50 protein-coding genes (2 of these 50 cut by a window edge) are annotated in these 57,186 nt (G+C 65.6%); 29 read left to right on the forward strand and 21 right to left on the reverse strand.

Features of this window, described 5'->3' with window-relative positions; all coding sequences use genetic code 11:
• The 4 genes in view from hpf to ACPRTJ_RS05100 are tightly spaced (at most 20 nt apart) and all read left to right on the forward strand, a layout consistent with a single transcriptional unit that may run on beyond the window.
• Nucleotides 1-296, forward strand: partial view of a ribosome hibernation-promoting factor, HPF/YfiA family gene (gene hpf / locus ACPRTJ_RS05085; RefSeq protein ID WP_043862459.1) — the 3' portion only. 13 nt of this gene lie to the left of the window's left edge; 296 of the gene's 309 nt are visible here — the last part of the coding sequence; its start codon lies beyond the left edge, outside the window; it ends in the stop codon at nt 294-296.
• A gap of 12 nt (nt 297-308) precedes the next feature.
• A complete protein-coding gene (gene ptsN / locus ACPRTJ_RS05090; protein ID WP_043862460.1) occupies nt 309-773 on the forward strand; it encodes a PTS IIA-like nitrogen regulatory protein PtsN in 465 nt (154 codons plus the stop codon).
• A gap of 2 nt (nt 774-775) precedes the next feature.
• The gene (rapZ, locus tag ACPRTJ_RS05095) at nt 776-1,630 is read left to right on the forward strand and encodes an RNase adapter RapZ (protein ID WP_426428275.1); all 855 of its coding nucleotides are present in this window, start codon (nt 776-778) and stop codon (nt 1,628-1,630) included.
• 20 nt (nt 1,631-1,650) lie between these two features.
• Nucleotides 1,651-1,923: an HPr family phosphocarrier protein gene (locus tag ACPRTJ_RS05100; RefSeq protein ID WP_043862462.1), complete on the forward strand. Its 273-nt coding sequence runs from the start codon at nt 1,651-1,653 to the stop codon at nt 1,921-1,923.
• Between the two features lie 15 nt (nt 1,924-1,938).
• Here the strand turns inward: ACPRTJ_RS05100 and ACPRTJ_RS05105 are convergent, their stop codons facing one another.
• The 6 genes from ACPRTJ_RS05105 to pmbA form a co-directional block, all read right to left on the reverse strand.
• Nucleotides 1,939-2,832 carry a ZIP family metal transporter gene (locus tag ACPRTJ_RS05105; RefSeq protein ID WP_058541430.1) on the reverse strand — a complete coding sequence of 298 codons (894 nt, stop codon included), beginning with the start codon at nt 2,830-2,832 and terminating at the stop codon, nt 1,939-1,941.
• Nucleotides 2,833-2,843: 11 nt separating this feature from the next.
• A complete protein-coding gene (locus ACPRTJ_RS05110) occupies nt 2,844-3,455 on the reverse strand; it encodes a superoxide dismutase (RefSeq protein ID WP_043862464.1) in 612 nt (203 codons plus the stop codon).
• 1 nt (nt 3,456) lies between these two features.
• On the reverse strand, nt 3,457-3,918 hold the full coding sequence (locus ACPRTJ_RS05115) for a hypothetical protein (protein WP_426428277.1): 462 nt from the start codon (nt 3,916-3,918) through the stop codon (nt 3,457-3,459).
• Nucleotides 3,919-3,947: 29 nt separating this feature from the next.
• A complete protein-coding gene (locus tag ACPRTJ_RS05120) occupies nt 3,948-5,324 on the reverse strand; it encodes a class II fumarate hydratase (protein ID WP_426428279.1) in 1,377 nt (458 codons plus the stop codon).
• Nucleotides 5,317-5,718: a hypothetical protein gene (locus tag ACPRTJ_RS05125; RefSeq protein ID WP_043862467.1), complete on the reverse strand. Its 402-nt coding sequence runs from the start codon at nt 5,716-5,718 to the stop codon at nt 5,317-5,319. Before ACPRTJ_RS05125 ends, ACPRTJ_RS05120 begins: the two co-directional genes overlap by 8 nt.
• Before the next feature lie 169 nt (nt 5,719-5,887).
• On the reverse strand, nt 5,888-7,234 hold the full coding sequence (gene pmbA, locus ACPRTJ_RS05130) for a metalloprotease PmbA (protein ID WP_043862468.1): 1,347 nt from the start codon (nt 7,232-7,234) through the stop codon (nt 5,888-5,890).
• A 108-nt stretch (nt 7,235-7,342) separates the two neighbouring features.
• Here pmbA and yjgA point away from each other — a divergent pair, with 108 nt between their 5' ends.
• Nucleotides 7,343-7,864 (forward strand): ribosome biogenesis factor YjgA, encoded by a 522-nt coding sequence (gene yjgA / locus ACPRTJ_RS05135; RefSeq protein ID WP_043862469.1) that lies wholly within the window; start codon nt 7,343-7,345, stop codon nt 7,862-7,864.
• A gap of 42 nt (nt 7,865-7,906) precedes the next feature.
• Here the strand turns inward: yjgA and tldD are convergent, their stop codons facing one another.
• From tldD to mreB, 8 genes are all read right to left on the reverse strand, one after another.
• Nucleotides 7,907-9,346, reverse strand: coding sequence for a metalloprotease TldD (tldD, locus tag ACPRTJ_RS05140; RefSeq protein ID WP_043862470.1), 1,440 nt, complete (start codon nt 9,344-9,346; stop codon nt 7,907-7,909).
• A gap of 2 nt (nt 9,347-9,348) precedes the next feature.
• The gene (locus tag ACPRTJ_RS05145; protein WP_054916383.1) at nt 9,349-10,200 is read right to left on the reverse strand and encodes a carbon-nitrogen hydrolase family protein; all 852 of its coding nucleotides are present in this window, start codon (nt 10,198-10,200) and stop codon (nt 9,349-9,351) included.
• Between the two features lie 9 nt (nt 10,201-10,209).
• Nucleotides 10,210-14,025: a YhdP family protein gene (locus ACPRTJ_RS05150; protein ID WP_123752931.1), complete on the reverse strand. Its 3,816-nt coding sequence runs from the start codon at nt 14,023-14,025 to the stop codon at nt 10,210-10,212.
• Between the two features lie 79 nt (nt 14,026-14,104).
• Nucleotides 14,105-15,562: a ribonuclease G gene (gene rng / locus ACPRTJ_RS05155; RefSeq protein WP_043862473.1), complete on the reverse strand. Its 1,458-nt coding sequence runs from the start codon at nt 15,560-15,562 to the stop codon at nt 14,105-14,107.
• A gap of 88 nt (nt 15,563-15,650) precedes the next feature.
• The gene (locus ACPRTJ_RS05160; RefSeq protein ID WP_043862474.1) at nt 15,651-16,256 is read right to left on the reverse strand and encodes a Maf family protein; all 606 of its coding nucleotides are present in this window, start codon (nt 16,254-16,256) and stop codon (nt 15,651-15,653) included.
• A gap of 37 nt (nt 16,257-16,293) precedes the next feature.
• Nucleotides 16,294-16,782: a rod shape-determining protein MreD gene (gene mreD, locus ACPRTJ_RS05165; RefSeq protein WP_043862475.1), complete on the reverse strand. Its 489-nt coding sequence runs from the start codon at nt 16,780-16,782 to the stop codon at nt 16,294-16,296.
• Nucleotides 16,782-17,771, reverse strand: a complete 990-nt coding sequence (gene mreC, locus ACPRTJ_RS05170; RefSeq protein WP_370409067.1) for a rod shape-determining protein MreC — start codon at nt 17,769-17,771, stop codon at nt 16,782-16,784. The genes mreD and mreC overlap by 1 nt, the downstream gene beginning before the upstream one ends.
• Nucleotides 17,772-17,976: 205 nt before the next feature.
• Nucleotides 17,977-19,014: a rod shape-determining protein MreB gene (gene mreB / locus ACPRTJ_RS05175; protein WP_008371426.1), complete on the reverse strand. Its 1,038-nt coding sequence runs from the start codon at nt 19,012-19,014 to the stop codon at nt 17,977-17,979.
• Nucleotides 19,015-19,219: 205 nt separating this feature from the next.
• On the opposite strand from mreB, the gene gatC reads away from it, so the two are divergent.
• The 6 genes from gatC (at nt 19,220) to ACPRTJ_RS05205 (ending at nt 24,408) form a co-directional block, all read left to right on the forward strand.
• A complete protein-coding gene (gene gatC, locus ACPRTJ_RS05180) occupies nt 19,220-19,507 on the forward strand; it encodes an Asp-tRNA(Asn)/Glu-tRNA(Gln) amidotransferase subunit GatC (protein ID WP_043862477.1) in 288 nt (95 codons plus the stop codon).
• A gap of 16 nt (nt 19,508-19,523) precedes the next feature.
• Nucleotides 19,524-20,975 carry an Asp-tRNA(Asn)/Glu-tRNA(Gln) amidotransferase subunit GatA gene (gene gatA, locus ACPRTJ_RS05185; RefSeq protein WP_426428285.1) on the forward strand — a complete coding sequence of 484 codons (1,452 nt, stop codon included), beginning with the start codon at nt 19,524-19,526 and terminating at the stop codon, nt 20,973-20,975.
• 11 nt (nt 20,976-20,986) lie between these two features.
• Nucleotides 20,987-22,432, forward strand: a complete 1,446-nt coding sequence (gatB, locus tag ACPRTJ_RS05190; protein ID WP_054916385.1) for an Asp-tRNA(Asn)/Glu-tRNA(Gln) amidotransferase subunit GatB — start codon at nt 20,987-20,989, stop codon at nt 22,430-22,432.
• A gap of 107 nt (nt 22,433-22,539) precedes the next feature.
• Entirely contained in the window at nt 22,540-22,914 is a 375-nt protein-coding gene (locus tag ACPRTJ_RS05195) for a septal ring lytic transglycosylase RlpA family protein (protein WP_043862480.1), read from the forward strand.
• 62 nt (nt 22,915-22,976) lie between these two features.
• Complete coding sequence (locus ACPRTJ_RS05200) at nt 22,977-24,020, forward strand: calcium/sodium antiporter (protein WP_426429076.1); 1,044 nt, start codon at nt 22,977-22,979, stop codon at nt 24,018-24,020.
• Between the two features lie 10 nt (nt 24,021-24,030).
• Nucleotides 24,031-24,408, forward strand: a complete 378-nt coding sequence (locus ACPRTJ_RS05205; RefSeq protein ID WP_043862482.1) for a carboxymuconolactone decarboxylase family protein — start codon at nt 24,031-24,033, stop codon at nt 24,406-24,408.
• A 20-nt stretch (nt 24,409-24,428) separates the two neighbouring features.
• Here ACPRTJ_RS05205 and ACPRTJ_RS05210 read toward each other — a convergent pair whose 3' ends face one another.
• From ACPRTJ_RS05210 to ACPRTJ_RS05225, 4 genes are all read right to left on the reverse strand, one after another.
• Entirely contained in the window at nt 24,429-25,802 is a 1,374-nt protein-coding gene (locus ACPRTJ_RS05210; RefSeq protein ID WP_043862483.1) for an amino acid permease, read from the reverse strand.
• A 50-nt stretch (nt 25,803-25,852) separates the two neighbouring features.
• Nucleotides 25,853-26,794, reverse strand: a complete 942-nt coding sequence (locus tag ACPRTJ_RS05215) for an AEC family transporter (RefSeq protein WP_054916387.1) — start codon at nt 26,792-26,794, stop codon at nt 25,853-25,855.
• A gap of 102 nt (nt 26,795-26,896) precedes the next feature.
• A complete protein-coding gene (locus tag ACPRTJ_RS05220) occupies nt 26,897-27,457 on the reverse strand; it encodes a response regulator transcription factor (RefSeq protein WP_043862485.1) in 561 nt (186 codons plus the stop codon).
• Nucleotides 27,457-28,713, reverse strand: coding sequence for an ATP-binding protein (locus ACPRTJ_RS05225; RefSeq protein WP_054916388.1), 1,257 nt, complete (start codon nt 28,711-28,713; stop codon nt 27,457-27,459). Before ACPRTJ_RS05225 ends, ACPRTJ_RS05220 begins: the two co-directional genes overlap by 1 nt.
• Before the next feature lie 199 nt (nt 28,714-28,912).
• Between ACPRTJ_RS05225 and ACPRTJ_RS05230 the strand changes: the two genes are divergently transcribed.
• From ACPRTJ_RS05230 to ACPRTJ_RS05295, 14 genes are all read left to right on the forward strand, one after another.
• Nucleotides 28,913-29,626: an SIMPL domain-containing protein gene (locus ACPRTJ_RS05230; protein ID WP_043862487.1), complete on the forward strand. Its 714-nt coding sequence runs from the start codon at nt 28,913-28,915 to the stop codon at nt 29,624-29,626.
• Between the two features lie 133 nt (nt 29,627-29,759).
• A complete protein-coding gene (locus ACPRTJ_RS05235; RefSeq protein WP_426428288.1) occupies nt 29,760-31,385 on the forward strand; it encodes an ABC transporter substrate-binding protein in 1,626 nt (541 codons plus the stop codon).
• Between the two features lie 237 nt (nt 31,386-31,622).
• Complete coding sequence (locus ACPRTJ_RS05240; RefSeq protein ID WP_043862489.1) at nt 31,623-33,218, forward strand: ABC transporter substrate-binding protein; 1,596 nt, start codon at nt 31,623-31,625, stop codon at nt 33,216-33,218.
• A 72-nt stretch (nt 33,219-33,290) separates the two neighbouring features.
• Nucleotides 33,291-34,688, forward strand: a complete 1,398-nt coding sequence (locus tag ACPRTJ_RS05245) for an OprD family porin (RefSeq protein WP_426428289.1) — start codon at nt 33,291-33,293, stop codon at nt 34,686-34,688.
• 74 nt (nt 34,689-34,762) lie between these two features.
• Nucleotides 34,763-36,358, forward strand: coding sequence for an ABC transporter substrate-binding protein (locus ACPRTJ_RS05250; RefSeq protein WP_054916391.1), 1,596 nt, complete (start codon nt 34,763-34,765; stop codon nt 36,356-36,358).
• A gap of 72 nt (nt 36,359-36,430) precedes the next feature.
• On the forward strand, nt 36,431-37,441 hold the full coding sequence (locus ACPRTJ_RS05255) for an ABC transporter permease subunit (protein ID WP_043862492.1): 1,011 nt from the start codon (nt 36,431-36,433) through the stop codon (nt 37,439-37,441).
• Nucleotides 37,442-37,452: 11 nt separating this feature from the next.
• Entirely contained in the window at nt 37,453-38,382 is a 930-nt protein-coding gene (locus tag ACPRTJ_RS05260) for an ABC transporter permease subunit (protein WP_426428292.1), read from the forward strand.
• Nucleotides 38,383-38,392: 10 nt separating this feature from the next.
• Nucleotides 38,393-39,361: an ABC transporter ATP-binding protein gene (locus ACPRTJ_RS05265; RefSeq protein ID WP_043862494.1), complete on the forward strand. Its 969-nt coding sequence runs from the start codon at nt 38,393-38,395 to the stop codon at nt 39,359-39,361.
• Nucleotides 39,361-40,329 (forward strand): peptide ABC transporter ATP-binding protein, encoded by a 969-nt coding sequence (locus tag ACPRTJ_RS05270; protein WP_043862495.1) that lies wholly within the window; start codon nt 39,361-39,363, stop codon nt 40,327-40,329. The genes ACPRTJ_RS05265 and ACPRTJ_RS05270 overlap by 1 nt, the downstream gene beginning before the upstream one ends.
• Nucleotides 40,330-40,459: 130 nt before the next feature.
• The gene (locus ACPRTJ_RS05275; protein ID WP_078479963.1) at nt 40,460-41,293 is read left to right on the forward strand and encodes an AraC family transcriptional regulator; all 834 of its coding nucleotides are present in this window, start codon (nt 40,460-40,462) and stop codon (nt 41,291-41,293) included.
• A gap of 38 nt (nt 41,294-41,331) precedes the next feature.
• The gene (locus ACPRTJ_RS05280) at nt 41,332-42,738 is read left to right on the forward strand and encodes an NAD(P)/FAD-dependent oxidoreductase (protein ID WP_253087173.1); all 1,407 of its coding nucleotides are present in this window, start codon (nt 41,332-41,334) and stop codon (nt 42,736-42,738) included.
• Nucleotides 42,739-42,763: 25 nt separating this feature from the next.
• A complete protein-coding gene (locus tag ACPRTJ_RS05285; RefSeq protein ID WP_043862498.1) occupies nt 42,764-43,105 on the forward strand; it encodes a cupin domain-containing protein in 342 nt (113 codons plus the stop codon).
• Between the two features lie 54 nt (nt 43,106-43,159).
• On the forward strand, nt 43,160-44,239 hold the full coding sequence (locus tag ACPRTJ_RS05290; protein WP_054916396.1) for a polyamine ABC transporter substrate-binding protein: 1,080 nt from the start codon (nt 43,160-43,162) through the stop codon (nt 44,237-44,239).
• 117 nt (nt 44,240-44,356) lie between these two features.
• Complete coding sequence (locus tag ACPRTJ_RS05295) at nt 44,357-49,120, forward strand: dermonecrotic toxin domain-containing protein (protein ID WP_426428294.1); 4,764 nt, start codon at nt 44,357-44,359, stop codon at nt 49,118-49,120.
• 54 nt (nt 49,121-49,174) lie between these two features.
• On the opposite strand, the gene ACPRTJ_RS05300 is transcribed toward ACPRTJ_RS05295, so the two are convergent.
• Nucleotides 49,175-50,758, reverse strand: a complete 1,584-nt coding sequence (locus tag ACPRTJ_RS05300) for a peptide chain release factor 3 (RefSeq protein WP_043862501.1) — start codon at nt 50,756-50,758, stop codon at nt 49,175-49,177.
• Nucleotides 50,759-51,100: 342 nt separating this feature from the next.
• On the opposite strand from ACPRTJ_RS05300, the gene ACPRTJ_RS05305 reads away from it, so the two are divergent.
• From ACPRTJ_RS05305 to ACPRTJ_RS05320, 4 genes are read left to right on the forward strand one after another with little or no spacing between them, the layout of a single operon-like run.
• A complete protein-coding gene (locus tag ACPRTJ_RS05305; protein WP_054916398.1) occupies nt 51,101-51,814 on the forward strand; it encodes an ABC transporter permease in 714 nt (237 codons plus the stop codon).
• A 14-nt stretch (nt 51,815-51,828) separates the two neighbouring features.
• Entirely contained in the window at nt 51,829-52,737 is a 909-nt protein-coding gene (locus tag ACPRTJ_RS05310; protein ID WP_088515319.1) for a glycine betaine ABC transporter substrate-binding protein, read from the forward strand.
• Nucleotides 52,734-53,387, forward strand: coding sequence for an ABC transporter permease (locus tag ACPRTJ_RS05315; RefSeq protein WP_043862504.1), 654 nt, complete (start codon nt 52,734-52,736; stop codon nt 53,385-53,387). The genes ACPRTJ_RS05310 and ACPRTJ_RS05315 overlap by 4 nt, the downstream gene beginning before the upstream one ends.
• Nucleotides 53,384-54,538, forward strand: a complete 1,155-nt coding sequence (locus ACPRTJ_RS05320; RefSeq protein ID WP_043862505.1) for a betaine/proline/choline family ABC transporter ATP-binding protein — start codon at nt 53,384-53,386, stop codon at nt 54,536-54,538. The genes ACPRTJ_RS05315 and ACPRTJ_RS05320 overlap by 4 nt, the downstream gene beginning before the upstream one ends.
• Before the next feature lie 93 nt (nt 54,539-54,631).
• On the opposite strand, the gene ACPRTJ_RS05325 is transcribed toward ACPRTJ_RS05320, so the two are convergent.
• The gene (locus tag ACPRTJ_RS05325; protein WP_043862506.1) at nt 54,632-57,058 is read right to left on the reverse strand and encodes a TonB-dependent siderophore receptor; all 2,427 of its coding nucleotides are present in this window, start codon (nt 57,056-57,058) and stop codon (nt 54,632-54,634) included.
• Nucleotides 57,059-57,165: 107 nt separating this feature from the next.
• Nucleotides 57,166-57,186, reverse strand: the 3' end of a protein-coding gene (locus tag ACPRTJ_RS05330) for a FecR family protein (protein WP_426428297.1). The gene runs 954 nt beyond the window's last position; the window shows 21 of its 975 coding nt (coding positions 955-975); its start codon lies beyond the right edge, outside the window — the gene reads right to left on this strand; it ends in the stop codon at nt 57,166-57,168.

Below are 57,186 nucleotides of genomic sequence, written 5' to 3' on the forward strand. Positions count from 1 at the left end.
TCAGTGGACAGCATGTAGAAGTCACTCCGCCACTGCGCGAGTATGTCGAGCAGAAGCTGAAACGACTGGAGGGTCACTTCGACAAGATCACCAACGTGACGGTGATCATGAAGGTCGAAAAGCTTCAGCAGAAAATTGAGGCTACCTTGCAGATCCCGGGCGGCGAAGTGGTTGCCAACGCCGAACATCAAGACATGTATGCAGCGATCGACGCCCTTACCGACAAGCTCGACCGCCAACTGAAAAAACACAAGGAAAAACAGCAAAGCCTCCTGCAAGGTGCAGCGGCCCGCTGATCCCCCCCACCCATGATCCGACTAGAAGATATCCTGACCCCCGGCCGTTCCCTCGTGAACGTGCCGGGCGGCAGTAAAAAGCGTGCGCTCGAACAGATTGCCAATCTGATCGGCAAGGAAGTACCCGAGCTGGACACCCAAACCGTGTTCGAGAGCCTGATCGCCCGTGAAAAACTGGGTTCGACCGGCTTCGGCAATGGTATCGCCATCCCGCACTGCCGCTTGAAAGGTTGTGAAAAACCGGTAAGCGCCCTGCTGCACCTGGACGCTCCCATCGACTTCGACGCCATCGATGGCGCTCCCGTCGACCTGCTGTTTCTGCTGCTGGTCCCGGAAGCCGCCACCGATGCGCACCTTGAGCTGCTGCGCCAGATCGCCAGCATGCTCGACCGCAAGGACGTGCGCGACAAACTGCGCGCGGCCACCGATAGCCAATCCCTGTACCAGGTCGTACTGGACGTGCAAAACGGGCACTGAACATGCGCTTGATCATCGTCAGCGGTCGCTCCGGCTCCGGCAAGAGCACCGCGCTCGCGGTACTTGAGGACAACGGCTACTACTGCATCGACAACCTGCCTGCCGGGCTGTTGCCGCAACTGGCCGAAAACGCACTGATCAATACCGAGCTGCTGCAGCCGCTGGTGGCCGTTTCCATCGACGCGCGCAACCTGCCCAGCCACCTGAGCCGCTTCCCCGAGCTGCTGGAGGATGCCCGCAGCAAGCACATCCATTGCGATGTGGTGTACCTGGACGCCGACGAGGAAACCCTGCTCAAGCGCTTCTCGGAGACGCGCCGGCGCCACCCGCTGACCAACACGCAACGCTCCCTGGCCGAAGCCATCCGGGTAGAGAGCGACCTACTGGGGCCGATCGCCGACCTGGCCGACCTCAAGATCGACACCACCAACCTCAACCTGTACCAGCTGCGCGACTCGATCAAGCTGCGCCTGCTCAACCAGCCCGAGCCGGGCACGGCGTTTCTGGTGGAGTCGTTCGGCTTCAAGCGTGGCATGCCGGTCGACGCCGATCTGGTGTTCGATGTGCGCTGCCTGCCCAACCCCTATTGGAAGCCCGAGCTGCGGGATCATTCGGGGTTGGAGCAACCGGTCATCGACTACCTGGCCGCGCAACCGGACGTCGAGGAGATGTTCCAGGACATTTCGTCGTACCTGCTCAAGTGGCTGCCACGGTTCGCCGCCAGCAACCGGGCCTATGTCACCATCGCCATCGGCTGCACCGGCGGTCATCATCGCTCGGTGTACATCACCGAACGCGTGGGCCAGGTGCTGCAACAAACATTGAAGAACGTCCAGGTTCGCCACCGCGACCTCTAGCCCTCAGGATCCCGCCCGCGATGCCCGCCATTGAAATCGAGATTATCAACAAGCTGGGGCTGCACGCCCGGGCAGCGGCCAAGTTCGTTGGCGTGGCGGGCAAGTACCCGTGTTCGGTGCGTGTAGGCCGTACCCCGGAGTCGATGGTCGATGGCAAGAGCATCATGGCCGTGATGATGCTCGCCGCCGGCAAGGGCACGAGCATCCACCTCAAGACCGAAGGCGAACAGGAAGCCGAAGCGCTGCAAGGCCTGGTCGAACTGATCAACAACTATTTCGACGAAGGCGAGTAACCTCGCCTTCTCGCTTCAGGACAACGCGGTATCCATCACCATCATCAGGCAGAACCCGATGCACAGCCCCAGGCTGGCCAGGCGATGATTGCCGTTGCTGCGTGACTCGGGAATGATCTCCTGGGTCACCACCAGCAACATGGCCCCGGCAGCGAAAGCCAGGCCCAGCGGCAGCATCAGTTCGGCGACGCTCACCACCCACGCGCACAGCACCGCCGCCAGTGGCTCCACCAGCCCGGATGCCGCGCCGATCAGAAACGCCTTGAAACGGCCCATCCCCGCTCCAGCCAGCACCAGCGCGATCACCAGCCCCTCTGGCACATCCTGCAGGGCGATACCCATGGCCAGGCTGTCGGCATCCGGCATGCCGCCACCGGCCGACACCCCGATGGCCATGCCTTCGGGGATGTTGTGGGCAATGATGGCAATCACGAACACCCAGATGCGCGCCGGAATCACCGGCCTGCCGGGCACGGCGACCAGGTCGTCCGGTGTTGCGCCCGAGACCCTGCGGTCCACCAGGTAGATGCAGAACGCACCGAACAGCAGGCCGAAGCTGATCAGGCCACCTGCCCCCCATTTTCCGAAGCCGACCGCCTGTGCGGCGTCCAGCCCCGGGATGATCAACGAGAACGCCGTGGCGGCCAGCATCACGCCTGCACCGAACCCCATCAGGGTATCGGCCACGGCCACCGGCATGCTGCGAATCACCAACACCGGCACTGCGCCCAGGGCAGTGCCCAGCGCACACATGGCCCCACCCTCAAGCGCACGCAACATCCGCGGTTCCAGGTCCAGCCAGGCGAAGCCCTGTACCAGCAGCAACGCCGTCCCCACCAACAGCAGCAGTGTGCCCAGCGCCAACCTGAACAGGCGCACACCGCCAATGGCCATCACCTCCGAGCGCATGCCGCTAGGACTCACACCAGGGCAGCAACGTAGCGACGCTCTACTTCGGACCAGTTGATCACGTTGTAGAAGGCGCCGATGTATTCGGGGCGACGGTTCTGGTACAGCAGGTAGTAGGCATGCTCCCACACGTCCAGGCCAAGAATGGGCGTATTGCCATTCATCAGCGGGCTGTCCTGGTTGCCGCTGCTCTCTACCACCAGGGTTTTCTGCGGCGTTACGCTCAGCCACGCCCAGCCACTGCCGAAGCGGGTCAGCGCAGCCTTGGTGAAGGCGTCCTTGAATGCCTCGAAACCGCCCAGCTGGTCATCGATCGCCTCGCCCACCGCGCCGTGGGGCTGACCGCCGCCGCCGGGCGCCATCACCGTCCAGAACAGACTGTGGTTGGCATGCCCGCCGCCCTGGTTGATCACTGCGGCCTGCAGATTCTGCGGCAGGCTCTTGACGCTGGCGACCAGCTGCTCGATCGGCCACTCGGCGTATTCGGTGCCCTCGATGGCGGCATTGAGGTTGTTGATGTAGGTCTGGTGGTGCTTGCTGTGGTGAATCTGCATGGTCTGGGTGTCGATGTGCGGTTCCAGCGCATCGTAGGCGTACGGCAATGCAGGCAAGGTATGCGGCATATCAGTGGGTTCCATAATGAAGGGCTGGGGGCTGTAGTTGTTCCTGGCCGGCAAACAGCGCCTGCTGCGCCCCCTGGCGGTAGAGCAGGCGTTCGGTACGGGGGTACTGGCCATACTCGCTGATGAAATTGAGCAGTTCGGTGTAGGTCTTGCTGCTCTGGCGCAGCGCCGCGTCGCGCAGCAACGGCGAAAGGCGCTGATCCTGGCTGGCCTGCAACAGGCGCTGGTGGATGGCGCACAGGTACTCGGCGCTCTCCTGCGGCTGCTTGAGGCGCAAATGCAGGTCGGCCAGGTTGTGGTGTGAAATCACACAGGCGGCCACCGCCTCGTCGGCGTCCTGCCAGCGCTCGAACAACACCTGGGCCAAGGCCAGGGCCTGCAAGTACAACTCGCGGGCATCCACCAGATCGCCCTGTTGGAACAGGCGGTTGGCTATTTCAGTGGTGCGTTTCCAATGCTGCATGACAGAAACCTCCGAAGCGGTGGGCGGTGTCAGATACCGCCGGCCGTGAGTTTTTCAGGGTCGAGCAGGACTTCCAGCTGGCTGCGCGGCAGGTCGGTGTGTTCCAGCGCAACCTCGATGATCGGGCGCCCCTGCTTGTAGGCGGTCTTGGCGATTTCGGCAGCCTTCTGGTAGCCGATGATCGGGTTCAGCGCGGTCACCAGGATCGGGTTGCGCGCCAGGGCTTCCTTGAGCTTGGGTTCGTTGACCTTGAAGGTGGCGATAGCCTTGTCGGCCAGCAGACGGCTCACATTGGCCATCAGCTCGATGCTGCCCAGCAGGTTCTGCGCAATGATCGGCAGCATCACGTTCAGTTCGAAGTTGCCCGACTGGCCCGCCACGGCGATGGCCGCATCGTTGCCGATGACCTGCGCGGCCACCATGGCGGTGGCTTCCGGAATCACCGGGTTGACCTTGCCCGGCATGATCGAGGAGCCGGGCTGCAGCCCTTCAAGCTCGATCTCGCCCAGCCCGGCAAGCGGGCCGGAGTTCATCCAGCGCAGGTCATTGGCGATCTTCATCAGGGCCACCGCGGTGGCCTTGAGCTGGCCGGAAACAGCCACGGCGGTGTCTTGCGAGCCGATCAGGGCAAACAGGTTTTCCCCCGGCACGAACTGCAGCCCGGTCAGGCCGCTCAGTTGCTGGCTGAAGCGCGCGGCGAACGCGGGGTGGGCGTTGATCCCGGTGCCCACCGCAGTGCCGCCCTGGGCCAGGGCCTGCAGGCTTGGCAGGGTGTCGTTCAAGTGACCGATGCCCGCCTTGACCTGTGCCGCCCAGCCGCCCAGCACCTGGCTCATGCGCACGGGCATGGCGTCCATCAGGTGGGTGCGACCGGTCTTGATGAACGGGTGCACTTGCTCGGCCTTGTGCTCGATCACCTGCACCAGGTGCCTGAGCGCCGGCAGCAGTTGTTCGTGCAGGGCCAGCGCGGCGCTCACGTGGATGGTGGTGGGGATGATGTCGTTGCTGCTCTGGCCGCAGTTGACATGGTCATTGGGGTTTACCGTGTCGCCCAGCACACGGCTGGCCAGGGTCGCGATCACCTCGTTGGCATTCATGTTGGAGCTGGTGCCGGAGCCGGTCTGGTACACGTCGACCGGGAAGTGCTGCATGAAATCGCCAGCCAGCAACTGTTCCACGGCGGTGACGATGGCAGCGCCCTGTGCCTGGCTGATCTGCTCCAGCTCGACGTTGGCCTTGGCGGCGGCGGCCTTGGCCAGCAGCAGGGCCCGGATGAACTGGGTCGGCATGCGCTGCTGGCTGATCGGGAAGTTGTTCACCGCGCGCTGGGTCTGGGCGCCATACAGGGCCTCGGCCGGCACCTGCAGCTCACCCATGCTGTCACGCTCGATACGGGTATTACTCATCATCAAGTCCTTGCATCAGTTCAGCGAAAGAAATCGAAGGCAGCAGCGTGCAGTTCGCCAGTTGCAGGGCGAAGGGCTGCCAGCGCTGGCCGTGCTCGCCGCCGTCGAGCTTGCGCAGCTGCAGCAGCGGCTTCCAGGCCTGGTCCAGGCACAAGCAGCGCCAATGCCACGGCAGCATGCGGTCGCACGCGGTGTCGAGCAGCAGGCGGAAGGAAGTCAAGGCGACGGTCCAGGCCGAGGTCTCGGTGCAGCAGACCAGGTAGCGACCTTCGGCCAGGTAGTGTTCGATCAGGCGCGGCTCGTCGGGCTCGAGGGCACAGCGAATTCGCCGGCTCAGCCAGCGCCAGTTTTCGAGGTAGGGCAATTCGTGAAGGACAGGTCTCATGAACATCATCGCCTAGATAATGATAGTCATTATTAAGTGATAATCAGAATCAGTTCAAGTGCGACCAAAGGCGAAAAGCAAAAAGCCCGGCACGGGGCCGGGCTTCGATGTGTAACCTGAGGTGGCCCCTTCGCCGGCAACGCCGGCGCCTACGGGGACCGCGCACAGGCCGGCGGTGTCAGCTGCCGGCGACCGTCATGCGCTCGATCAGCACCGAGCCTGTGTGAATATTGCTACGGGTTTCAAGATCGTTGCCGATAGCGACAATCTGCTGGAACATGTCCTTCATGTTGCCGGCAATCGTGACTTCCTGAACCGCAAACTGGATCTCGCCGTTCTCCACCCAGTACCCCGCTGCGCCGCGCGAATAGTCACCGGTCACCATGTTCAAGCCATGCCCCATCAGCTCGGTCACCAGCAACCCGCGCCCCATGCGGCGCAGCAATGCAGCCTGATCTTCGACCCCATGCGTCACGAACAGGTTGTGCACGCCACCGGCGTTGGCGGTGCTTGGCAGCCCCAGCTTGCGTCCGGAATAGGTGCTCAGCACATACGACACCAGCTCGCCATTTTCGACGAACGGCTTGGCATAGGTCGCCAGGCCGTCCCCATCGAACGAGGCACTGCCCAGGGCACGCTGCAGGTGCGGCCGCTCGTCCAGAGTCAGCCAGCTGGGGAACAGGCGCTGGCCCATGCAGCCTTCCAGAAACGACGACTTGCGGTACAGGTTGCCGCCGGAAATCGCCGACAGGAAACTGCCGAACAACCCGCCGGCCAGCTCCGCCGAGAACAGCACCGGTACCTCGCAGGTCGGCACCGGACGTGCGCCCAGGCGCGCCGCCGCACGCTGCGCAGCGCGACGCCCGATACTCTGCGGATCGGCCAGCAGCTCGCCCTGGCGGTTCACGTCATACCAGTAGTCACGCTGCATCTGCCCGTCACCTTCGGCGATCATCACGCAGCTCAGGCTGTGGCGGGTGGAGGCGTAGCCACCGATGAAGCCGTGGCTGTTGCCGTACACCCGGCATCCCTGGTGGGTGCTGAGTGTGGTGCCATCGGCGTTCTTGATGCGGGCATCGGTGTCGAACGCCGCGGCTTCGCAGGCCAGGGCCTTTTCGATGGCCTGCTCGGGGGTGATGTCCCAGGCGTGATAGAGGTCGAAATCCTGCAGGTCACGGGCCATCAGGGCCGGGTCGGCCAGGCCCGAGCATTCGTCCTCGGAGGTGTGCTTGGCAATGGCCAGGGCCGCCGCCACGGTTTCGCGGATGGCATCGCTGCCACTGGCCGAGGTGCTTGCCGAGCCCTTGCGCTGGCCCACATACAGGGTGATGCCGAAGCCCTGGTCGCGGTTGAACTCCACCGTCTCCACCTCGCGCTGGCGCACCGAGGTCGACAGCCCCTGCTCCAGCGATACGGCCACTTCGCAGGCGCTGGCGCCCTGGCGCCGGGCTTCGGCGATGATCTGTTCGACCTGTTCCTGCAACGCCGGCAGGGCCTGCGGACCTACGCTCTGGACTGCACTCATGGTTTTCTCCACTCAAATTCTGCGTTCGGCTCGGGTCAATCTACGACCGGACCGGACAAGCGGCCCCCGACTGGTTATCATGGCGGCGATTCTCAGCGGACTGCCCCCATGGTTGATTCTTACGACACCGCCTTCGACGGCGAAAAAAGCAAAACCCAAATCAAGCGCGAGATGCAGGCGCTGGTTGATATGGGCGAGCGCCTTACCACGCTCAAGCCCGATATCCTGGCCAAACTGCCCTTGACCGACGAACTGCGCGCGGCCCTGGAAGAGCACAAGCGGCACACCGCGAACGAAGCCAAGCGCCGTCACAAGTCGTTCATCGGCAAGCTGATGCGCGACCAGGACATCGACGCGATCCTCGCGCTGCTCGACCAGCTCGACGCCTCTTCGCGCCAGTACAACGAACGCTTCCACAACCTCGAACGCTGGCGCGACCGGCTGATCGGCGGCACCGACGACGTGCTGGAGAAGTTCGTCCAGGAATACCCGGACGCCGATCGCCAGCAGCTGCGCTCGCTGATCCGCCAGGCCCAGCACGAGCTGGCGCGCAACAAGGCGCCCACCGCCAGCCGCAAGATCTTCAAGTACATCCGCGACCTCGACGAAATCCAGCGCGGCCTGCGCTGATTCTCGCCACCGGGCAGGCACCCTGCCCGCCCGGTTTCATGCTCATGCGCCCGTGCCACCCACGGTGATCGCATCGATCTTCAGGGTCGGCTGGCCAACGCCCACCGGCACCGACTGCCCATCCTTGCCACAGGTGCCCACACCACTGTCCAGCGACAGGTCGTTGCCGACCATCGACACCCGGCTCATGGCCTCGGGGCCGTTGCCGATCAGCGTCGCACCCTTGACCGGCGCGGTGATCTTGCCGTCTTCGATCAGGTAAGCCTCGCTGGTGGAGAACACGAACTTGCCGCTGGTGATGTCCACCTGGCCACCGCCGAGGTTGGCGCAGTAGATGCCACGCTTGACCGAGGCGATGATCTCAGCCGGGTCGCTTTCGCCGGCGCGCATGTAGGTGTTGGTCATGCGTGGCATCGGCAGGTGCGCATACGACTCGCGCCGCCCGTTGCCGGTGACTGCCATGCCCATCAGGCGGGCATTGAGCTTGTCCTGCATGTAGCCCTTGAGAATGCCGTTCTCGATCAGTGTGGTGCATTCGGTCGGGGTGCCTTCGTCATCCACGCTCAACGAACCGCGGCGCCCTTCGAGGGTGCCGTCGTCGACGATGGTGCACAGGCTGGACGCGACCTTCTCGCCCAGGTGGCCACTGTAGGCCGAGCTGCCCTTGCGGTTGAAATCGCCCTCCAGGCCATGCCCGACCGCCTCGTGCAGCAGCACACCGGACCACCCGGCGCCCATCACCACCGGCAAGGTGCCGGCCGGTGCCGGAATGGCCTCGAGGTTGACCAGTGCCTGGCGCAGCGCCTCGCGGGCAAAACCCATCACCCGCTCGTCGGTGAAGTAGCGGTAGTCGGTGCGCCCGCCGCCGCCATGCCCACCACGTTCGCGACGGCCATTCTGCTCGACGATCACACTGACGTTGAAGCGCACCAGCGGCCGCACGTCGGCCGCCAGGCTGCCATCGGCAGCGGCCACCAGAATGCGCTCCCACACCCCGGCCATGCTCACGCTGACCTGCTGGATACGCGGGTCCAGGGCACGCGTGGCCACGTCGACACGCTTGAGCAGCTCGACCTTCTCGGCGCGGCTGAGCACATCCAGCGGGTTGCCCGGCGCATACAGCGCGGTCACGTCCTGGCTCTTGAAGGCCTGCACGCTGCCATTCTGGCCGGCGCGGGAAATGGAGCGCGCGGCGCGTGCAGCGGAAGTCAGGGCTTCGAGGTTGATCGCGTTGCTGTAGGCAAAGCCGGTCTTTTCACCAGACTGGGCGCGTACCCCGACCCCCTGGTCGAGGTTGAAGCTGCCTTCCTTGACGATGCCGTCTTCAAGCGCCCAGGACTCTGAAATCTGGCCCTGGAAGTACAGGTCGGCGGCGTCGATTCCCGGCCCGGCCAACTCGCCCAGCACCGATTGCAGGCTGTCGAGGGTCAGGCCGCCCGGCGCCAGCAGGTGATCGCTGACAGTGGATAACAACTCGCTCATAGTCACTCCGAGGTGTGCGCAGGCCGCAATGCGTCCTGCGAAAAAAAGCGCCGGTGCGAGGCCACCGGCATCCGCGCCCGAATGGACGCCTGTTCGCTGCTGTCGCGGGGCGCCAGCAGCACCGCTTCACCGCTGGCCTGCTGGGCAACGATACGCCCCCAGGGGTCGACGATGGCGGCATGGCCATGGGTTTCCCGTGGCCCCGGGTGCGTGCCGCCCTGGGCGGCCGCCAATACGTAACACTGTGTCTCTATGGCCCTGGCGCGAATCAGCACGTCCCAATGGGCCGCACCGGTTACTGCAGTAAAGGCTGCCGGTGCACTGATCAGTTCGGCCCCGGCCGCACGCAGCGCGCTGTACAGCTCGGGAAAGCGCAGGTCGTAGCACACGCTCAGGCCCAGGCGCCCCACCGGGGTATCGGCCACCACCACCCGCGCGCCGTGGGCATAATCGTCCGACTCGCGGTAGCGGCCACGGTTGTCGGCCACATCCACATCGAACAGATGCAACTTGTCGTAGCGGGCCACCTGCTCGCCGTGCTCGTCGACCAGCAGGGAGCAGGCATGGGCTTTGGCCTCGGGCCGGTCGAGCGGCGGCAGCGGCAAGGTGCCCGCTACAATCCATAACCTGAGGTCGCGGGCGGCCTGTTTCAACCAGGGCAGGATCGGCCCCTCCCCCAGCGCCTCGGCCCGGCCGATGGCGGCACTGTCGCGCCGGCCCATGGCAGCGAAGTTTTCCGGCAGCACCGCCAGCCGCGCGCCCCCTTCGGCAGCCCGCTCCAGCAGGGCACGGGCCCGCGCCAGGTTGCCCGGCACATCGTCCTGGCTGACCATCTGAATAACCGCTGACGTCATGTCCATGTTCTAGCGCGACTTCTCGAAAGGTTTGATAAAGCTAATCTTAGGCTCTTTCCACGGGCCCTCGACGCGGTAATGCACACTGGCATAGCGCGCCACCCGATCCCCCAGCAGCCGGTCCACCAGGAACAGCGCCCCGCCCACCGCTGGCGCGCCCACGATCAGCGCCGCCAGGGGCAGGTTGTTGGTCACCGGCAAGGTCACCTGCAAGGTCGCATCGACCCGGTCCCGAACCATGTCCAGGGTGCCATCGAGCTCGAGGTTGCTGGACGGGCCGGTCAGGGTGATCGGCTCGCGCGTCACATACACCCCCTCGCTTGCCACCAGCAGGCCCTTGACCCGGTCGTAGCTCAGGCCCTTGTCGAGCAGGTCGGAGAAGTCCAGGCGCAGGCGCCGGCCGATCGAGTTGAAATTGAGCAGACCGAACACGCGCAACGCCTGCGCCCCGCCTTCCACTTCGACGAACTGCCCCTTGCGCAGCAAGGCATCGAGGTTGCCGGAGAAGTGCTTGAGGCTGACCCAGGCCGGCGACCCCTGCCAGCGTCCGTCCACGTCCAGGCGGAAGTCGCGGCTGGTCACCGTCGGCGCGAAGCCCCAGGCGGTCAGCACATCGGCCAGGTTCTTGCCTTCCAGGCGCCCCTTGTACCAGCTGTCGCTGCGCCCCGGCGTGCCTTCCCAGGTGGCGGTGCCATCGATCGCCAGGCCCTTGAGGTTCAGGTCCAGGTCGTTCAGGGCCACGCCCTTGGAGGTGGGACGGGTTTTCAGCGCGACGCTGCCGAGCAGATCATCGCCAAGGAACAGCCTGCCGATGCTCAGGTCGATCGCCGGGATCTTGCGCGGGTCGACATCGGCCAGCGGGTCCGGTCCGTCCACTGCGCTGGCGTCGGCCGGGTCGGACGGCGGCAGGTGGAGGGTCGGCAGGTTGATCACGATCGGGGCGCCCTTGGCATCGGGCAGGCGGGCCGTGCCGATGACCTCCTTGCTGTCCAGGCGCAGGTTCCAGAAGTTGCTCCCGCGGTCCAGGCGTACCACTGCCTGGTTGAGGGTCTGGCCAAAGCCCTTGAGCTGGCCGATGCTCACGTCCACGCTGTTGAGCACCTGCCGGGCATTGCCGCCCGGATCGTCACCGGCCATCTGCTCGAACTGCTTCTGCCAGGGCTCAATGTCCAGCTGCGCGAGCCGGCCACGCACCCGCAGGCCCTGACCGGCCGGCAGTTGCGCCGTGCCGTTGCCCAGCAGCAGCTCACCGCGCCCCTGGCCGAGCTTGCCGGCAGGCGCGGCATAGGCCAGCCTGGCGACGTCGGCGTAGGCCACATCGAAGCGCTGTTGCGGCCCTTGCAGGTTCATCTTGAACTGCGTGGCCCGGGATTCGCTGACCGCCTTGCCGAACGGCGCCGGCAGGTCCACTTTCAGGCCCTTGAGGGTAGAGTCGATGCTCAGCTGGTTTTCGCGGCTACCGACACTGACCTGCAACTGGTAGGGGATTTCTCCGGAGGCTGGCAAGGGCTGGGTGAATTTCAGCCAGTCGGTCAGCGCCTTCAAGGCGATCTGGCCCTTGGCGGCGATACGGGTCTGCAGTTGCCCAGGCTGCCCCTCGGCAAAGATCTGTGCGCTGATGGGCTTGTCGAAGGCGCGCGCGGTGATGTTCTGGCCGCTGAGCCCCTTGTCGAAGTCGAAGCGGAAAGTGCCGTTCAACTGGCTCAGCTCCAGCGGCGGTTCACTCAGCTTCAGGCGCGCCTGTTCGGTGCTGAAGTCCACCAGCACCTTGGGCTGCTGGCCGTGCTCCAGGGGGATATCAAGCTTGAGCTTGCCCTGCAGCGGGCCCTCGCCTTCCCAGCCGGCGAAGGTCGGGCCGGTACCGATCGGCGCGTCCTGCAGGATCTTCACCCCGTCGGCCAGGCGCCCGTCGAACTCTCCGTCCAGGTACAGGTGGGTATGCTCGCCTTCGTTCACATGGGGAATGTTCACGTCCACATTGCGCACCCGGGTGCCGAGCAACTGGCCGCTGCGCGCCTTGACCCGCACACCGGTGTCCTCGATGAACACGTCGCCATCGACCTTGCTCACGTGGGGCCAGCCGGGCTGGAAGTCCAGCTCGGCGTCATGCACCTTGAAGAACAGGCTGATGCTGCGCGACTCGGGGGTCGCGCCGTGGTGCAGCGAGCCCTGGTACTGGAAGTAGCCTTCATCCACCGCGCCCTTGAGGATTGCGGTGCGCAACCAGTGGTCCAGCGCAGGGCTGAGCACTTCGGGCAGGTACTTGGCGGTGTAGCGGCCATCGCCGTCGACCAGGCCCACACGCAGGTCCATGTAGTCTTCGCGTGCATCGTCGAAAAGCAGCCGGATCAGGAAGTCGCCGGCAATCCTGCCCTCGTCACCCAGCACCTTCAGGTACGGCGCAACCAGGGTGAAACCCTCGGAGTCCAGTCGCCAGGTCAGGCGTGCATTGGCCTTCAGGTAATGCCAGGGGTCGGCGAAGATCGGCGTCAGGTGCAGCATGAACTTGTCGGTGTCCAGGCGCAGCTCGCCCTGGCCCAGGTCGCCGCTGATGCTGCCGCTGACATTCCCGGCAGCGGGGGCGCCGTGGTAGGCATTGAAGCCGACGCGGTCCAGGTTGGCTGCAAAGCTCAGGCGCTGATCGCCTTCGGCCCTGGGCCGCACGTCCAGGCGCACATTGCGCAGGCCGCCGGTGACCTTGAGGCCCTCGACCACGGCCATGCCCGCCTCCGGCAGCGGCGCGAGCGCCTGGATCAGCGGGGTCAGCGGGGTCAAATCGAGGCGGTCGGCCTGGATTGCCCACACTTCATCGGCCGGCTCGGTGGCGGCGCTCTGCCTGAGTTGAACGTGGGATTCCCAGCGGGTGTCGCCCAGGCTCATGGCCAGGGAATCGAGCACCACGTCAAAGCCCTTGTCGCTACGCCTGAACCAGGCATTGAGCGCCAGGTTCTCGACCTTTACCGCCTTGCGACCGGCATGCGCACCCTTGAGCTGCGGCGCGTTGAGGCGCAGCGTCGCGGTCTGCAACTGGCCTTTGCCCCACCCTACCCAGGCCTCGCCACCGGCACGCAGTTCGCTGGCCGTGTACGGGCCCAGCAGCCGCGCCGGCACCCATTTGGCCCAGTCGCTCTGTGGCAGGCTGAGGTAGGCATCCACCGCACCGTCGCGCCACTGGTCGGCGCGCACGCGGCTGCGCAGGCTCAGGCTCATCGGCTGGCCGTCGGGCAGGGTCAGGCGCGCATCCAGGCGCTGGCGCACGCTGCCGGTCTGCAGCCCGAGGCTCACATAGGTCAGGGTCATCGGCTCATGCGCGAACGGCTCCAGGGTCACCTGGCTGTCGAGCACCGACACCTTCGCCACCACCTGGCTGCGTTCGAGCAACTGCTGTACATCCAGTGGCTGATCGTCCTGCACCGGCAGACCCTTGAGGCTCCAGTGACCGTTTTCATCTTCGTGCAGGTTCAGTTGCAGGCCGCCCAGTTCGACCTGGGCCAGGCGGACCTGACGCTGCATCAGGCTGGCCCACAGGTCGGGCACCACCTTGACCTCGTCCAGGCGCAAGGCGCCGGCGCCTTCGCCCAGCTGCACGTCGCGCACGCGCAACACCGGCGCAAGGCCGCTCCAGCGGCCTTCCAGGGCACCGATATGCACCGGCATGCCCAGTGCGGCCTCGGCCTTCTGCTCCACCTCGGCGCGGTACTCAGCAACCAGTGGCACCAGCTCGCGGCCAAGGCTGACGTACAACGCCACCAGCACGGCAAGCAAGGCGCACAGGCCAAGCCCCCAACGGGTCAAGATGCCCAGAACGCGGATCAGACGCTCCATGGCAAGGGCTCCCCGTGTGGTCCGTTAACTATGGCCCGGTACGCGCAGTTTTCCAGCGCAGGGTAGGTTTCAACGCGAGTCAGAGCAGCACCACATCGTATTGTTCCTGGGAATACATGGACTCCACCTGGAAGCGGATGGTTCGCCCGATGAATGCCTCCAGCTCCGCCACGTTGCCCGATTCCTCGTCGAGCAGGCGGTCCACCACCTTCTGGTTGGCCAGCACCCGGTAGCCTTCGGCCTGGTAGGCGCGGGCCTCGCGCAGGATCTCGCGGAAAATTTCGTAACAGATGGTCTCAGGGGTCTTTAGCTTCCCGCGGCCCTGGCAACTGGCGCATGGTTCGCATAGCACCTGTTCAAGGCTTTCGCGGGTGCGCTTGCGGGTCATCTGCACCAGCCCCAGCTCGGTGATGCCGATGATGTTGGTCTTGGCGTGATCACGTTCCAGCTGTTTTTCCAGGGTACGCAGCACCTGGCGCTGGTGTTCTTCGTCTTCCATATCGATGAAGTCGATGATGATGATGCCGCCGATGTTGCGCAGGCGCAGCTGGCGGGCAATCGCCGTGGCAGCCTCCAGGTTGGTCTTGAAGATGGTCTCTTCGAGGTTGCGGTGGCCGACGAAGGCCCCGGTGTTGACGTCGATGGTGGTCATCGCCTCGGCCGGGTCGACCACCAGGTAGCCACCGGACTTGAGCGGCACCTTGCGCTCCAGGGCGCGCTGGATCTCGTCCTCGACGCCATACAGGTCGAAGATCGGCCGCTCCCCCGGGTAGTGCTCCAGGCGGTCGGCGATTTCCGGCATCAGCTCGGCGACGAACTGCGTGGTCTTCTGGAAGGTTTCCCGCGAATCGATGCGGATCTTCTCGATCTTGGGGTTGACCAGGTCGCGCAGGGTACGCAGGGCCAGGCCCAGGTCTTCGTAGATTTCGGTGGGTGCGCCAACGGTCTTGATCTGGGCCCCGATCTGGTCCCACAAGCGACGCAGGTAGCGGATGTCCATGACGATCTCGTCGGCGCCGGCGCCCTCGGCCGCGGTGCGCAGGATGAACCCGCCGGCGTCCTGGATGTTTTCCTGGGCGATGCAGTCGGTGACCACCTGCTTGAGCCGCTCGCGCTCGCCTTCGTCCTCGATCTTGAGCGAGATGCCCACATGGCTGGTACGCGGCATGTACACCAGATAGCGCGACGGGATCGACAGCTGGGTAGTCAGGCGTGCGCCCTTGGAGCCGATCGGGTCCTTGGTCACCTGCACCACCAGGCTCTGGCCTTCGTGCACCAGGGCACTGATGGTCTCGACACTGGCGCCTTCGCGCTGGGAGATTTCCGAGGCGTGGATGAACGCCGCGCGCTCCAGGCCGATGTCGACGAACGCCGCCTGCATGCCGGGCAGCACCCGCACCACCTTGCCCTTGTAGATGTTGCCGACGATGCCCCGCCGCTGGGTGCGCTCGACGTGCACCTCTTGAAGAACACCGTTCTCCACCACCGCCACGCGTGATTCCATCGGCGTGATATTGATCAGAATCTCTTCACTCATGGCAGGCTCTCGTCAAAGGTCTTCAGCTAATGATGGATTGCCCGGCGGTTGCTGGCGAGCAATTAAAGGGGTACGGGCAGTTCCTCGCTCAACGGGGCGGCAGGCCTTGCCAGCAGGGAATGGCAAATTGCTCCAGCAGCTCGGCGGTTTCGCTCAGCGGCAAGCCGACCACCGCCGAGTAGCTGCCCTGCAGCGCCTTGACGAAAATTGCCGCCAGGCCCTGAATCGCATAGCTGCCGGCCTTGTCCTGCGGCTCGCCGCTGGCCCAGTAGGCCAGGGCCTGTTCGGGGCTGATGGGGCGCAGGCTGACGCGGCTGGCAACGTTCACGCTCAGGCAGCGCTCGCCATCGGTCACCGCCACTGCCGTCAGCACGTCGTGCTCGCGTCCGGACAATGCGGCCAGCATGGCCAGGGCGTCGGCCTGCCCCTGCGGCTTGCCGAGGATCTGCCCGTCGAGCACCACCGCAGTGTCGGCGCCCAGTACCGCCAGGTGCCCTTCCACGCCGCTGGCGCGCAACACCGCCAGGCCGGCAGCCGCCTTCTCGCGCGCCAGGCGCTCGACATAGGCGTCAGCCGGTTCGGCATCCAGAGGGGTTTCATCGATGCTGGCGGCCACCGGGGTGAACGGCACGCCGATCTGGGAGAGCAGCTCACGTCGGCGTGGCGAACCAGAGGCCAGGTACAGCGGGGTCATGTGACGTCTCCGTGTCAGCGTCGGTGGGCAACGCGAATCAGTTGATACTCAGGCGTCGGCGCAGGCCGCGCAAGGCGAAGCTGATCCAGGGCCACAGCAGCGCACTGATCACCGCCGGCCACACCAGCGCCAGGGTCGGCTGGCGGTTGCCGGTCAGGGCGCTGAGCCACAGCTGAACCAGCTGGGCCAGGCCGAAGATCACCAGAATCACCAGGCTCTGCTGCCACATGGGGAACATGCGCAGGCGCTGCTGCAGCGACAGCACCAGGAAGGTAATAAGCACCAGCACCAGGGCGTTCTGCCCCAGCAGCGTGCCGTACAGCACGTCCTCGGCAAGCCCCAGCACGAATGCGGTGGTCATGCCGACCTTGTGCGGCAGGTGCAGCGTCCAGAAGGCCAGCAGCAGGGCCAGCCACAGCGGACGGAAAATCTCCATGAACGGCAGCGTGGGCCACACGCTCAGCAGCAGGCCGATCAGGAAGGTCAACCAGACCACCCAACCGTTGCGGCTACGGGTACTGCTCATCAGTGTCTCTCCCGAGAAGTGGCCGGTGCGGCTGCAGGGGCAGCGGGCGCGGCGGCAGGAGCAGGTGCAGGGGTTGGCGCAGGCGTGCCCGGCGCAGCGGGTGCGGCAGGTGTACCCGGCGCGGCAGCCGGCATGCTGCCATCGATCGGGCTCTGCGCCTGGCGATCAGCCGCTTCCTGAGCCTGCGCGGCATCGGCGGCGCGCTGTTCGGGGGTACGGCTGTCGGAAAACACCAGCAACATGTAGCGGCTGCGGTTGAGCGCCGCGGTCGGCACCGCCCGCACGATGGCGAACGGCTGCCCGGAGTCGTGGATCACCTCGCGCACCGTGGCCACCGGGTAGCCGGCCGGGAAGCGCTGGCCCAGGCCGGAACTGACCAGCAGGTCGCCTTCCTTGATGTCGGCGGTGTCGGCCACGTGGCGCAGTTCCAGGCGTTCGGGATTGCCGGTGCCGCTGGCAATTGCGCGCAGGCCGTTGCGGTTGACCTGCACCGGAATGCTGTGGGTGGTGTCGGTGAGCAGCAGTACCCGCGAGGTGTACGGCATCAGCTCGACCACCTGGCCCATCAGGCCACGGGCGTCGAGCACCGGCTGGCCCAGCACCACGCCGTCGCGTTCGCCCTTGTTGATCAGGATGCGGTGGGTAAAGGGGTTGGGGTCGACGCCGATCAGCTCGGCCACCTCGACCTTCTCGTTGACCAGCGCCGAGGAGTTGAGCAACTCGCGCAGGCGCACGTTCTGCTCGGTCAGGGCCGCCAGCTTCTGCAGGCGACCTTGCAGCAGCAAGGCTTCGGTCTTGAGTTTCTCGTTCTCGGCGATCAGCTCGGTGCGGCTGCCGAACTGGCTGGCCACCCCCTGCCACATGCGTTGCGGGAAGTCGCTGATGGTATAGGAAGGCATCAGCACCAGCGCCATCTGGCTGCGCAGCGGCTTGAGCAAGGTAAAGCGGGCGTCCACCACCATCAGGGCGATAGACAGCACAACCAGCACAAGCAGGTGCACGCCCAGCGAAGGGCCTTTGGCGAAAAGCGGTTTAATAGGCCGCTCCTCGAAGATTCAGGGGGTCATTCATACGGCAACGCACCGGCCTGCTTGCAGGATGGATGGAAACGACGCCCACACGCGCCACCAGCACATACAGGTAGCACTGTGGGCGCTACCTGTAAACCGGGGGACGGGGTGGGCGGTCAGCAAATCACTCGCTGGAGAGCAGGTCCATGGTGTGTTTGTCCATCATCTCCAGCGCGCGACCGCCGCCACGGGCGACACAGGTCAGCGGGTCTTCGGCGACGATCACCGGCAGGCCGGTTTCCTGGGCCAGCAGCTTGTCCAGGTCGCGCAGCAGCGCACCACCACCGGTCAGCACCAGGCCGCGCTCGGCGATGTCCGAAGCCAGCTCAGGTGGCGATTGCTCCAGGGCGCTCTTGACCGCCTGCACGATGGTCGCCAGCGATTCCTGAAGGGCTTCGAGCACTTCGTTGGAGTTCAGGGTGAAGGCACGTGGCACGCCTTCGGCCAGGTTGCGGCCGCGTACGTCGACTTCACGCACTTCGCCGCCCGGGTAGGCAGTACCGATTTCCTGCTTGATACGCTCGGCGGTGGACTCGCCGATCAGGCTGCCGTAGTTGCGGCGCACGTAGGTGACGATGGCCTCGTCGAAACGGTCGCCACCCACACGCACGGATTCGGCGTATACCACACCATTGAGGGAGATCAGTGCGATTTCGGTGGTACCACCACCAATATCGACGACCATCGAACCACGGGCTTCCTCGACCGGCAGGCCGGCACCGATGGCGGCGGCCATTGGCTCTTCGATCAGGAACACTTCACGGGCACCGGCACCGAGGGCCGACTCGCGAATGGCGCGGCGCTCTACCTGGGTCGACTTGCACGGAACGCAGATCAGCACGCGAGGGCTGGGCTGCAGAAAACTGTTTTCGTGAACCTTGTTGATGAAGTACTGCAGCATCTTTTCGCAGACGCTGAAATCGGCGATCACGCCGTCCTTCATCGGACGAATGGCAGCGATGTTGCCGGGCGTACGGCCGAGCATGCGCTTGGCCTCGGTGCCGACAGCGACGACACTTTTCTGGTTGCCGTGAGTACGAATGGCCACAACCGAAGGCTCATTCAGGACGATACCGCGCTCACGCACGTAAATAAGGGTGTTGGCAGTGCCCAGGTCGATGGAAAGATCGCTGGAAAACATGCCACGCAGTTTCTTGAACATGGGAAAGTGACCCTAGGCAACGCGTGGGTAAAAAAGTGCGGCAAACTCTAACAACGGCGGGGATTTTGGGCAAGGCGCCAATATGTTAAATTGGCAGTTTTTCCGAGCAAGCCAGCACACAATCGCGGCCTTATGACCGTAAATCTGCCAGCATGTTCCTCATTCGCGGACCAATTCCGTTTTTTGTTTTCCCCTGGAGATCCCCATGGCGCTTGAACGCTGCGACGTGGAAAAGATCGCTCACCTGGCCCGCCTGGGCCTCAATGAAGCCGATCTTCCGCGCACTACCGATGCCTTGAACAGTATTCTGGGTTTGGTCGACCAGATGCAAGCGGTCGACACCACTGGCATCGAGCCACTGGCCCACCCCCTTGAAGCCCGTCAGCGCCTGCGTGCCGACGTGGTAACAGAAAGTAACCAGAGAGACAGCTACCAGGCCATCGCCCCGGCGACCGAAAGCGGCCTGTACCTGGTTCCTAAAGTCATCGAGTAAGGGAATAGAGCCTGCCATGCATCAACTGACCCTGGCCGAGATCGCCCGCGGACTCGCCGACAAAGCCTTTTCTGCCGAAGAGCTGACCCGCACGCTGCTGGCGCGCATCCAGCAGCTCGACCCGCAAATCAACAGTTTCATCAGCGTCACCGAAGACCTGGCCCTGGACCAGGCGCGTGCCGCCGACGCCCGCCGTGCTGGCGGTGAAACCGGCGCCCTGCTGGGCGCCCCCATCGCCCACAAGGACCTGTTCTGCACCCAGGGCGTGCGCACCAGCTGCGGCTCGAAGATGCTCGACAACTTCGTCTCGCCGTATGACGCCACCGTGGTCAGCAAGCTGGCCGAGGCCGGCATGGTCACCCTGGGCAAGACCAACATGGACGAGTTCGCCATGGGTTCGGCCAACGAATCCAGCCACTACGGCGCGGTGAAGAACCCGTGGAACCTCGAACACGTGCCGGGCGGTTCGTCCGGCGGTTCGGCCGCTGCCGTGGCCGCGCGCCTGCTGCCGGCCACCACCGGCACCGACACCGGCGGTTCGATCCGCCAGCCGGCGGCGCTGACCAACCTCACCGGCCTCAAGCCGACCTACGGTCGCGTGTCGCGCTGGGGCATGATTGCCTACGCCTCCAGCCTCGACCAGGGTGGCCCGCTGGCGCGTACCGCCGAAGACTGCGCGCTGCTGCTGCAGGCCATGGCCGGTTTCGACGCCAAGGACTCCACCAGCATCGACGAACCGGTGCCCGACTACAGCGCCCCGCTCAACGCCTCGCTGCAGGGCCTGCGCATCGGCCTGCCGAAGGAGTACTTCGGTGCCGGCCTGGACCCGCGCATCGCCGACCTGATCCAGGCCAGCGTCAAGGAGCTGGAAAAGCTCGGCGCGGTGGTCAAGCAGATCAGCCTGCCGAACATGCAGCACGCGATCCCTGCGTACTACGTCATCGCCCCGGCCGAAGCCTCGTCCAACCTCTCGCGTTTCGACGGCGTGCGCTTCGGCTACCGCTGCGAAGACCCCAAGGACCTCACCGACCTGTACAAGCGTTCGCGCGGTGAAGGCTTCGGCCCCGAGGTGCAGCGGCGCATCATGGTCGGCGCCTACGCGCTGTCGGCCGGCTACTACGATGCCTACTACCTGCAGGCGCAGAAGATCCGCCGCCTGATCAAGAACGACTTCATGGCCGCCTTCGAAGAGGTCGACGTGATTCTCGGCCCGACCACGCCCAACCCGGCCTGGAAGCTTGGCGCCAAGAACAGCGACCCGGTCGCCGCCTACCTGGAAGACGTCTACACCATCACCGCCAACCTCGCCGGCCTGCCAGGCCTGTCGATGCCGGCCGGTTTTGTCAACGGCCTGCCGGTCGGCGTGCAACTGCTGGCCCCGTATTTCCAGGAAGGCCGCCTGCTCAACGTCGCGCACCGCTATCAGCAAGTGACTGATTGGCACACCCGCGCACCTACCGGCTTCTGAGGGACAGACACATGCAATGGGAAGTTGTGATCGGGCTGGAAATTCATACCCAGCTCGCCACCCAGTCGAAGATTTTCTCCGGCAGCGCCACCACGTTCGGCTCCGAGCCGAACACCCAGGCCAGCCTGATCGACCTGGGCATGCCCGGCGTGCTGCCGGTGCTCAACGAAGAAGCCGTGCGCATGGCCTGCATGTTCGGCCTGGCGATCGATGCCGAAATCGGCGAGCACAACGTGTTCGCGCGCAAGAACTACTTCTACCCCGACCTGCCCAAGGGCTACCAGATCAGCCAGATGGAGCTGCCGATCGTCGGCAAGGGCTACCTGGACATCGCCCTTGAAGACGGCACCGTCAAGCGCATCGGCATCACCCGCGCACACCTGGAGGAAGACGCCGGCAAGAGCCTGCACGAAGACTTCAGCGGCGCCACCGGCATCGACCTGAACCGCGCCGGCACGCCGCTGCTGGAAATCGTCTCCGAGCCGGAAATGCGCAGCGCCAAGGAAGCCGTGGCCTACGTCAAGGCGATCCACGCACTGGTGCGCTACCTGGGCATCTGCGACGGCAACATGGCCGAGGGCTCGCTGCGCTGCGACTGCAACGTGTCGATCCGGCCCAAGGGCCAGGTCGAGTTCGGCACCCGCTGCGAGATCAAGAACGTCAACTCGTTCCGCTTCATCGAGAAGGCGATCAACACCGAGGTGCAGCGCCAGATCGAACTGATCGAGGATGGCGGCCGGGTGATCCAGGAAACCCGCCTGTACGACCCGAACAAGGACGAGACCCGCTCCATGCGCAGCAAGGAGGAGGCCAACGACTACCGTTACTTCCCCGACCCGGACCTGCTGCCGGTGGTCATCGAGCCGGCGTTCCTCGACGCCATCCGCGCCACCCTGCCCGAACTGCCGCCGCAGAAGCGCGAGCGCTTCCAGAGCCAGTTCGGCCTGTCGGCCTACGACGCCAACGTGCTGGCCTCCAGCCGCGAGCAGGCCGACTACTTCGAGCAGGTGGTCGGTGTGTGCGGCGATGCCAAGCTGGCGGCCAACTGGGTCATGGTCGAGCTGGGCAGCCTGCTGAACAAGCTGGGCCTGGAGATCGACCAGGCGCCGGTCAGCGCCGCGCAACTGGGCGGCATGCTGCAGCGCATTCTGGACAACACCATCAGCGGCAAGATCGCCAAGGTGGTGTTCGAGAAGATGGCCGCCGGTGAAGGCGATGCCGACCAGATCATCGAGGCAGAAGGCCTGAAACAGGTGACCGACACCGGCGCGATCGAGAAGGTACTGGACGAAGTGCTGGCGGCCAACGCCGAGCAGGTCGAGCAGTACCGCGCGGCGGACGAAGCCAAGCGCGGCAAGATGTTCGGCTTCTTCGTCGGCCAGGCGATGAAGGCGTCCAAGGGCAAGGCCAACCCGCAACAGGTGAACCAATTGCTCAAGAGCAAGCTCGAAGGCTGAACCGCGTCGCCTGCATTCGCCGGCAACGCCGGCTCCTACAAGGACGCACCAATCCCTGCAGGAGCCGGCGTTGCCGGCGAAGGCCACACCACGGAGTAACCGGATACATGTGGCGTCCCCTCAGCGCACTGCTCGCGCTTTTCACCCTGCTCGCCGGCTGTGCCAGCCACACCCTCGACCCCCGCGGTTACGACCAGACCGGCACTGCCTCCTATTACGGTTCCCGCCATCACGGCAAACGCACCGCCAGTGGCGAACCCTTCGACCAGCACGGCCTGACCGCCGCCCATCGCAGCCTGCCCTTCGGCACCCGCGTGCAGGTCACCAACCTCGCCAACGACCGCCGCGTCGTGGTACGCATCAACGACCGCGGCCCGCATACCCGGGGTCGACTCATCGACCTGTCACGCGCCGCCGCCGACCAACTGGGCATGCTCCGTAGCGGAACCGCGCGGGTACGGGTACAAAGTCTCAGCAACTGACCCTGCTTCGGAGCACGACCATTTTCGACCTGGCCGCTTTACCCACCTTCAGCCTGCTGCAACTGGCCCTGGGCCTGCTGCTGCTGATCACCGGCGCCGAACTGCTGGTGCGCGCCGCCCTGCGCCTGGCCGCCAGCCTGCAGGTGCGTCCGCTGATCATCGGCCTGAGCCTGGTGGCCTTCGGCAGCAGCGCCCCGCAACTGACCGTGAGCCTGCAGGCGGCCTACACCGGCGCACCCGACGTGGCGGTGGGCAGCGTGATCGGCAGTAACATCTTCAACGTGCTGGTCACCCTGGGCCTGGCCGCCCTGATCATCCCCCTGCGCGTTTCGCGGCAACTGGTACGCCTGGATATCCCCCTGATGATCGGCGCCAGCCTGCTGGTGTACCTGCTGGCCCTGGACGAGCGCATCGGCCGCCTCGAAGGCGCCCTGCTGCTGCTCGGGCTGGTTGCCTACCTGGCCATCCTGTGGCACCAGTCACGCCACCACGCACGCACCTACCCCGCCCCCGGCCCGCGACCGCAGCGTGGCGTCGGCTTCTGGTTCGGCACCCTGGCACTGATGCTCACCGGCCTGGGCCTGCTGAGCCTGGCCGGGCACCTGTTGCTGGAGGCAGCAGTGGAAGTGGCCGTCGACCTGGGCCTGTCGGAGCGGGTGATCGGCCTGACCGTGGTGGCGGTATGCACCTCGCTGCCGGAGCTGGCCACCTCGCTGATCGCCGCCTTGCGCGGCGAGCGTGAAATCGCCGTGGGCAACGTGATCGGCAGCAACCTGTTCAACCTGCTGGCGGTGCTCGGGCTGACCGCGCTGGTGGCCCCGGTGCCGCTGTCGATCTCGCCCAACGCGCTGGCCTTCGACCTGCCGGTGATGCTCGGCGTGGCCGTGCTGACCCTGCCGGTGTTCTATTCCGGCTACCGCGTCACCCGCGCCGAAGGTCTGGTGTTCCTGTGTCTTTACCTGGCCTATGGTCTGCACGTGGTGGCCTTCACCACCGGCATGCCGCTGGCCAACCGTCTGGAGCAGCTGATGCTGCTTTATGTCCTGCCGACGCTGGCGGTGGTGCTGTTGTACACCACCGTGCGCGCCTGGCGCCGCCAACACTAAGGAAAACAACATGGGCGAGAGCAACAAAACCGGCGAACAGGTTCGCCGCCAGGTCATGGGCGATGCATTCGTGGACCGTGCACTGGGCAATGCCACCGAGTTCACCGAGCCGCTGCAGGCGTTCGTCAACGAGCACGCCTGGGGCAGCGTGTGGAGCCGCGAGGGCCTGCCGCTGAAAACCCGCAGCCTGATCACCCTGGCGGCGCTGACCGCGCTCAAGTGCCCGCAGGAGCTCAAGGGCCACGTGCGTGGCGCCCTGAACAACGGCTGTACGGTGGAAGAGATTCGCGAGGCGTTGCTGCATTGCGCCGTGTACGCCGGCGTACCGGCGGCGATCGATGCGTTTCGCGCCGCCCAGGAAGTGATCGACAGCTACCAGCAGGGCTGACCGATCACCCCGCAGGGCCGTCAGCCGGCGACGGCGGCGGCCTTCTGCCCCTTCTTCTTGAGCCAGAACGCCACGCCCAGGGTGGCGATCCAGGCCGGAATCAGCAGTACCGAGATGCGGATCGGCGGGGTCAGGTACATCACCACCAGAATCAGCACGATGAACGCCAGGCACAGGTAATTGGTCACCGGGTGCCCCCAGCTCTTGTAGAAGGTCGACTCGCCGGCAGCGATCTTGGCCTTGCGAAACTTCAGGTGGGTGATGCTGATGCTCGCCCAGTTGATCACCAGTGCCGACACCGCCAGCGCCATCAGCAGGCCGAAGGCTTCGCCCGGCATCAGGTAATTGATCAGCACGCACAGGCCGGTGGCCACCGCCGATACGCCCAGCGCCGCCAGCGGCACGCCACGACGGTTGATCTTGAGCAGTGCCCGCGGCGCATCACCCTGGCTGGCCAGGCCGAACAGCATGCGGCTGTTGCAGTAAACGCAGCTGTTGTACACCGACAGCGCGGCAGTCAGCACCACCACGTTGAGAATGGTGGCCACCAGGTTGCTGTCCAGGTTGTGGAAGATCATCACGAACGGGCTGCCGCCCTGCACCACCTTCTGCCAGGGGTACAGCGACAGCAGCACCGCCAGTGCGCCGATGTAGAAGATCAGGATGCGGTACACCACCTGGTTGGTCGCGCGTGGAATGCTGTAGCGCGGGTTGTCCGCCTCGGCCGCGGTGATGCCGACCAGCTCCAGCCCGCCGAAGGAGAACATGATCACCGCCATCGCCATCACCAGCCCGGTGATGCCATTGGGGAAGAACCCGCCGTACTGCCACAGGTTGGCCACGCTGGCATCCGGCCCGCCGCTGCCGCTGGCCAGCAGCCAGGCGCCGAAGCCGATCATGCTGACGATGGCGATCACCTTGACCAGCGCGAACCAGAATTCCAGCTCGCCGTACACCTTGACCTGGGTGAGGTTGATCAGGTTGATCGCCACGAAGAAGATCGCTGCAGTGGCCCAGGTGGGGAAGTCCGGCCACCAGTACTGCACGTAGATACCCACCGCCGTCAGCTCGGCCATGCCCACCAGCACATAGACCACCCAGTAGTTCCAGCCCGAGACGAAGCCGGCGAACTCGTTCCAGTAGCGGTGCGCAAAGTGGCTGAAGCTGCCCGCCACCGGTTCCTCGACCACCATCTCACCCAGCTGGCGCATGATGAAAAAGGCCATCAGGCCGGCGATGGCGTAGCCCAGCAGCACGGCAGGGCCTGCCATCTGGATGGTCTGGGCGATGCCCAGGAACAACCCGGTGCCGATGGCGCCGCCCAGCGCGATCAACTGGATGTGACGGTTCTTCAGGCCGCGATGCAAACGCTCGGGCGTGATCTGGTCTTGCATGAAGTGTCCTCAGGCAGGGAGGCCGTTATTTTGAGTGTGGGCGACAGGATCTAGATCCAGCCGCCCCACTGCAAGATAAATATGCCGATATTCGTCGTAACTGCGGCCATCAGCGTGGTAATCACGATGATCGAGGCGGCCAGCTGGTGATTGCCGTTGGCCGCGCGCGCCATCACGTAGCTGGACGCGGCGGTGGGGCTGGCGATGTACAGGAACAGCACCCCCAGCTCCGCGCCGCGAAAGCCGCACAACCAGGCACCGAAGGTGGCCAGCAGCGGCAGCCACACCATCTTTACCAGGCTGGCACTCAGCGCCATGCGCCCGCTGGCGTGCAACGAGGCCATCGACAGCGTGCCGCCGATGCAGATCAGCGCCAGCGGCAGGGTCATCTGCGCCAGATAGTCACCGGAGGTCAGCAGCCAGTTGGGCAGCCCCACCTTGGCATACGCCAGCACGCCGGCCACCAGCACACTGATGATCAGCGGGTTGCGCAGGATGCTCTTGAGGATGCTCCAGGGGTCGGACTTGATGGTCGGGCTGTACACCGCCAGCACCACGGCCGACAGCGAGTTGTAGAGCAGGATCACCAGCCCGGCCAGCACCGCGCCGATGGAGATGCCATGATCGCCGTACATGCTCCCGGCCAGCGCCAGGCCGATGACCGCATTGTTGCCGCGAAAGCCGCCCTGGGCGTAGATGCCGCGATCTTCACGGGGGCAGCGCCAGATCGCGATCAGCCAGGCCAGGCCGAAGCTGCCCAGGGTGGCGACGGTGAAGTAGAGCAGTAGCGAGGGTTGGACCGCCGCCTCGAGATCGGCGTGGTAGATGCCCAGAAACAGCAGCGCCGGCATGCTCACGTTGAACACCAGGGCCGAGGCGGTCTGGATGAAGCTGTCGTTGATGGCGTTGATGCGGCGCAGCAGCACGCCCATGAACATCATCGCGAACACCGGCGCGGTGATGTTCAGGGTCTGGAGAAAAAGGGCGAGCATGCAGGTGGTCCCGTCGGCGTCGTTAGGGAGCTAATCATACGTCAACCTTGGGGCTGCCATGCAGCCTCTTCGCCGGCCTTGCCGGCGAAGAGGCCCTGAGGTTCAGCGCCGAACCGGGCGCTTCTGCAATTTGCGCTGCAGGGTACGCCGGTGCATGCCCAGCGCCCGCGCCGTGGCCGAGATATTGCCCTCATGCTCGGTCAGCACACGCTGGATGTGCTCCCACTGCAGGCGGTCCACCGACATCGGGTTTTCCGGTACCAGCGTGTCCAGGTCGGCGTGCTCGGACGCCAGCGCCGCCAGCACGTCGTCGGCATCGGCCGGCTTGCACAGGTAATTGCAGGCGCCGCGCTTGATCGCCTCCACCGCGGTGGCAATGCTCGAATAGCCGGTGAGGATCACCACGCGCATCTCCGGGTCCAGCTCCAGCAGCTTGGGCAGCAGCACCAGCCCGGAGTCGCCCTCCATCTTCAGGTCCAGCGTGGCGTAGTCCGGCACGTCCTGCTGGGCAATCTGCAGGCCCTCTTCGGCAGAACCCGCCGTGCTCACGCGAAACCCGCGCCGGCTCATGGCCCGGGCCATCACCCGGGTAAACGTGGCGTCGTCATCCACCAGCAGCAGGTGCGGCAGCTCTTCGCCTTCAGCCTGAATTTCATCACTCATCACACGTCTCCTCGCGCGTCACGCGGCAGGCGCAGCTCGGTGAGCGTACCGCCTTCCTCATGACTATAGAGTTTTACCGAGCCGCCAGCACGGGTCACGCTGGCCTTGCTCAAGAACAGGCCCAGGCCGAAGCCCTTGCCCTTGGTGGTAAAGAAGGGTTTGCCGATCTGCTCGGCGATCGCCACCGGCACGCCGGGGCCATGGTCGCGAATGCTGATCACGATGTCCTCGGCGTCCCAGTCCAGGTACACCTCCAGGTCATTGGGGCAGGCATCGGCTGCATTGTTCAACAGGTTCAGCAGGGCCTGGGTCAGGTCCGGCGGCGGCGCCAGGCGCGGCACCGTACCCTGGCCCAGGCGCTGGAAGCGATAGCTGGCCTCGGGGCGCATCAGGTGCCAGCGGTTGAGCGCCTCGTCCAGCCAGAAGCTCGCCTCCTGCTCCTGCACCGCCATGCGCCGGTTGGCCTCGGCGGCGCGCACCAGGTTCTGCAAGGTGTGCTTGCACTGCTTGACCTGCTCCTGCAGCGTCTCCAGGTCTTCCTGCAGCAGCGGGTCGGTGTGGTCCTGGCGCATCTCGTTGATCAGCACGCTCATGGTCGCCAGCGGCGTGCCCAGCTCATGGGCGGCACCGGCGGCCTGGGTGGCCACGGCCAGCAGTTGCTGGTCGCGCAGGCCTTCCTCGCGGCGCTGGGCCTGGAACTGCTGCTGGCGACGCAGCTCTTCGGCCATCTTGGCGGCAAAGAAGGTGATCACCCCGGCGGCCAGGGCAAAACTCAGCCACATGCCGTAGATCTGCATCTTCTCGCGGGCCATGGGGAAGGTTTCGAGCGGGAAGTACTGCACCAGCAGCAGGGTGTAGGCCACCAGCGCAATGCCCGACAGAATCAGCGAATACAGCCATGGCAGCGTCACCGCGGCAATCGCCAGGGGCACCAGGTAATAGGACACGAAGGGGTTGGTCGAGCCCCCGGAAAAATACAGCAGCGCACTGTGGATCAGCAGGTCGCAGGCCAGCTGCACCGCATACTCCAGCTCGGTGACCGGCAGCGAGGTGCGCAGCCGGATGGCCGTGAGCACGCACAGCACCATGGAGAACCCCAGGGTGATGCTCAGCGCCAGCCACGGCAGTGGCAGCAGTTCGGTCCAGTAGGCGACCGCCACCGAACCGGCCTGGGCGGCCAGCACCAGGGTGCGGATGAAGGTCAGGCGCCAGAGGTTCTGACGTGTGGCAGACAGCATGAGTACGGGGGCGAGCATGAGCTCTCCTGATGAGTGCTCCAGGTGAATCGTGGCGAGTATACCCAAGCTGCACCCCGCGCTGCAGCAATGCGGCAAAGCGCCACAGGCACACCGGCATCGATGATGGCTTTTTGAACCTCGTCGGTTTGTGCGAGTCTGATGGGGTCTGCGTGGTCGGGATCGACCGCCGCCACGCCTCAATTTCAAGGAGTTGCCCATGCACACTGTGTCTCGCGCCAGTACCACCCTCGTCCTCGCGACCGGCCTGTTTGCCAGCTTTGCGGCACTGGCCGACGAGCCTCGCTACAACCAGGTTTCACTGCGCGCCGAAGCCAGCAAGGAAGTCGCCCGCGACCTGATGGTCGTGACCCTGTACACCGAGGCGCAGAACACCGACCCGGCCAAGCTGGCCAACGAGATCACCACCAGCATGAACAAGGCGCTGGAAAAGGCCCGTGCGGTCAAGGACGTCAAGCTCAGCCAGGACAGCCGCAACAGCTACCCGATCTACGACAACAAGAACCAGAAGATCACCGGCTGGCGCGAACGTGCCGAGCTGCGCCTGGAAAGCGCGAACTTCCCGGCGCTGTCCAAGCTCACCGGCGAGCTGCTGCAGGACCTGAAGATGGGCGGGATGGATTTCGCCATCGCCCCGGCCACCCGCAAGAGCAGCGAAGACGCCCTGCTCAAGGATGCCATCGACGCCTTCAAGGCCCGCGCCCAGCTGACCACCGAAGCCCTCGGCGGCAAGGGCTACAAGGTGGTCAACCTGAACCTCAACAGCAGCGGCTACCCGCACCCCTACGCCCGCGGCGCCATGATGATGAAGGCCAGCATGGACGCCGAAGCCGCGCCAAGCCCGGAAATCGAAGCCGGTACCAGCCAGGTCAGCCTCAGCGCAGACGGCACCATCGAAGTGCTGATGCCCTGATTCACCTGCGGGCAACGCCTGCATCGCTGTCAGCTATGGTTTGAGGGTCGCGCTGGTCAACAGGCCAGCCTCCCTGCCCGCCGAGCGGCCCCACTGGCCGCCCGGCGCACCAATGACATCGATGAGGCCAACAATGCTCAAACACGCGGTCCTTCCCTACCTGCTCGGCGCAGGCCTGCTGGCCGGCGCACCGCTGGCCCATGCCGCCAGCAACCTGGTGTTCTGCTCCGAGGGCAGCCCGGCGGGCTTCGACCCGGGCCAGTACACCACCAGTACCGACTTCGACGCCTCGGCCGAGACCGTCTTCAACCGCCTCAGCCAGTTCGAACGCGGCGGTACGGCGGTGATCCCCGGGCTTGCCACACGCTGGGACATCAGCGACGACGGCCTGAGCTACACCTTCCACCTGCGCGAAGGCGTGCAGTTCCACAGCACCGACTACTTCAAGCCCAGCCGCCCCTTCAACGCCGATGACGTGCTGTTCACCTTCAACCGCATGCTCGACAGGAACCTGCCGTTTCGCAAGGCCTACCCCACCGAGTTCCCCTACTTCACCGACATGGGCATGGACAAGAACATCGTCAAGCTCGAAAAACTCGACGAACACACGGTCAGGTTCACCCTGGCCAGCGTGGACGCCGCGTTCATCCAGAACATGGCCATGAGCTTCGCCTCGATCCAGTCCGCCGAATACGCCGAGCAACTGCTCAAGCAGGGCAAGCCTGCCGACATCAACCAGAAGCCGATCGGCACCGGCCCCTTCGTGTTCGCCAAGTACCAGAAAGACGCGCAGATCCGCTTCAAGGGCAACAAGGCCTACTGGCAACCGCAGGACGTGAAGATCGACAACCTGATCTTCGCCATCACCACCGACCCGTCGGTGCGCATGCAGAAACTCAAGAAGAACGAATGCCAGATCACCCTGTTCCCGCGCCCGGCCGACCTCAAGTCGCTGGGAGCGGACCCCAACCTGAACCTGCCGCACCAGGCCGGCTTCAACCTGGGCTACATCGCCTACAACGTGACCGACCCGATCAAGGGCACCACCGCGCCCAACCCCATGGCCCAGCTCAAAGTGCGCCAGGCCCTGGACATGGCGGTGAACAAGCAGCAGATCATCGACGCGGTGTACCAGGGCGCGGGGCAACTGGCAGTCAATGCCATGCCGCCCACCCAGTGGAGCTACGACGACACCATCAAGGACGTGCCCTACGACCCGGCCAAAGCCAAGGCGCTGGTGCACGAGGCCGGGGTCAGGGAGGGCACCGAGATCACCCTGTGGGCCATGCCGGTGCAACGCCCCTACAACCCCAACGCCCGGCTAATGGCCGAGATGATCCAGGCCGACTGGGCGAAGATCGGCATCAAGGCCAGCATCGTCAGCTACGAGTGGGGCGAATACATGAAGCGCGCCAAGGCCGGTGAGAACGGCGCCATGCTGATCGGCTGGAGCGGCGACAACGGCGACCCGGACAACTGGCTGGGCACCCTCTACGGCTGCGACGCGGTGAACGGCAACAACTTCTCCAAATGGTGCGACCCCGCCTACGACGCGCTGATCAAGCAGGCCAAGGCCACCCCCGACCAGGCCCGACGCACCGAGCTGTACAAGCAGGCGCAGCACATCATCAAGGCGCAGGTGCCGATCACCCCGATCGCCCATTCCACGGTGTACCAGCCGATGCGCAAGACCGTGCAGGACTTCAAGATCAGCCCCTTCGGCCTGAATGCCTTCTACGGCGTAAGCGTCAGCCAATAGACACGCAACGCGATGTTTAGCCTGTCCCTGCGGGCGCCGAGCTCATCGGTGCACGCGGGGCACTGATACCTGCTTGAAAATTACGACACCACACCAAGATTTTTCCCACGCCTCACACCCACTTCCTTACCTGCACGCCCGCCGCCCGCGTCCCTACCGTGGAGCGCGTGGTGGTGCTGGCACCCTGCTGTCGCCGCGCCCCCCACGCCTCGTACAACAAAAAAGGAATGGGACCGCATGCGTATTTCTCCGGTTTTCGCCGCACTGCTGGGCCTGGGGGCACTGGCCTATGGCCCGACAGCCCTGGCCAAGGGCAACCTGGTGTTCTGCTCCGAGGGCAGCCCGGGCGGCTTCGATATCGCCCAGTACACCACCTCCATCGAAAACGACGCCGCCGAGCCGCTGTACAACGGCCTGGTGGAATTCGAACGCGGCGCCACCCGCGTCATCCCCTCGCTGGCGACCGGCTGGGACGTTTCCGATGACGGCCTGACCTATACCTTCCGCCTGCGCCAGGGCGTGAAGTTCCACGCCAACAAGGACTTCACCCCCACCCGCGACTTCAACGCCGACGACGTGCTGCTCACCTTCCAGCGCATGCTCGACCCGCAGCACCCGTTTCGCGTGGCCTACCCGGCCGAGTTCCCCTACTTCGTCAGCATGGACCTGGACAAGAACATCGCCCGGGTCGAAAAGCGCGACCCCTACACGGTGGTCTTCACCCTCAACAGCGTCGACGCCGCCTTCATCCAGAACCTGGCCATGGGCTTTGCCTCGATCGTCTCGGCCGAATACGCCACCCAGCTGATGGCCAGCGGGCGCCTCAGCGACTTCGACCAGAAGCCGATCGGCACCGGCCCCTTCGTGTTCCAGCGCTACCAGAAGGATGCGCAGATCCGCTACCGGGCCAACCCCGACTACTGGGACCCGCAGCAGGTCAGGCTCGACCAGCTGATCTTCTCGATCAACACCGACGCCTCGGTGCGGGTGCAGAAGCTGCGCAAGGGGGAATGCCAGGTCACCGTCAACCCGCGCCCCGCCGACCTCAAGGCCCTGGCCGCCGACCCGAAGATCAACATGCTCGACCAGCCCGGCTTCAACCTGGGCTACATCGCCTACAACGTGCAGCACCCGCCGTTCGACCAACTGCAGGTGCGCCAGGCCATGGACATGGCGGTGAACAAGGCGGCCATCGTCAAGGCGGTGTACCAGGATGCCGGCCAACTGGCCGTGAACTTCATGCCGCCCACCCAGTGGTCCTACGACCCGAGCATCCGCGATGCCGGCTACGACCCCGACAAGGCCCGCGCCCTGCTGGCGGCCGCCGGGGTCAAGCCCGGCACGCCCATCACCCTGTGGGCCATGCCGGTGCAACGCCCCTACAACCCCAACGCCAAGCTGATGGCCGAGATGCTCCAGGCCGACTGGGGCAAGGTCGGCCTGGACGTGAAGATCGTCAGCTACGAATGGGGCGAGTACATCAAGCGCACCAAGAACGGCGAGCACGACGTGATGCTGCTGGGCTGGACCGGTGACAACGGCGACCCCGACAACTGGATGGGCACCCTCTACAGCTGCGGTGCCATCGGCAGCAACAACGTGTCGATGTGGTGCGACCCCGAATACGACGCCCTGGTGCAGCAGGCCAAGCGCATCACCGACCCCGCCGCGCGCACCGCGCTGTACCAGCAGGCCCAGCAGCGCATGAAGCAGCAGGTGCCGATCACCCCGGTCGCCCACTCCACCGTGCACCAACCGCTGAGCGTCCGGGTACAGGACTTCAAGGTCAGCCCGTTCGGGCGCAACAGTTTTTCGGGCGTCAGCGTCGACTGACCTCTGCCCGCCCCCTCCCAAGGTTCACCGCCGCACCCGCCGGGCTCACGAGGCCCGGCGGCTAATAAAAACATGCAAAGGAGCATCACCTTGAGACCTACCCGACACGCAGCACTTTGCCTGGCCCTTGGCGGCCTGAGCGCGCTGGCCCAGGCCGAGCCCGTCAGCCAGGATTTCGTTGCGCTTACCCTGCGCACCACCTCCGACCAGGCCCAGGCCAGCGGCTTTCTCGACGGCCAGCGCCTGTCCGGCTCGACCCGCAACTGGTACGCCCACGAGCACGCCACCCGCGGGCCACTGTGGTCCTACAGCAAGCGCGACGGCAGCCGCCACCCCACCAGCAGCCGCGACAACTGGGTCCAGGGCACCCTCCTCAACTACACCTCCGGCTTCACCGAGGGCACCGTGGGCCTGAGCACCGAAGTGGCGCTGTACAACGCGGTGGCCCTGCAGCGCGGTCGCGCCAGCGTGGCCGGGCCGAACAACCGCACCCTCACCCACGGCGACGGCGAGATGCTCGACCAGTGGAGCAAGGTCGGCCTGGCCAACCTCAAGGCCCGGGTGTCCAACACCACCCTCACCGCCGGCCGCCAGTCCATCGACACCCCGGTGATCGCCTACATCGGCAACCGCGCACTGCCCTCCAGCTTCCAGGGCGTGAGCCTGCACAGCGCCGAGTTCGACAACCTGAGCTTCGACCTGGGCACCTTCGACCGCGTGTCGATGCGTACCGAGCAGGGCCAGAGCAAGTTTCGCTCCGAGTATGGCGATTCCCGCCAGTTCACCGACCGGGTCAGCATGGCCGGGGTCAACTACCAGCCGCTGCAGAGCCTGAGCACCAGCCTCTACGTGTCCAAGGTCGAGGACCTGTGGAACCAGTACTACTTCGGCGCCAACCACCTGCTGGGCGACAACGCGGTGCTGGGCCTGAACACCGGGCTCAACTACTACAAGACCCGCGACGCCGGCCAGAGCAAGCTGGGCGCCATCGACAACGACACCTTCAGCCTGTCGCTGGCCCTGACCCACCAGGCGCACACCGTGTCGGTCGCCTACCAGCAGGTCAACGGCAACGAGTACTTCGACTACCTGCACGACACCAACGCGATCTTCCTGGCCAACTCGCTGCTGTCGGATTTCAACGGCCCCAACGAGAAATCACTGCAGATCGGCTACGTGCTGAACATGGCCCCCTTCGGCGTACCCGGCCTCAAGTTCAACCTGTACAACGCCCGCGGCTGGGGCATCGACGGCACCCATTACAAGGGCGGTGGCTACGACGTGAAGAACCTCGACGGCGAGCACCACGACGAATGGGGCATCGGCACCAGCTATGCCGTACAAGGCGGCGCGTTCAAGGACACCACCGTGCGTGCCACCTACACCACCCACCGCGCCAGCAAATTGCAGGGTGACGGGAGCCTGAACGAGGTGCGCGTGGTCACAACCATTCCGTTCAACATCCTCTAGGGCGGCAGGTCGCGGCCGATTCGCCGAATCGGCCGCGATGGCTACGCTGGTTTAATCGAATGCAGGGAAGTGTCATGAAACAGTCAACCCTACAGGCTGCCCTTGCAGCCATCCTGTTGAGCGCCGCAGCCCCGCTGATGGCCAAGCCCCTGGTGGTGTGCACCGAGGCCAGCCCCGAGGGCTTCGACATCGTGCAGTACACCACGGCCGTCACCGCCGATGCCGCCGCAGAAACCCTGTTCAACCGCCTGGTGGACTTCAAGCCCGGCACCACCGAGGTGCAGCCGGCCCTGGCCGAACGCTGGGAGGTCAGCCCCGACGGCCTGACCTACACCTTTCACCTGCGCAGCGGGGTCAGGTTCCACACCACCGACTACTTCACCCCCACCCGCGACCTGAACGCCGACGACGTGCTGTGGAGCTTCCAGCGCCAGCTCGACCCCGCCCACCCCTGGCACGACAAGACCAGCATCGGCTTCCCCTATTTCGAGAGCATGGGTTTCCAGCACCTGCTCAAGTCGGTGGAAAAGCTCGACCCGCACACCGTGGCGTTTCACCTGACCCGCCCCGAGGCGCCGTTTCTGCGCGACCTGGCCATGGCCTTCACCTCGATCTATTCCGCCGAATACGCCGACCAGTTGCTCAAGGCCGGCACCACCGCCGAACTCAACAGCAAGCCGGTCGGCACCGGCCCGTTCATCTTCCAGCGCTACAACAAGGACGCGCAGGTGCGCTACAGGCCCAACCCGGACTACTTTCGCGGCAAGCCGCCGAGCGATGCGCTGATCTTCGCCATCACCCCCGACAACAACGTGCGCCTGCAGAAGCTGCGCGCCAACGAATGCCAGGTGGCGCTGTACCCCAAGCCCGACGACATACCCGGCATCAAGGCCGACGCGCGCCTGAAGGTGGCCGAAATGGAGGCCCTGACCACCGGCTACATCTCGCTCAACACCGAGCACAGGTACCTGAGCGACGTGCGCGTACGGCGCGCCATCAACCTGGCCTTCGATCGCGAACACCATGTCGAGCAACTGTTCGGCAAGGGCAACGCCCTGCTGGCGGTGAACCCCTACCCGCCGACCCTGATGGGCTACAACAGCCAGAACCGCAACCCGCCCCGCGACCTGGACCAGGCCCGCGCGCTGCTCAAGGAGGCCGGCGTACCCGAAGGCACCGTGCTCACCCTGTTCACCCGCAACGGCGGCGGGCCCACCAACCCCAACCCGCGCCTGAGCGCCGAGATGCTTCAGGCCGACCTCGCCCAGGTCGGCCTGAAGGTCGACATCCGCGTGATGGAATGGGCCGAGATGCTGCGCCGCGCCAAGGCCGGCGAAGCCGACATGGTGTCGGCCGGCTGGGCGGGCGACAACGGCGACCCGGACAACTTCCTGACCCCGCTGCTCAGCTGCGCCGCAGCGAAGAATGGGGAAAACTACGCACGCTGGTGCAACCCGCGATTCCAGGTGCTGATCGACCACGCCCGCGAAACCGCCGACCCCGATCAACGCGCCGCACTCTATGTCCAGGCACTGGCGGTGTACGATGAGGCCAAACCGTGGATCAACATGGCCCACCCGAAGGTGTTCACCGCCCTGCGCGAGAACGTCGAGGGCTACGTCATCAACCCGATGACCAACAACAACTTCGCCACCACGCGGGTGAAGTAGAACGATAACGCTTGCAGCGCCCGCCCCCGGGCGCTCGCAGGCATGCCTTAGGCTGATGAGGTACACCACACGATGTTTAGTTTTATTGCACGGCGTCTGGGCCTGTTGATCCCGTCGTTCTTCGGCATCACCCTGCTCACGTTCGCGCTCATACGCCTGATCCCCGGTGACCCGGTGGAGGTGATGATGGGCGAACGCAGGGTCGACCCCGAGATGCACGCCCAGGCCATGGAACGGCTCGGCCTGAACAAGCCGCTGGCGCAGCAGTACCTGGACTACGTCGGCAAGCTGGCCCAGGGCGACCTGGGCGAGTCGCTGCGTACCCGCGAAAGCGTGTGGCACGAGTTTCTCGCGCTGTTCCCCGCCACCCTCGAACTGGCCATGGCCGCGCTGCTGTTCGCCGGCATCGTCGGGCTGCTGGCCGGGGTGATCGCCGCGCTCAAGCGCGGCTCGCTGTTCGATCACGGGGTCATGGGCATCTCCCTGGCCGGCTACTCGATGCCGATCTTCTGGTGGGGCCTGATCCTGATCATGTTCTTCTCGGTCGGGTTGGGCTGGACGCCGGTGTCCGGGCGCATCGACCTGCTCTACGACATCGAGCCGACCACCGGCTTCATGCTCATCGACACCCTGCTCAGCGACGAGGAAGGCGCGTTCAAGGACGCGTTGATGCACCTGATCCTGCCGGCCATCGTGCTCGGCACCATCCCGCTGGCGGTGATCGCACGCATGACCCGCTCCTCGATGCTCGAAGTGCTGCGCGAGGACTACATCCGCACCGCACGGGCCAAGGGCCTGTCGCCGGCACGGGTGGTGTTCGTGCACGGCCTGCGCAACGCGCTGATCCCGGTGCTTACGGTGGTCGGCCTGCAGGTCGGCACGTTGCTCGGTGGCGCGGTGCTTACTGAAACCATCTTTTCCTGGCCGGGCATCGGCAAATGGCTGATCGAAGCCATCGGCGCCCGTGACTACCCCGTGGTACAGAACGGCATCCTGTTGATTGCCTGCCTGGTGATCCTGGTCAACTTCGTCGTGGACATCCTCTACGGCCTGGCCAACCCACGCATCCGACATCAGCGCTGAGGCCTTCGCTCATGACCAATCCGCTTGCAAAGACCACTGCCGTCGACGCCGCGCCGCTCGACCAGAGCCTGCTCTACCCCTCCCCCTACAAGGAATTCTGGCACGCCTTCTCGCGCAACAAGGGCGCGGTGGCCGGCCTGCTGTTCATGTGCCTGATCGTGTTCTGCGCGCTGTTCGCCCCGTGGGTGGCGCCGCACAACCCCAGCGAGCAGTACCGCGACTTCCTGCTGACCCCGCCGGTATGGCTCGAAGGCGGCCAGTGGCAGTTTCTGCTGGGTACCGACGAGCTGGGCCGCGACCTGCTCTCGCGGCTGATCCAGGGTTCGCGCCTGTCGCTGCTGATCGGCCTGTCATCGGTAATGATCTCGCTGATCCCGGGCGTGCTGCTGGGCCTGCTGGCCGGTTTTTTCCCACGCCTGCTTGGCCCGTCCATCATGCGCCTGATGGACGTGATGCTGGCGCTGCCCTCGCTGCTGCTGGCGGTGGCCATCGTGGCGATCCTGGGCCCTGGCCTGATCAACACCGTGATCGCCATCGCCATCGTCTCGCTGCCGGCCTACGTGCGTCTGACCCGCGCCGCGGTGATGGGCGAGCTGAACCGCGACTACGTCACCGCCGCACGCCTGGCCGGGGCACGCCTGCCGCGCCTGATGTTCGTCACCGTGCTGCCCAACTGCATGGCGCCGCTGATCGTGCAGGCCACCCTGAGTTTCAGTTCGGCGATTCTCGATGCCGCCGCGCTGGGCTTCCTGGGCCTGGGCGTGCAACCGCCGACCCCGGAGTGGGGCACCATGCTGGCCTCGGCCCGCGACTACATCGAACGCGCCTGGTGGGTGGTCAGCCTGCCGGGCCTGACCATCCTGCTCAGCGTGCTGGCAATCAACCTGATGGGCGACGGGCTGCGCGATGCGCTGGACCCGAAACTCAAGAATGCCGCCTGAGGAGAAGCCCATGTCACTTCTACACATCAAGAACCTGAGCGTGCGCTTCGGCGACGCCTCGGCGGTACCGGTGGTCGACGGCCTCGACCTGAGCGTGGAAAAGGGCGAGGTGCTGGCGATTGTCGGCGAGTCCGGCTCGGGCAAGTCGGTGACCATGATGGCGCTGATGGGCCTGATCGACGCCCCCGGGCGCATCACCGCCGACGCCTTGACCTTCAACGGCAGCGACATGCTCACCCTGAGCGGCCGGCAGCGGCGCAAGGTGGTCGGCAAGGACATGGCGATGGTCTTCCAGGACCCCATGACCGCACTCAACCCCAGCTACACCGTGGGTTTCCAGATCGAGGAGGTGCTGCGCCAGCACCTGGGGCTGCGCGGCAAGGCGGCTCGCCAGCGTGCGCTGGAGCTGCTGAAGAAGGTCGAGATCCCGGCCCCGGAAAGCCGCCTGGATGCCTACCCCCACCAACTCTCCGGCGGCATGAGCCAGCGCGTGGCAATCGCCATGGCGATTGCCGGCGAACCCAAGCTGCTGATCGCCGACGAGCCCACCACGGCCCTGGACGTGACCATTCAGGCGCAGATCATGGAGCTGCTGCTCAACCTGCAGAAAGAGCAGGACATGGCGCTGATCCTGATTACCCACGACCTTGCCGTGGTGGCCGAAACCGCCCGCCGCGTGTGCGTGATGTATGCCGGCCAGGCAGTGGAAGTCGGCCAGGTGCCCGAGCTGTTCGAGGTGCCTGCGCACCCCTACAGCGAAGCCCTGCTGGCAGCGATCCCCGAGCACAGCGAAGGCGCCGAGCGCCTGGCGACCCTGCCCGGCATCGTGCCCGGACGCTACGACCGGCCCCACGGCTGCCTGCTGTCGCCGCGCTGCCCCTACGTGCAGGACCACTGCCGCCAGCAGCGTCCGAGCCTGGACCCCAAGGCCCACAGCCTGGCCCGCTGCTTCTACCCGCTCAACCAGGAGGTGGCGTGATGAGCGTCGTACTGACCGCCCGTGACCTCACCCGTCATTACGAAGTGTCCCTGGGCCTGTTCAAGGGCCATGCCCTGGTACGCGCCCTCAATGGGGTGTCGTTCGAACTGGAGGCCGGCAAGACCCTGGCCGTGGTCGGCGAATCCGGCTGCGGCAAGTCGACCCTGGCCCGCGCCCTGACCCTGATCGAGGAACCGTCGTCGGGCTCGTTGCAGATCGCCGGGCAGGAGGTGGCCGGTGCCAGCAAGCAGCAGCGCCGGCAACTGCGCCGCGATGTGCAGATGGTGTTCCAGAGCCCCTATGCCTCGCTCAACCCGCGCCAGAAGGTCGGTGACCAACTGGCCGAGCCGCTGCTGATCAACACCCGGCTGTCCAGGGCCGAACGCCGCGAGAAGGTGCAGGCGATGATGCAGCAGGTGGGCCTGCGGCCCGAGCACTACCAGCGCTACCCGCACATGTTCTCCGGTGGCCAGCGCCAGCGCATCGCCCTGGCGCGGGCCATGATGCTGCAACCCAAGGTGCTGGTGGCGGACGAGCCGACCTCGGCGCTGGACGTGTCGATCCAGGCGCAGGTGCTGAACCTGTTCATGGACCTGCAGAAGGAGTTCAACACCGCCTACGTGTTCATCTCGCACAACCTGGCGGTGGTGCGGCATGTGGCCGACCAGGTACTGGTGATGTACCTGGGGCGCCCGGCGGAAATGGGGCCCAAGGAGGATATCTATGCCAGGCCTTTGCACCCTTACACCCAGGCCCTGCTGTCGGCGACCCCGACCATTCACCCCGACCCGCTCAAGCCAAAGATCAGGATCGTGGGCGAGCTGCCCAACCCGCTGAACCCACCGCCGGGGTGCGCGTTCCACAAGCGTTGCCCGTATGCCACCGAGCGCTGTGCCAGTGAAGAGCCGGCGTTCCGGCCAGTGGGTACACGGCAGGTGGCGTGCCACTATGCGGAGCAGTTTCTCTAGAACCGCTGCGCCAGCAATCGCGGGTCAAGCCCGCTCCCACACGGATCACTGCTGTCCTTGTGGGAGCGGGCTTGACCCGCGATAGGGCCCTGCAGGTATTCTGCTTTCCTACCTCCAATGAGCCAGCCCCATGGCCGCACACCCGATCCCCGACGGCCCCGAACACACCGCCGAAACCGCCGCCACCGTGCTGCGCTACCACCTGTGCTGGAAACACCGCGACCTCGACGGCGTGATGGCGCTCTATCACCCCGACATCCAGTACAACGACTTCTTCCAGAACCGCGTACTGCACCTGGCCGAGCTGCGCGAATACGTGGCCGCCAGCATGCCGCGCCAGGATGGCGAGGACATCGTGCACAGCGACCGCATCCGCACCGACGGCTGCACCGCCTTCATCCAGTACCAGGTAACGCTGCGCGGCGGCGACGGCATCACCGCGTTTCGTGCCAGCGAGGCCATCACCGTGCGCGACGGCCTGATCTGGCAGGTCAACGAATACGCCTCGCTGGTGCGCGAGCCTTCACGCCACACCGGCCACCCCAGCCTGCGCCCGGCCGCCAGCCGCCTGGGCCTGTCACCGCGCCAGCTGAGCTTCATGGCCCAGGACCTGCAGCACTACTTCACCCGTCGCCAACCCTATCTGGACCCGCAACTGGACCTGCAACAGGTCGCCCGCGAGTGCGGCTACAGCCGCAACCAGATCTCCTACCTGCTCAACCAGGTGCTGGGCCAGAGCTTCTACCGCTACGTCAACCAGGCCCGCCTGCAGCATCTGCTGGCTGAACTGGAGCGCGCAGGGCCGGCGCCCAAGGTCGATGACCTGGCCTTCGCCGCCGGCTTCAATTCACTGTCGGCGTTCTACAAGTGCTTTCGCCAGCACACCGGCCTGTCGCCCAAGGCCTACGTGCAACAGATTTCTCTGCGGACACGCACGCAAGACAATCCGCCCGCCCAGCCCTAGCATCGGCCCACACCGTTACGGATGTGGAGCCGAACACAATGCAGGCATGGCGCAGTATCAGCCTTTGGATGGACCAGCTTGACGAGCCGCTGATCGCGCGCCCGGCGTTGCGCCAGGACCTGGACGTGGATGTATGCATCATCGGCGCCGGCTACACGGGCCTGTGGAGCGCCTACTACCTCAAGCGCCAGGCACCGCACCTGAACATCGCCATCGTCGAGGCCAACATCGCAGGCTTCGGCGCCTCGGGGCGTAACGGCGGCTGGCTGATGGGCAACCTGCTGGGCGAAGACCGCCTGCTGGCCGACTGCTCCCCCGAACAGCGCCGCGACGCCTATGACCTGCTGCACGGCATCCCCGACGAAGTGGAAACGGTACTCGAGCGCGAAGGCATCCACTGCGACTACCGCAAGGGCGGCGCCCTTTATTGCGCGGCGCGCTACCCCGAGCAGGAAGCGAGCCTGCGCAGTTACCTGCAAAAGCTCTACCGGCAGGGCCTGAACGAGGCCGAGTATCGCTGGCTGAGCCCGGTCGAACTGGCCGCGCAGCTGCGCATCGCCAAGCCCTATGGGGCGATCTACACGCCGAACGTGGCCACCGTGCACCCGGCCAAACTGGTGCGCGGCCTGGCCCGGGCCGTCGAGCGTCTGGGGGTGAAGCTCTACGAGAACAGCCCGGTCATCGACTGGCACAAGGGGCAGGTACGCACCGCCCAGGCACAGGTGCGCTGCCAGTGGGTGGTGCCGGCGGTGGAAGGCTATGCCGTCGGGCTGCCGCCGCTGGGTCGCTATCAGTTGCCGGTACAGAGCCTGCTGGTGGCCACCGAGCCGCTGCCTGAGCAGGTGTGGGAGCAGATCGGCCTGAACGCCGGTCAGGCCTTCAGCGAAAACAGCCGCCAGGTCACCTACGGCCAGCGCAGTGCCGACAACCGCCTGGTGTTCGGCGCCCGCGGCGGCTATCGCTTCGCCGGGCGCCTGCGCGAAGACTTCACCCTCAGCGACAGCGAAATCGGCCTGCGCCGCTACCTGTTCGGCGAGCTGTTTCCGCAGCTCAAGAACGTCGACATCACCCACGCATGGGGCGGCAACCTGGGCATGGCGCGGCGCTTTCGCCCGCACATGCTGTGCGATGCCGAGCAGGGAATCGCCCTGGCCGGCGGCTATGGCGGCGAAGGCGTGGGCGCCAGCAACCTGGGCGGGCGCACCGTGGCGGCGCTGATCCTGGGCCAACGCAACGCACTCACCGCCCAGCCCTGGGTACACCCCGCGGCGCGCCTGACCAGCCTGGCGCGCTGGGAGCCCGAGCCATGCCGCTGGCTCGGCTACAACGCGATCATCAAGAGCTTCGTCCACGAAGACCAGACCCTTGCCAACCCGGCCAGCGCCCCCTGGCGCCGGCGCCTGGCCAGCGGTGTGGCGGACTTCATGGAAAGCCTGATGCACTGACTTCCCCCTGCACAGGACCACCGGCATGCGCATTACCCAGTTCAAGCACACCCATAGCGTCGCTCTCGAACAGTCAAACCCGGTGGCCGTGCCCCTGGGCGAGCCGGTGGCGGTCACCTCGGTGACCTGCGTGGAGCGCAACGACGGCGTCGAAACCGGCATCTGGGAATGTACCCCGGGCCGCTGGCGGCGCCAGATCGAGCAGCAGGAGTTCTGCCACTTCATCAAGGGCCGCTGCACCTTCACCCCCGATGGCGGCGAGCCGCTGACCATAGAAGCCGGCGACGCACTGATGTTGCCGGCCAACAGCACCGGTATCTGGGATATCCACGAGACCGTGCGCAAGACCTACGTATTGATTTTCTGATCCTTTGATCGCCTGCCTCCTTCGACAAAAACAGACCAAGCAAGGAATCCGGACATGCGCCCATTGCTCTTCGCCCCGCTGTTGCTGGCCGCCTCCATCGCCCAGGCGGCCGACTCGGTAAAAATCTACAACTGGTCCAGCTACATCGCCCCCGACACCCTGAAGAACTTCCAGGCCGCCAGCGGCATCGTGCCCACCTATGACGTGTTCGACAGCAACGAGACCCTCGACGGCAAGCTGATGACCGGCAATTCGGGCTACGACGTGGTGTTCCCCTCCAACCACTTCATGGCCCGGCAGATCCAGGGCAAGGCGCTCAAGGCGCTGGACAAGCGCCAGTTGCCCAACTGGAAGAACCTCAACCCGGTGCTGCTCAAGGCGCTGGAAGTCAACGACCCGGGCAACCGCTACGGCTTCCCCTACCTGTGGGGCAGCACCGGCATCGGCTACAACATCGACAAGGTCAAGGCGGCGCTGGGCGAGAATGCCCCGGTGGACTCCTGGGACCTGATCTTCAAGCCAGAGAACATCAGCAAGCTCAAGAGCTGCGGCGTGGCGATCCTCGACAACGGCCCCGAACTGCTGCCGATCGCGCTCAACTACCTGGGCCTGCCGCACCACAGCCAGGACCCGGCCGACTACGAGAAGGCCAAGGCCCTGCTGATGAAGGTGCGCCCGTACATCAGCTACTTCCACTCCTCCAAATACACCGGCGACCTGGCCAACGGCGATATCTGCGTGGTGGTGGGCTTCTCCGGCGACGTGCTGCAGGCCAGAAACCGTGCAGAAGAGGCCAGAAACGGGGTGAAGGTGGGCTATGAGATTCCCAGGGAAGGCGCGCCGATGTGGTTCGACATGGTCGCCATGCCCGCCGATGCCCCGGACGAAAAGGCCGGCTATGCCTACATGAACTACCTGTTGCAACCCGAGGTGATGGCCGACATCAGCAACCATGTGCAGTACGCCAACGGCAACCAGGCAGCCGACCGCCTGGTGGACCCGGCACTCAAGGCCAACAGCATGATCTACCCGACCGATGCCATGCTCGGCAAGCTGTTCGCCCTGCAGGCCATGCCGGCCAAGATCGACCGCCTGCGCACCCGTATCTGGACCAGCATCAAGGCCGGCAACTGAGCCACCCTGCAATAGATACCACCCTCGGCCTGTGTGCCCCGGCAGCCTGAAGCCCTTGCCGGGGCAACAGCGCAGCCCGCCCGTTGCCCGGCGCCCACCCACTGCCGAGCACACACCATGCCCTTGAAGACCCTGCCGTACTTTCACCGCGTTGCGCTGCGCCAGCGCTTTGCCGATCACCTGGCACAGGCCCGAGACAGCCTCGATGAAGAGGAGCATCGCTGGCTGCAAGGCTGGCTGCAGGCGCCAGGGCCCGACGCGCCGCGAATCGACCGCCTGAGCGCGATCACCGCCAGCGCCCACGCCAGCGAACTGACCGCCAGCCTGCTGCTGAGCCGCAGCACGCACCCCCGTGTTTTTTTCTACCACCCGTTGCTGGGGCTGCTGCGCTTCGAAGACCGTACCCAGCTCAAGCACCACCTCGTTGAACTGCTGAACAGCGGCCACCCGCACGTACTGCTGCACTACATCGCCCCCAGGGATCGCCTGCTGGCAGGCCAGGGCGGCATCGTGGATGTTCAGGTCGAACGGCTGGAGGACGAGGTGTTCGAGTACCTGATGCTGGTCATCGCCGCTCGCCAGGGCCAGGCGCTGAGCGAGCTGCAGCAGCAGGTACTGGGCCAGCCGCCAGCCGACTCGTTGTGGGAGCAGGCGCTGGCCACCACCACCGCTACCGCTGCAGCGGCGCCGCAGCGCCTGGCGGCGGCACGCGACTGCCAACGGCAACTGCACCGGTACTGGCATACCGCCAAGGCCGGCAGCGAAACCCCGGCCCGGCAACTGGCCCGCCTGATGGGCGCGCGCGTGCGCGAGGCGATCACGCGCCAGGCCTGGGCCGGCGCCCTTGCCGAAACCGACCATGCAGCGCTGCTGCAATGGCTGGACACCGAGGCCCTCTCGCCCCTGCAGGCGTTCAGCCTCAACGTCACCACCGCGCAAGGCCACAGCCAACTGCTGGAGGGCGTGCTCGCGCTCGACACCCGTGCCGGCCCGGTGTTCACCTGGTGTGCTGCACGCGGGCTGGAGCGCCATGCCAGCAAGCGGGCGTTGTTATCGTCGCTGACCGACCCCCGGTTGCGCGACAGCTGGCGCCCGGTGGTCAGCCCATCGCGGCAGAGCCAGCTGGGCGCCTGGCGCATCAGCGCCCTGCACCTGCAACCGCTGGCCGCCCCTGCACTGGACAACTGGGTTGGCCAGGTGCTGAGCGCCCAGCAACAGGACATCGAAACACAACTGCGCCATGACAGCGGCCAGGACGGTTATCAGGCATGCCGCCAGGCGCTGGACCTCGACAGTCGACTGGCCGGCGAACTCGCGCGTCTGGGCACCTCGCCCCACGCCCACGACAGCCCGGCCACCCTGGCCCGGCTGCAAGCGTCGGCACAGGCAGCCGGCGCTGACCTGGAGGAACTGAACCGGCTGGTGAGCGCACTGACCGGCCACGCGCAGGCACTGTTCGAAGAGGTACCAGGCCTGGAGACGGTGACTGCGGCAGGGCTCGACCAGGCCCTTGCCGCAGTGCTGGACAAGGGCCCGCCAGTCCCCCAGGTACGCCTGGGCCAGCCCGGCGCCGGGCGCACCTGGCTGAGCCTGGCCGAACTGGTGTGGCAGCGGCTCGGCGGTATCGGTACCTCGCTGGATGAACGCTGGCTGGTCAGCGGCCCGGTGGTGGCCGAACAGCCTGTGGCCTTGCCTGCGCTCGACCTGGCGCTGGCCCGACAGGCTGTCGCACAGGTCGCCGATGCCACCGGCAGCCAACTGGCGAGCGCCCTGACGCAGTATCAAGCGCAGCGACGCACGTACCTCAAGCACCTGTGGCAACTGGCCCTGACCCTCGAATACCGCCTGCTCGACCACGACAGCCTGCTGCCAGCCCCGGCACGCGCGCTGATTCACGCCGCCCTGTTTCCGGCGCCCTCGCCGGCAGCGCCGGCCTGGGCCTGGCAACTGGCCCTGGACCAGGCGCCCAGCAGCGAGGCCCTGCTGCTGACCCGCCAGCCGCTCGAGGCACAGCCCGATCTGTGGCTGCTGTGGACCCTCGACCAGGGCTTTGCCGCATTCACCTCGCGCCTTGCGCTGGAGCAGGCCGTCGCAGCGCGCTACCCCGCCGCGCAACGCTTTCAATGGCTGGCGCTGGCAGGCGCGCCTGCGCACCACCTGCAGAGCTGGCAGGCCGAACACGACGTGGCCGCAACGCGGCGCGCCTTCGACCGGCTCACCCGGCGCGGCGTGCCTGCCGCACACCTGCCCGACCTGCTGCGCAGCACGCTCGACACGCCTGGCACGCTGCGCTACCTGCAGCGTCTGCAGCGCCTGGCCAGTGCCCGGCGCCTGCGTGGCCATCTGCCTGACTGGCTGGCGCAGGCCGCCCCCAGCGAACAGTACGGCTACCTGCAGGTTCTGGGGCGCAACCTGCTGCAAAGCCCGTCACCACAGGACTACCTGTTCGACATCCCGGCGGTGACCGACTATGCCCGCCAACGGGTTCAGGCCCGCCTGGACCAGGACTTCGCGGCCGGCCGCTACCCTGCCGACCAGCTGTTGATCACCACCACGCGCTGGGTCACCGCGTTGCCGCCCACCGGTGAGGTCCCCACAGGCGAAGCGGCCGCCAGCATCCAGCATCGCCAGACGCTGGTCGACTACGCGCTCAACCATTACCGCGACTGGGACCACGCCATCACCGCAATCACGCTCGAGGGCGACATGACCGTGCCTGCGCGCATCGATGCCGCCTACCTGCGGGCGCTGGTGCGCGAACTGGACCTGGGTCAAGGCTATCGCCAGCTGCTGGCCGAGCAACTGGACCGCGACCATGCGAGCTACCCCAGGCGCCTGCGGCTGTTCTGCCGGCAATTGCCGGGGCAACTGCTGGAAGCGGCGTGGCGCGCCCGGCTCCAGGGGCAACTGGGCGCAGCCGACGTCGAGTGCATCCGCGCCGTCGTCGAGCAGCCCGACGCCACCGCCCGTGACCAGCTGCCAGCCCCCGCCGCACAACTGGTGCCCCTGGAACTGATCGCCGACAGCGGCCTGCCCCCCGATACCGTGCCCGGGGTGTACCTGTTCATGTACGCCAGCCCCGCGCCCGGCCCCGTGGTGATGTACACGCCGTACCAGGCCGGCGGTCTGTTCCAGGCCTTCAGCAGTTCGGCCGACCTGCTGCAGCAGCTTCGCAGCGTGCCGGCCCTGCAGGCCCGGATACTGGCCTGCATGCCCGACACGATGCGCCCGCGCTACGACCACGGTGGGTTCACCGAGGCCCACCTGCCCTACAGCGCCGAATTCGATTTCGAGCTGCCCCTGTATGCCCAGCAGCCGGTGACCCTGGCCTGGCGCCCGGTGCATGGCAACGCCCTGCAGTACCTGTTCGAGACCAATGCAGCGTTGCTGCAGGGCATGGCCCATACGCAACTGGTGAGTACCGCCGAAGCCCGCTGGGCCACCCTGAAAGAGGTACTCGGGCTGCTCTGGAGCCAACTGACCCTGTTCATCCCCGGCCGCATCGGCCTGCTGCTGGCCGCGTGGCAGGGCGAACTGTCGCTGCTGCAATTGGCCGAGCGCCCCTCGGGAGACTGGGCGCAGGCCTTGTCGGAACTGACCTGCACCCTGGTGCAGGGCCTGCTGGCCGGGCATGGCGTGCGCGAACAGGGCCCTGGCGCACTGCCGGCCGACGAAGGCGAATTCTGGCGGCGCCTGGGGCAGGCGTCGCACCAGCGGCTGTCCGCCTACGAAGTGCCGCAGCAGTCCCTCGATGGCCTGGCCAGCCGCGAGCAGATCTATACCGACGTCGATGGCCAGACGCAGTTCGCCTGCCTGGAGGGCAAGGTGTACGGCGTTCGCCAGCTGGACCAGCGCTGGCACCTGAGTGCGCCGGACATCGACGAACCAGGGCCACGCCTGCGCAGCGAAGGCAACGGCCGCTGGCAGATCGACCCGCAGCAGGCCATACCCGTGCTAAGTGGTGGCATCATCGGCAGGCTGGGCGGGTGGGCCTCGCGTCAGGTGATGGCCGGCAACGATATCGTCATCCGGGCCGTGGGCATGCGCCAGATCCAGCGACTCATGCCGGCCCGCGCGCGCATGCTGCGCCAGGCTCACCGCACGGCGCTCGACTACCTGGGCATCTGCCTGGACAACCTGCAGCAGGCCAGCCCGGTGCAACGCATGCCGGCACAGACCCGCACGATCCTCAGCGATTTCTTCGGCGTCGAACCCGACGAAGCCCTGCTGCAGCGCGTACGCGAACCGGTGGAAAAACTCTTCGAACTGATGACCTCGCAGGACTATTCGGTCGCCACGTCCAGGCGCTACATCCTGGCCAGCAATATCGGCAACTACACCGGCATCGCCTTCACCTCGCCCCATGACCCGCTCCGGCAACTGTTTCTGCTGGACGCCTATTTCGACGTCAGCTACCTGGGCAGGCTCCAGCTCAGGCCCGAGCTGTCCTGGCAGGAAGCCGATGCCATTGCGCGTGCCAACTGCCTGCTGCACGAGTTCTCGCATATCGCCTATGACACACGCGACATGCGCTACCTGGATGCCTCGCTGGCATTTGCCGACCTGCTCATGCCCGGCGAGCAGCAGGATTGGCTCAGGCGCCAGCACGACGAGGCGTTCTCTCACCGTTCACCGGCCCGGCGCCTGTTCGTGGTGCGCTCACGCGACGGTACCCGACGCGACATCACCCGTGACGACAACAAGGGCCTGAGCCTGATCCTCAAGATCGCCGACACCCGTGACCTGGCGGTCGCGCGCCAGCGCTTTCTGGACGATGCGGTGGTGCGCTCGCGAATCATGCTCAAGAACGCCGACTCGCTGACCCTGCTGGTCTACCGCCTGGGCCAGGCAAGCCATCGCCCACCGGCGGCGGGGGGCTGAAACGAAAACGCCCGCGCAGCCAGGGGGCTGCGCGGGCGTGGGGTGTGCGAAAACTCAGTGGTGTTCGCGGGTGGCGCGGAATTTCACGTCCGGCCAGCGTTCTTCCATCAGCGCCAGGTTGACCCGGGTCGGCGCCAGGTAGGTCAGGTGACCGCCACCGTCGATGGCCAGGTTTTCCACGGCCTTGTTGCTGAATTCCTCGAGTTTCTTCTTGTCGTCGCAGCTGATCCAGCGCGCCGACCACACGGTGATCGGCTCATAGCCGCACTCGACCTTGTACTCTTCCTTCAGGCGGCTGGCGACCACGTCGAACTGCAGCACACCCACGGCGCCGAGGATGATGTCGTTGCTGCGCTCGGGGAAGAACACCTGGGTGGCGCCCTCTTCGGCCAGTTGCTGCAGGCCCTGGCGCAGCTGCTTGGACTTGAGCGGGTCCTTCAGGCGCACGCGGCGGAACAGCTCAGGGGCGAAGTGCGGGATACCGGTGAAGCCCAGGCTCTCGCCCTCGGTGAAGGTGTCGCCGATCTGGATGGTGCCGTGGTTGTGCAGGCCGATGATGTCGCCGGCGAACGCCTCTTCGAGCTGCTCGCGCTCGGACGAGAAGAACGTCAGGGCGTCGCCGATGCGCAGGTCCTTGCCGGTGCGCACGTGGCGCATCTTCATGCCCTTCTCGTACTTGCCCGAGCAGATGCGCATGAACGCGATGCGGTCGCGGTGCTTGGGGTCCATGTTCGCCTGGATCTTGAACACGAAGCCGCTGAACTTCTCTTCGGTCGGCTCCACGGTGCGCTCATGGGCCACACGTGGCAGCGGACGTGGCGCCCAGTCGACCACCGCGTCGAGCACATGGTCGACACCGAAGTTGCCCAGCGCGGTACCGAAGAACACCGGGGTCAGCTGGCCGTTGATGAACTCGTCCTGGTCGAACTCATGGCAGGCGCCCTGCACCAGTTCCAGTTGCTCGATGAAGCGCTCGTACTCGTCACCCAGGTGGGCGCGGGCTTCATCCGAGTCGAGCTTCTCGATGATCTTCACCTCGGTACGCTCGTGGCCGTGGCCCGGGGTGTACACGATGATGTAGTCACCGGCCAGGTGGTACACGCCCTTGAAGTCGCGGTAGCAGCCGATCGGCCAGGTGATCGGCGCGGCCTTGATCTTGAGAACCGCCTCGATCTCGTCGAGCAGCTCGATCGGGTCGCGGATATCGCGGTCGAGTTTGTTGATGAAGCTGACGATGGGCGTGTCACGCAGACGGCACACGTCCATCAGGGCGATGGTACGTGGCTCTACGCCCTTGCCGCCGTCGAGCACCATCAGCGCCGAGTCCACTGCGGTCAGGGTGCGGTAGGTGTCTTCGGAGAAGTCTTCGTGGCCGGGGGTATCGAGCAGGTTGACCATATGGTCGCGATACGGGAACTGCATCACCGAGGTGGTGATGGAGATGCCGCGCTGCTTTTCCATTTCCATCCAGTCGGAGGTGGCATGGCGGTCGGACTTTCGCGATTTCACCGTACCGGCGACGGCAATCGCCTTGCCCATCAGCAGCAGCTTCTCGGTGATGGTGGTCTTACCCGCATCGGGGTGGGAAATGATGGCGAAGGTGCGGCGTTTCGCGACTTCGGCGGCCTGGTTGGTCATGGGAAATCGCCTGACTGGAGATTCAAAAAAGGGCGGCGATTATAGCCCAAACTCACCCCCTAACTGAACCACTGGGTCGATCTGCGCTGGCCAAATGCCGCTTCGGATGGGAACCTTTGCAACTGCGGAGACGTCCACTGCCCTGTTACGAGATGTTACGTATACGGTTTTCAACCGTTCGTCAGGGTGGGTTTCATCGGCAACATGCGCCTGACGAGGCTGCGCTCATGGCGTGTTCCGCTCTACCGGAGCGACCCGCTGCTTATCGCGATCACACTGCCTGCTGCCTGGACCGGCAGCCGCCACGGGAGTGTGCCCGCCGACAAAAAAAGGAGTCCGCCTGTGGCTAAACGCTATGGCAAGGGGCTGATGGGATGGGCCGCCGCGCTCGTCATCCTGGCCCTGCTGATCCACTGGATCGGCATCGATACGATCGCGCACTACCGCGCCGATCTGTGGTTCTACCTGCAAGCGCACCTGATGCTGGTGGCGTGCTCGATGGTGGCGGCGCTGGCCGTGGGTATCCCCGCCGGCATTGCCTTGAGTCGACCGCACCGGGTCGACCGCGCCGAACGCTTCATGCAGATCTTCAACATTGGCAACACCGTTCCCCCCCTGGCCGTTCTGGCCATCGCCCTGAGCTTTCTGGGCATCGGCGCAGGCCCGGCAATCTTCGCGCTGTTCCTCGCCTCCCTGCTGCCCATCGTGCGCAACACCTACGAAGGCCTGAAAAACGTCCCCGCCTCGCTCAAGGAAGCCGCCACCGGCATCGGCATGACCCCGCGCCAGACGCTGTGGCGGGTCGAGCTGCCCAACGCGGTACCGATCATCGTCGGCGGCGTTCGAGTGGCACTGGCAATCAACGTGGGTACCGCGCCGCTGTCGTTCCTGATCGGCGCCAACAGCCTGGGCAGCCTGATCTTCCCCGGCATCGCCCTTAACAACCAGCCGCAACTGTTGCTAGGCGCCGCCACCACGGCCTTGCTCGCCCTGCTGCTCGATGCGCTGGTCAGCCAATGCAGTCGCCGCTGGCTCGAACGCGGCCTGGCCAACTAAGCGAAGGAACCCCCATGAAAAGAATCGCCTTGTTGCTGGGCGCGGCCCTGCTGTTCGCAGGATTCGCCCAGGCCGCCGACAAACCCCTGATCCGCCTCGGCGCGCGGGTGTTCACCGAACAGACCGTGCTGGCCGAAATCACCGCGCAGTACCTGCGCAGCCACGGCTTCGACGTGCGCATCACCGGCGGCCTGGGCAGCACCCTGGCGCGCAGCGCGCAGGAAAGCGGCCAGCTGGACATGGTGTGGGAATACACCGGCGTGTCGCTGGTGTCCTACAACCATATCGACGAACGCATGGACAGCGCCGAGGCCACCTACGCCCGGGTCAAGCAGCTGGACGCGAAGAAGGGCCTGGTGTGGCTGGCACCCTCGAAGTTCAGCAACACCTATGCCCTGGCGCTGCCGCGCAACATCGCCGAGCAGTACCCGCAGGTCAACAGCATCAGCCAGCTCAATCAGGTGCTGCGCGACGAGCCCGACCGCAGCCATGTACTGGCGCTGGACACCGAGTTCGCCAACCGCCCCGACGGCCTGGTGGGCCTGACCCAGACCTACGACCTGCAGTTCACCCGCCGCGACATCCGCCAGATGGACGCCGGGCTGGTGTACACCGCGCTGCGCAACGGCCAGGTGTTCAGTGGGCTGGTGTACACCACCGACGGGCGCCTGAGCGCCTTCGACCTCAAGCTGCTGGACGACGACCTGCACTACTTCCCCGACTACACCGCCGCCCCGGTGGTGCGCCAGGCCGTACTCGACGCCCATCCGCAACTGGCCGGGCTGCTCAAGCCGCTGGCCGAGCAACTGGATGACGAGACCATGCGCCAGCTCAATGCCAAGGTGGACGTCGAGCACCAGAGCCCGAGCAAAGTCGCCGCCGCCTACCTGCGCCAGCATCCACCTGCCGAGGAGCAACCATGAGTCTGCTTGATACCTTCGCCCACCTGGACTGGGCCCAGGTGCTGCAACTGACCTGGGAGCACATCACCCTGGTCGGCATCGCGGTCACCCTGGCCATTCTGATCGGCGTACCGCTGGGCATTCTGATGACCCGCTTTCCGGTGCTTGCCGGGCCTCTGCAGGCCAGCGCCACGGTGCTGCTGACCGTGCCGTCGATCGCCCTGTTCGGCCTGCTGCTGCCGTTCTATTCCAAGTTCGGCCAGGGCCTGGGCCCGCTGCCGGCGATCACCGCGGTGTTTCTGTACTCACTGCTGCCGATTCTGCGCAACACCTACCTGGCGCTGACCAACGTCGAGCCCGGCATACGCGAAGCCGCCCGCGGCATCGGCATGACCTTCGGCCAGCGCCTGCGCATGGTCGAGCTGCCGATTGCGGTACCGGTGATTCTGGCTGGTGTACGCACCGCCGTGGTGATGAACATCGGCGTGATGACCATTGCCGCGACCATCGGTGCCGGTGGCCTTGGCGTACTTATCCTGACCTCCATCAGTCGCAGCGACATGTCGATGCTGCTGGTCGGCGCCGTGCTGGTGAGCCTGCTGGCCATCTTCGCCGACCTGCTGCTGCAAGCCCTGCAACGCTCGCTGACTCCAAAAGGACTGCTCAAATGATCGAACTTCAGAACCTGTGCAAGACCTTCCACAGCAACGGCAAGGACGTAAAGGCCGTCGACTCGGTAAGCCTGACGGTCAACGAAGGCGAGATCTGCGTGTTCCTCGGCCCGTCCGGGTGCGGCAAGAGCACCACCCTCAAGATGATCAACCGCCTGATCGCGCCCACCTCGGGCAAGGTGCTGATCAATGGCGAAGACACCACCGACCTGGACGCGGTGACGCTGCGTCGCACCATCGGCTATGTGATCCAGCAGATCGGCCTGTTCCCCAACATGACCATCGAGGAGAACATCACCGTGGTGCCGCGCCTGCTCGGTTGGGACAAGCACAAGTGCCACGAGCGGGCCCGCGAGCTGATGAGCATGATCAAGCTCGAGCCCAAGCAGTACCTGCACCGCTACCCGCGTGAACTGTCCGGTGGCCAGCAGCAGCGTATCGGCGTGATCCGCGCGCTGGCGGCGGATGCGCCGCTGCTGCTGATGGACGAGCCGTTCGGTGCGGTCGACCCGATCAACCGCGAGATGATCCAGAACGAGTTCTTCGAGATGCAGCGTGCATTGAACAAGACCGTGATCATGGTCAGCCACGACATCGACGAGGCGATCAAGCTGGGCGACAAGATCGCCATCTTCCGCGCCGGCAAGCTGATCCAGATCGACCACCCCGACACCTTGCTGGCGCACCCGGCAGATGACTTCGTGAGCAACTTCGTGGGCCAGGACAGCACCCTCAAGCGCCTGCTGCTGGTGCGTGCCGAGGATGCGGCGGACAACGCGCCATCGGTGAGCCCCGAGACGTCGGTGGCCGATGCGCTGGAGCTGATGGACGAACATGACCGTCGCTACGTGGTGGTCACCGATGGCCAGAACAAGGCGATGGGCTATGTGCGCCGGCGCGACCTGCACCGTCAGCAGGGCACCTGCGCGGACTTCCTGCGCACGTTCAACGCCACCGCCGCGCATGACGAGCACCTGCGCATCCTGCTGTCGCGCATGTACGAGTTCAACCGTTCATGGTTGCCGGTGCTGGACGCCGAGAACGTGTTCCTGGGCGAGGTCACCCAGGAATCGATTGCCGCGTACCTGAGTTCGGGGCGTTCGCGGGGCATGAAGACCAGCATCGTGTCGCCGGCCGAAACGGTGGCCTGAATAGCTCCACCGCGATCTACTGCCGAACAGACAAGGCTGATAACGCCGGTCCGGCAGGCCATGGCCTGTGTGATCGGCGTAGCGAAGGCGTTGTCAGAACCCTACACTGGCCTGCACATAGAACGTGCGCGGCTCGCCCAGGTAGATCCCCGAATTGTTGTCGCTGGAACGGGTGAAGAACTGCTTGTCGAAGATGTTCTTCACCCCCGCCGCCAGCTTCAGGTTCGACAGCTGGGCACCAAAGTCATACCCGCCCCGCGCACTCCAGGTCACATACCCCGGAATGTCGCCATACTGCCCATCAGCCGTCGGTTCGGTGATGTAGTCGCCGGTGAAGGCACCTTTGCTGGTCATGCCGGTACCCGGAGCACGCTGTTTGGATTGCGCATAGGCGTCCACATTCCAGGTCCAGCGGTCCACCTGGTAACGCAGCCCGGCATTGGCGATCTGTCGTGAGTAGAACGGCAGGTCGCGCCCTTCGAAGCCCGGGATCGCCCCTTCATAGGTGGCGCGGGTGTAGGTGAAGCCGGCGTTCGCGCTCAAGCCCTGCAGACGCGGGTCCAGCCCTGCCAGGTCGTAGTGCATCGAGGCCTCGATGCCCTGGTGCTTGGTCGCGCCCAGGTTGGTCCAGCCCACGTCGTTGCTGATGTACTGCAGCTCGTCATCGAAGTCGATGTAGAACGCGGTCAGCTCGCCGCCCCAGTTGCCGTTGTCATAGCGCGTGCCGATCTCGTAGGTCTTGGCCTTCTCGGCCTGCAGGCCGTTGGCGGTCTGGTCGCCCTGCCCGCCCTGGCCCAGCTGGAAGTACTGCAGGCTGCCGAACGAGGTCTCGTAGTTGGCGAACAGCTTCCACGCATCGGACAGGTGATACATCACGCTCAATGCCGGCAGCGGTTCGTTGCTGGTCACGCTGCGGCTCTTGGCCACCACCGGCTTGTTGCCCAGGCCCATGACCGGGCGATCGTTCCAGTCGGTGTTGATGTGCTCGAAACGCACGCCCGGGGTGATGGTCCAGTTGCCCACGTCGATCTTGTTGTCGATGTAGTAGGCGCTGGCCTCGGTGCCGCCGGTACGGTCCTGGTACACGTGGCCGTCGGATTCCGGGGTCACGGTGGGCACGTTGTCGATCAGCGCCAGGCGCGTGGCCTGCTCGTGCATGGCTTCCTTGAGGTAGCGATAACCGACGCTGACCTCCTGGGTGGCCGGGCCGGTGACGAACACCCGCGACAGGCGCGGCTCGACGGCAAAGGTGTGGTAACTGCGCGGGTACGACGACAGCGTCTGCTGGTCGCGCGCGGCAATGCTGCTGCCACGGAAGCTGTCGGTGTAGTAGGTCTGCACCTCGAACTGGGTCACGTCGTCGATCTGGCGCAGGTACTTGAGCGAGACATCCTTGCGCCGACCGGTGAAGTTGTCGTGGTCGCGGTCGGACTGGTAGGGGTTCTTGTCGAACTGGGCCTGGGTCAGGCCGCCGGGCATGTCGGCCTTGCCATCGTAGTAATGGAAGTTCAGCGACAGCTCGTCACGGTCGGTCAGCGCCCAGTGGGTCTTGAACAGCACGTCGTCGATGTCGTTGCTGTTGTTGCTGCTGCGGTAGCCATTGCCCTTGACCCCGGAGTACAGCAACGCCGCACCCAGGCCATTGTCGGCGGTGCCGCCAAGGAAGGCCGACTCGATGTGCTTCCAGCCGCCATGACGCGAGGTCTGGATCGTGGTGCCCAGCTCGCCGGTGGCCTTCTCGGGGATGGCTCGGGTGACGAAGTTGATCACCCCGCCGACGTTCTGCGGCCCATAGCGCACCGAGCCTGCGCCGCGCACCACGTCGATGCTGTCCAGGTTGCCCGAGGAAATCGGCGCCATCGACAACTGCGGCTGGCCATACGGGGCGAATGCGGCGGGAATGCCGTCGATCAGCACCGTGGAACGCGGCGACAGGCGCGAGGTGAGCCCGCGCACGCCGACGTTCAGCGCGATGTCGCTGCCGCCGGTGCCGTTGGAGTCCTGCACCTGCACACCCGGCACCCCGCGCAGCACGTCGCGCACGCTCAGCGCGCCCTGCTCGACCATGGCTTCACGGCGTACCACGGTGCGCGCACCGGGGTGGTTCTGTACCACGCTTTCCTGGGCGTCGCCCAGCCAGTCGCCGACCATGCTGATGTCGGTAGGCGCCAGCTCCAGGGTGCCGGGCGCCGTGCTCACCGGCTGCGCCGCGTGCAGCACCACGGTGCCCTGGGAAATCTCGTAGGTCAGCCCGCTGCCCTGCAGCAGGGCCTGCAGCGCCTGTTCGGGGGCCAGGTTGCCGGACACCGCCGGGGCCTGCTTGCCGGCCACCAGGTCGGGGCTGAAGAACAGTTGCAGCGATGTCTGCCGGCCCAGCTGGCCCAGTGCCGCGGCCAGCGGCTGGGCCTGGATCTGGATGCTGGTGGGTGCCGAATCGGCGTAGCTGTTGGCGATGCCGCCGCTGACGGCCAATGCCAGTGCCAGCGGCAGCCAGCGTTTGGAAACCTTGTTGTTGTTCACGTCGTCGAGAAGTCCTGAGGGTCAGAAAATCGGCCACTGCCTGCGAATGAAAATGCTTGGCAGTTGCAGTTGGGCAGGAAGACGAACAACGGGAAAAAAACCTGAATCTATTTTGCGATTATTTCTTG

The sequence above is a fragment of the Pseudomonas palmensis genome (assembly GCF_049942755.1).
Classification (GTDB): domain Bacteria; phylum Pseudomonadota; class Gammaproteobacteria; order Pseudomonadales; family Pseudomonadaceae; genus Aquipseudomonas; species Aquipseudomonas palmensis.

Excerpts from the sequence above, each read along its gene's own strand:
- yjgA (WP_043862469.1), top strand. The coding sequence starts at position 7,343 with ATGGTTGATTCTTACGACACCGCCTTCGACGGCGAAAAAAGCAAAACC.
- gatC (WP_043862477.1), top strand. The coding sequence starts at position 19,220 with ATGGCGCTTGAACGCTGCGACGTGGAAAAGATCGCTCACCTGGCCCGC.
- ACPRTJ_RS05210 (WP_043862483.1), bottom strand. The coding sequence starts at position 25,802 with ATGCAAGACCAGATCACGCCCGAGCGTTTGCATCGCGGCCTGAAGAAC.
- ACPRTJ_RS05225 (WP_054916388.1), bottom strand. The coding sequence starts at position 28,713 with ATGCTCGCCCCCGTACTCATGCTGTCTGCCACACGTCAGAACCTCTGG.
- ptsN (WP_043862460.1), top strand. The coding sequence starts at position 309 with ATGATCCGACTAGAAGATATCCTGACCCCCGGCCGTTCCCTCGTGAAC.
- rng (WP_043862473.1), bottom strand. The coding sequence starts at position 15,562 with ATGAGTGAAGAGATTCTGATCAATATCACGCCGATGGAATCACGCGTG.
- ACPRTJ_RS05255 (WP_043862492.1), top strand. The coding sequence starts at position 36,431 with ATGTTTAGTTTTATTGCACGGCGTCTGGGCCTGTTGATCCCGTCGTTC.
- gatB (WP_054916385.1), top strand. The coding sequence starts at position 20,987 with ATGCAATGGGAAGTTGTGATCGGGCTGGAAATTCATACCCAGCTCGCC.
- ACPRTJ_RS05260 (WP_426428292.1), top strand. The coding sequence starts at position 37,453 with ATGACCAATCCGCTTGCAAAGACCACTGCCGTCGACGCCGCGCCGCTC.
- ACPRTJ_RS05110 (WP_043862464.1), bottom strand. The coding sequence starts at position 3,455 with ATGCCGCATACCTTGCCTGCATTGCCGTACGCCTACGATGCGCTGGAA.
- ACPRTJ_RS05205 (WP_043862482.1), top strand. The coding sequence starts at position 24,031 with ATGGGCGAGAGCAACAAAACCGGCGAACAGGTTCGCCGCCAGGTCATG.
- ACPRTJ_RS05105 (WP_058541430.1), bottom strand. The coding sequence starts at position 2,832 with ATGCGCTCGGAGGTGATGGCCATTGGCGGTGTGCGCCTGTTCAGGTTG.
- ACPRTJ_RS05235 (WP_426428288.1), top strand. The coding sequence starts at position 29,760 with ATGCTCAAACACGCGGTCCTTCCCTACCTGCTCGGCGCAGGCCTGCTG.
- ACPRTJ_RS05160 (WP_043862474.1), bottom strand. The coding sequence starts at position 16,256 with ATGACCCCGCTGTACCTGGCCTCTGGTTCGCCACGCCGACGTGAGCTG.
- ACPRTJ_RS05215 (WP_054916387.1), bottom strand. The coding sequence starts at position 26,794 with ATGCTCGCCCTTTTTCTCCAGACCCTGAACATCACCGCGCCGGTGTTC.
- ACPRTJ_RS05245 (WP_426428289.1), top strand. The coding sequence starts at position 33,291 with ATGCAAAGGAGCATCACCTTGAGACCTACCCGACACGCAGCACTTTGC.
- ACPRTJ_RS05145 (WP_054916383.1), bottom strand. The coding sequence starts at position 10,200 with ATGACGTCAGCGGTTATTCAGATGGTCAGCCAGGACGATGTGCCGGGC.
- pmbA (WP_043862468.1), bottom strand. The coding sequence starts at position 7,234 with ATGAGTGCAGTCCAGAGCGTAGGTCCGCAGGCCCTGCCGGCGTTGCAG.
- ACPRTJ_RS05195 (WP_043862480.1), top strand. The coding sequence starts at position 22,540 with ATGTGGCGTCCCCTCAGCGCACTGCTCGCGCTTTTCACCCTGCTCGCC.
- ACPRTJ_RS05150 (WP_123752931.1), bottom strand. The coding sequence starts at position 14,025 with ATGGAGCGTCTGATCCGCGTTCTGGGCATCTTGACCCGTTGGGGGCTT.
- ACPRTJ_RS05240 (WP_043862489.1), top strand. The coding sequence starts at position 31,623 with ATGCGTATTTCTCCGGTTTTCGCCGCACTGCTGGGCCTGGGGGCACTG.
- ACPRTJ_RS05265 (WP_043862494.1), top strand. The coding sequence starts at position 38,393 with ATGTCACTTCTACACATCAAGAACCTGAGCGTGCGCTTCGGCGACGCC.
- ACPRTJ_RS05290 (WP_054916396.1), top strand. The coding sequence starts at position 43,160 with ATGCGCCCATTGCTCTTCGCCCCGCTGTTGCTGGCCGCCTCCATCGCC.
- ACPRTJ_RS05315 (WP_043862504.1), top strand. The coding sequence starts at position 52,734 with ATGAGTCTGCTTGATACCTTCGCCCACCTGGACTGGGCCCAGGTGCTG.
- ACPRTJ_RS05285 (WP_043862498.1), top strand. The coding sequence starts at position 42,764 with ATGCGCATTACCCAGTTCAAGCACACCCATAGCGTCGCTCTCGAACAG.
- ACPRTJ_RS05115 (WP_426428277.1), bottom strand. The coding sequence starts at position 3,918 with ATGCAGCATTGGAAACGCACCACTGAAATAGCCAACCGCCTGTTCCAA.
- mreD (WP_043862475.1), bottom strand. The coding sequence starts at position 16,782 with ATGAGCAGTACCCGTAGCCGCAACGGTTGGGTGGTCTGGTTGACCTTC.
- gatA (WP_426428285.1), top strand. The coding sequence starts at position 19,524 with ATGCATCAACTGACCCTGGCCGAGATCGCCCGCGGACTCGCCGACAAA.
- rapZ (WP_426428275.1), top strand. The coding sequence starts at position 776 with ATGCGCTTGATCATCGTCAGCGGTCGCTCCGGCTCCGGCAAGAGCACC.
- ACPRTJ_RS05125 (WP_043862467.1), bottom strand. The coding sequence starts at position 5,718 with ATGATGTTCATGAGACCTGTCCTTCACGAATTGCCCTACCTCGAAAAC.
- mreB (WP_008371426.1), bottom strand. The coding sequence starts at position 19,014 with ATGTTCAAGAAACTGCGTGGCATGTTTTCCAGCGATCTTTCCATCGAC.
- ACPRTJ_RS05280 (WP_253087173.1), top strand. The coding sequence starts at position 41,332 with ATGCAGGCATGGCGCAGTATCAGCCTTTGGATGGACCAGCTTGACGAG.
- ACPRTJ_RS05100 (WP_043862462.1), top strand. The coding sequence starts at position 1,651 with ATGCCCGCCATTGAAATCGAGATTATCAACAAGCTGGGGCTGCACGCC.
- ACPRTJ_RS05220 (WP_043862485.1), bottom strand. The coding sequence starts at position 27,457 with ATGAGTGATGAAATTCAGGCTGAAGGCGAAGAGCTGCCGCACCTGCTG.
- ACPRTJ_RS05250 (WP_054916391.1), top strand. The coding sequence starts at position 34,763 with ATGAAACAGTCAACCCTACAGGCTGCCCTTGCAGCCATCCTGTTGAGC.
- ACPRTJ_RS05275 (WP_078479963.1), top strand. The coding sequence starts at position 40,460 with ATGGCCGCACACCCGATCCCCGACGGCCCCGAACACACCGCCGAAACC.
- ACPRTJ_RS05120 (WP_426428279.1), bottom strand. The coding sequence starts at position 5,324 with ATGAGTAATACCCGTATCGAGCGTGACAGCATGGGTGAGCTGCAGGTG.
- ACPRTJ_RS05310 (WP_088515319.1), top strand. The coding sequence starts at position 51,829 with ATGAAAAGAATCGCCTTGTTGCTGGGCGCGGCCCTGCTGTTCGCAGGA.
- ACPRTJ_RS05320 (WP_043862505.1), top strand. The coding sequence starts at position 53,384 with ATGATCGAACTTCAGAACCTGTGCAAGACCTTCCACAGCAACGGCAAG.
- ACPRTJ_RS05230 (WP_043862487.1), top strand. The coding sequence starts at position 28,913 with ATGCACACTGTGTCTCGCGCCAGTACCACCCTCGTCCTCGCGACCGGC.
- ACPRTJ_RS05300 (WP_043862501.1), bottom strand. The coding sequence starts at position 50,758 with ATGACCAACCAGGCCGCCGAAGTCGCGAAACGCCGCACCTTCGCCATC.
- ACPRTJ_RS05270 (WP_043862495.1), top strand. The coding sequence starts at position 39,361 with ATGAGCGTCGTACTGACCGCCCGTGACCTCACCCGTCATTACGAAGTG.
- tldD (WP_043862470.1), bottom strand. The coding sequence starts at position 9,346 with ATGAGCGAGTTGTTATCCACTGTCAGCGATCACCTGCTGGCGCCGGGC.
- ACPRTJ_RS05295 (WP_426428294.1), top strand. The coding sequence starts at position 44,357 with ATGCCCTTGAAGACCCTGCCGTACTTTCACCGCGTTGCGCTGCGCCAG.